The organism is Halolactibacillus miurensis (assembly GCF_900116255.1).
Lineage (GTDB): Bacteria > Bacillota > Bacilli > Bacillales > Amphibacillaceae > Halolactibacillus > Halolactibacillus miurensis.
Genome location: NZ_FPAI01000001.1, coordinates 288,357 through 346,027 on the forward strand (window position 1 = coordinate 288,357; position 57,671 = coordinate 346,027).

Sequence of the window (57,671 nt, forward strand, 5' to 3'; positions counted from 1 at the left end):
CATGTGGCAATGGCTCCCATAAACTAGTTGGTGCGCGTAGTAAAGCTTGGGCCAAAAAGGCACTGTCGACTATGGGTTGCAGTCCTTCACTAAAGTTAAAATAGTCATGAGAATGGGGATCTGTTCCAACATGTAGCGCTTGTTTTATGTATGTGAGATAGCGTGTTTGTAATTCTTTTTCGCCTTCGTCAATCGCAGGTGTTTCTAACCAAGGGGCGATACCAACAAGCAATCGACTAAAAGCTTCTAGATGGGTATAGTCTTCTTGCTTAGTATCTGGCTTTTTTTCAATCGGCATGGTTTGTTTTAGTTTATCTTGACTTAACGGGATGATAATCGGTTCAGTTAGTTGTGTTAATAATTTTAACCAGTGTTTGCGTGTATCAGTCATAAGGTATGGTCCTTTCTTTGCGGTATTGTTCGGGTGTTATATCAGTAAATTTGTTGAACTGACGATAAAAAGTTGCCAGTGATTCGTAACCAACTTCAAAGCCAATCATCGTGGCAGAGCGATCTGTTTCTAACAGTAGTAAGCAAGCTACGTCTATTCGCTTTTTATGAATCGCCTCATAAGGTGTTAGCTGGTAGATCGCTTTGTAAATACTGGACACATGTCTCGTACTTAAGTTGAAGAGCTTGGCTAATTGATCATTTGAGTGAATCTCATAATAATGTGTTTCGATATACTGATGAATGGCTTCTGAACGTGAATAAGACCGGTCATTACTCGGTGCCGTCTTTAACCTTGTCACCAACAGCAACAACTGTTGGCAAGTTAGTTGTAAATCGAGTTGATCAAGTGGTTCCTTGCTTTTCGTTAGTTGTAGTACCTGTCTAAAAGCCTGTCTTAACTTGAGCTGATGTTGGCGAGTGGTTGATAATAGAAATACCGATTGAAACGGAGGCCTTGAAAATACCTCCTGTAATACGGGCGCGAGCATTGTTTCATCAACTCTTAAAGCAAGCAGGGTCATTTGCGTCGTTGTCGTCACCGCATGGGTTGTCTCTTTAGGGATAAAGACAAGTGATTGGTCAGTAAGTGGTGTCGTGTGATGTGTGTGATAAAGCATCCCGCTCCCTTTTAGTACATACAATAACTGTAAGTCTGGATGGTGATGGCGTTGTTGACTCGCTTTTTTTCGGTGATGGTTTTCTTCGATCTGAATCAGCTGTTTGATGTCACTCACCCCTTAAAGATGCATTGATAGTTTTTTTCCAGTGATGCAGTGTTTGTACGTCTTGATTAAACTGATTAATATTATCATTTTTGACAAATTCCATTAAATAAAGATGTGATTGTGATTGCTCAAGCACACGGATGTAGTCGAGCCAAGTCGACTCACCTGTATCTAGTGGATAGCGATTAAAAGTCTCGTCCCACTGAAACACATGGATATGACTAATATATGATTGGAGCATGTTTAAATCAAGGACTTGCTGCTCTTTAGTAAAAGATCCAAGAGGTTGCCAGTATAGCTTCACATTCGGTTGATTAACAGCTTGAATCAACTTGAGCGCTGCTTGTCCTGAATCAGTATAGGTAAAGGCATGATATTCAAGATGGAGTGTGATCGCGTGTTTTTTGGCTTCTATAGCACAACGTATAATATCTTGTACAATGTGCTGAAACGTTTCTTCTGAGTATGTCTTAGGAGTTTTTGATTTGTCCATTCTTCCGGCCCAGATGCGAATATGGGACGTTTCTAGGGCGAGCGCCGTCTCTAAGACAGCATCGAAGTCTTCCTCTGTCCCCGCATGATAATATGAGCCATAAGAGGAGACACGTAAACCGTGAGCACGGGTTAAGTCTCCGATTTCTTTAGCCCGAGTGAGATTGCCAGGCGGTACGTGGATATCTCCTCCCCATTCGATCGCCTGGAGTTGTTGGTCTTTCGCTAGTACAATAATGTCTTTTGGTGTGTGTTGTCGAAAAGTAATGGAGCAGAGTCCAAGTTCCATTGTGTCACGCCTTTCGTTAAAATTAGAGTAAGTTCAAGCTTGGCGGTCAAACGTGTCTATATCTAATCGATATAGCAACGGTTCATTCGCTTGATATCGCATGAATTCATCGACCATCGCTTGACCAAGTCGGAATTTTTCTTGTCCTACACTCCCGGCGATGTGCGGGGTTAATAATACATTAGGAAGTGTATACAAAGCTGATGTTGTCTCAGGTGGTTCTGGGTCTGTGACATCGAGTAGACTCGTTAAGTCGGGCCTTTTTCCCATGACGTCAATCAAGGCCGCTTCATCAATAATCGCTCCGCGAGCGGTGTTAATAAAGGTGGCGTGTTCTTTCATCTGTTTAAAGTGCTCGCGTTTAATCATCTTGACGGTTGATGGTAATAGCGGTGCATGTAAAGAGATGACATCGGCTGTTTGAAACAACGTATCCAGATCGACTGGTGTGGCACTATATGCAGAAAGCATTTCGGGTGCTAGATACGGGTCGTAGACAATAAGATCGACATCAAAGTTTTGTAAGTGTTCACAGACCATTTTACCAATGGTACTGAAACCAATAATCCCAATGGTTTGATTGTAAATGCCTTTAATATCAAGCATAATACCGTTGGAAAATTGTTTAGTCTCGCGTAAGGATTGTTGGAGACGAAAGCCGTTCTTCAAACTAAAAAGAATTTGACTTAAAGTGAACTCCGCGACGGGTCTCGCATTAATCGTATTAGCGGTTGAGACGGTGATCCCCTTTAACAAGTCACGACTCATAATCTGTTTAACAGAACCCGCTGCATAAAAAATCGCCGTCAGTTGTGGTAAGTAATCAAGTACCTCGGCAGAAAATACCGGTGCGCCCCAACCAGAAAAGATAATCGAGACATCTTGTAACAAAGGTAAATGGTCGTTGATATTGTCTTTTGTGATAACCGTATCATACACCTCAATCATGGATGTAATCTGTTGGATAGCTTCGTCTGAATAAACATCGGATAGTATATGTTGATCCATCATAAAAACAGCTTGTGTCATGTGCGTGATGCCTCCTTATTTTTACTGAATAAATGGATAAAGAAACCTGTCGCAAAAGCCGATAACACTGTTCCTTCTCTTACGCCTGAGATATCACGAAGAAAAATAAGTGAAAAAATCAAGGCAATGACGACAAGTGAAAAGTCAAATTGTATTTTGACTGTGCTAAATGAGCGGTGACGGATAAAACTGTACGCTTTGACAATGCCTTCAGCCGGGTTGTTAATCAGCTTCGCTTGTAGTTGTAGCTTAGTCGCGATCGCAATAATGAGTGAACCTAATAAGACCATCATAAGTTTAATCATATAGTAAGTCGGATCAAAGCGTTCTAAAAGTTGAAACATCGTATCAATAAAAAAACCTAACAGTGGCATTAGTAATAGTTGTAACCACTGTAGCCTCTGGAACGTGCGCTTTAATATAAGGCGTTGAGCTAATAAAAAACTTATGTTTATAGCGGTCATCATAGTCCCGAAGGAGAGCGGGAAAGCAAGGCTTAACACATAGGCAGGGCTTGTGATTGGTGTCGTACCGATGTTGGCATGTGTCACAATCGCAATACCAAGTGCCATGACGATTAAACTAATGAGCAACAGAAAGCTAGACTTGATAAGTGATAAAATAATGTCCCCCTCCTATTAATATCGTGCTGTCTCTTAGTTTAATAGAGTGGCGTCGGTTTGTCTTATCTATTTGCGATCACATTCTCATATTCGGAAATCGGTTGAGATAAAAAAGACAGACATCGCTTTGTCTGTCTTTGTCAGCCTTATGAGAGTGTATGATCTAGATAACGCGCGAGAAACCGAGTCACTTGTCGGCGGTACTCCTCTTTATCGGTCACATAACTGTACGCGTGCTCTGCACCAGGGACGATGTACAGGAATTTATCTGAAGCGGCTGCTTGATAGAGTTCATACGCCATTTGTGTTGGCACAAAGCTGTCTCGATCCCCATGAATAAATAATGTCGGGGTGGTGCTTTTTTTCACTTGTTCGACGGGTGACGCTTCGGTGAACGAATAACCCGCCTTATATTTTGTAAGTAAACTCGTCATTGGAATGAACGGATAAGATGGGAGCTTATATAAGTTCTTTAGTTGATAGCCCAGTTCTTTTTCCACAGAGCTATATCCGCAGTCTTCCACGATGGCTTTGACTTGGTCTGGTAAAGCTTCCCCGCTGACGTTAAGTACAGTCGCCCCACCCATACTAATACCGAAGAGCACAATCTCAGTATCCTGCCCGTACCGATTGATCAGTGAATCAATCCAAGCAAGATAGTCGTGACGTTCCGGCCAACCGAAGCCAATGTAGTCGCCTTCACTGTCACCGTGACCTCTCGCGTCAGGAAGAAGAATGGTAAACCCTAAATCGTAAAACAACTTCGCAAAAGGCGCCATTTCTTTACTCGTTCCGCTATAACCATGAGCCAAGATGGCTACTTTACCGCCTGCTTCTGGGTTTTCAATAAGCAAGGCTTTAAGAGCTAAATCATCCTGTGAGTAAAGCGTTAGAACATCACGGTCGACTTTTTGAAACCAGAGTTTTTCAGCTTCCCATGGATCATTCGGTACGACATTGATTAAATCATAATCAGGGGAGGTATTTGTTTTCTTGTTTTTAACAGCTTGCTTATAAAAGTAGATACTGCTGTAAAGTAATGTTGCGCTCGTCGCCCCAAGGGCTGTTAAAGCGATTTTTAATGTTTTTTTCTTCACCGTCATCATCCTCGTAGTATAAATATTGTTTTAAGTAGCCGGTCTATGTAAAAACTGGGATACTTTATAGCTCCATTATATGAGAGATGAATGAAAATTGCGAAGAATGAGTAGACGCCATATATAAGAAGTTAAATGATTAAGAAGGATATCAAGTATTTTCCCAACAAAACGACAAAAAAGTGTGCTATAATTAGCTAGCTAATTAAAAAATGAGGAGTGACACAGATGGTTTTATATGGACATCAAGCAGGACAATTAAGTAGGACATTTAAGAAAGTATTAAATGAACAACTACAAGATTCACATTTATACGCAGCACAGTGGGGATTGGTTATGTTTTTATATACAGAAGGACCGCATAGTCAAAGAGCCATTGCCGATTATTTGAAAGTTGAGGCACCCACACTCACGCGCATGGTCAATCGTTTAAATCAAGAAGGTTGGATCAAGAAAGAAGAAGGTCTTGACCGAAGAAAACGGATTATTGGTCTGACAGATGAAGCGAAGAAACACTATGAAGAATGGAAAGATATTAGTGACAAAATTGAGAAGAAAGCGACGCGAGGCATTCCTGAAGAAGAGCTAGAAGTCTTCCGAAAAGTCGCAGAAAAAATGATAACTAACTTAGATGGAAATAAGCGTTATGTCTTCTAATCAAACTAACAAGATGAACGAATCACCGTACACACTGAAAAGTTATCTTATTCGATTATTCGTCTTTACTGGTGGGTTATATTTACTTGCTTTCGGTGTATCAGTTATTATTAAAGCGAATCTAGGAACAGCGACATGGGATGTCTTGCACATCGGTTTGTCAGAAAACTTTGGTCTATCTATTGGTCGATGGGTTCAAATTGTTGGCGTACTGATGGTTATCTTGACATCCTTTTTAGAGAAGAAACGCATTCAAGTCGGCAGTGTATTAAATATTGTATTTGTTGGATTCTTCTTAAATCAAATATTAGCGGCTGATTTTATACCAGCACCAACGACCCTTTCTCTTCGCGTTATGATGTTGCTTTTAGGTGTCGGGATTATGGGGATTGGCTCAGGCATGTATGTCTCATCAAAAATTGGTGCGGGTCCACGTGACGGGATGACCCTTTATATTTCGAAACGTTTTTCTCTATCGATCGGGACTTCGCGTACAATTTTAGAAACGCTCGCTTTAACTTCTGGTTGGTTATTAGGTGGACCGGTGGCCATTGGGACGTTTGTGACCGTGCCGCTCATTGGACCTATTATGCAACGATCATTAGGTGTTTGGACGAAGATTCTAGTGAAAGTAGCTTGAAAATCTATTGTCATTTAATAAAAGCATGATCCCTGTTTACTTGCTGAGGGATCATGCTTTTTGTGTAGGATCTATCATTAAGGCGTGCTTATTGTTATGAACACGCACATTCCTTACGCAATGTTTTTGATTGTTGATAAACGGTTTTTGACCCAAGCGATAACATTAAATCTTTCTTTGTCGGTTCTTTCTCTAAGATTTTTAGTGTGTAGTAAACGGATACGACGAGTGGAACGGTTGCCGCAAACCAAGCGAGTGGGTTAGACATAACAGCCCCACTAAAGCCAAAGTATTCACTTAATATAAGCGCACCAATGACACGGGCAACAAGTTCTAATACCCCTGCCACAGTGGGCACAAAGCTATTACCTAAGCCTTGGATGGATGGTCTTAGTACTAACACAAGGGCAAGTAACATGTAGAAGGGCCACTGAATTGTAAAGAAGCGCTCAGATAATGCCAGTACCTCAGGATTCCCGTCCTCAACAAAGAATCCGGCTAAATAGCGACCGAAGAACAAGAGGATCACACCAATCGATGCAGCATAAACGAGTGTAATAGACATCCCACTTTTAATCCCTTGCTTAATTCGGCTAAACTCACCCGCTCCAAAGTTTTGAGCAACAAAAGTTGACATAGCTACGCCCATTGTTTGAAGAGGCATTGTCAGTAGCTGTTCAATTTTAATTGATGCGGTATATGCGGCAACAGAAAGTGCGCCTAATTGGTTTAGAGTAATCTGAATGGCGACTGAGCCAATCGCAATAATTGAATACTGGAAACCGTACGGTAAACCAATACGTAAATGTTCTTTATATTCAGCCCAGTCTTTTGTCCAGTCTGATCTTTTGATTCGTAAGATTCTTACCCGTTTTTTAATGTAAATCAGGCAAAGCACAGACGCAATCAGTTGAGAAATCACTGTCGCATAACCCGCACCAGCGACATTCATGTCAAAACCTAGAATAAACGTATAGTCTAAGATAATATTTAATATAGACGTGACGATTAAAAATAGTAATGGTGTACGCGAGTCACCAATCGCCCGTAATACATTTGATAAGTAGTTAAACATCACCGTCGCGCCAATCCCAGCAAAAATAACGACTAAATAGTCATAAGCATCATCAATGATTTCTGGTGGTGTCTGCATCAACTCTAAAATGTTACGTGTATTAAGTGTTGCCGCAATTGTCAAAATAATGCTGATGATAACGACAATAATTAAACTCACACCTAAACTACGGCGCAAAGCTTTTTCATCTTTTTTTCCAAACCGTTGCGCTGTAATCACCGCAAGGCCGGCAGTCAAGCCAATCGCCAAACCTAAAATTAAAAACATAATACTTCCAACAGAACCAACCGCCGCTAATGCATCCATCCCTAACGTTTGTGAAACAATGAAGGTATCTGCCATCGAATAAAATTGTTGGAACACGTTCCCTAACAACATCGGTAAACTAAACAATACAATCAGTTTCAGAGGGTTTCCTGAAGTCATATCTCTTCCCATAATGTCACCTCAACCTTTCTTTCTCTTCATCTTATATAATTAAAAACCACAAATAATCTCATGGTTTTTCCGTTATTATTCTTAAGGTCTTTGAATAGTATAGTCCTATTTATTAAAAATGCAAGGCAGATGAATCAAATTAATAAATTATATTTAAAAAGAGCAAAAAGTTACCTTGTTAAACTTAAACCGCTTACCTATTAAAATATCGTGTGAGAGGACTAACAATCGCTATTCAGTCTGATATAATGGATATAGCAACATCACTTTACTAATTGAAAAGAGGGTGCAAAAGATGGTCGGTTGGATTGTTTTAGCGGTTATTTTAGTATTAGGACTTATTTTGATTATGTGGGGAATTTCTACCTACAACAACTTGGTGTCTACACGTGAACTTGTTGAGAATGCGATGGGTCAAATTTCGACGCAAATTGAATCGCGTTGGGACGCGTTAAAATCAATGATTGATGGCACAAAGCGTTATGAAGCTCACGAAGCAAAAGTGTTAGAGGGCATTGCTGAAAAACGCTCACAAATTGGTAAGGGTGCTGATGTCAGTGAAGTGAATCAAGATGATCAATTGTTTAATCAAGCCTTAGGTCGTTTAATTGCGGTAGCGGAAAGCTATCCGGATTTAAAAGCATCAACAGTGTATCAAGATACACTTGCACAAATTGATAAGTATGAAAATCAAGTCAGACAATCACGTATGATTTATAACGATACGGTGACAAAATTTAATCGTCTGATTCAAATGGTGCCATCCAATATTATTGCGGGTATGTTTAACTTTAGTAAGCGTGATTACTTTGAAAGTACAGAATCTAAACAAGACATGCCGAGCTGGGGGTGAGGTTGATGCGAAAATCACTCCTGACACTCGTTGTTTCGTTCGTGTTATTTAGTTTTTTAAGTATCGATGTATCGGCTAATTCGATGTCAACACTCGATTTACATGTTGAGCTCCATGAAGACGGTTCAGGGACGATTACCGAAACACGCCAAATGAACCTTGACGAAGGCACAGAGATGTATATTGTGTTAGACAACCTAGAAGGCGCAGTGCTTTCCAATTATTCGGTAACCGACTTTGGTGAACCATTCACGTTCCAAGATGGTTGGGATCTTGATTGGAGTCGCGAAGAAAAGGCAGGCAAGTACGGCATTATTGAAACAGATGAGGGTTATGAACTGACATGGGGAATTGGCGAATATGGTCCACATGAATATGTCGTCACGTATACCTTGTCAGATTTAGTCCGTCAGTTAGAGGATGGGCAAAGTCTAAATAATAATTTCTTTGATGGAGAGGGAAGTATTAATCCAGAAGAAGTATCAATCACCGTCACAGGACCGATATCGTTTACTCAAGATAATACGAGAATTTGGGGCTTTGGCTTCAATGGTGAAGTCTATTTAGAAGAGGGGGATTTAGTTGGTTGGAGTAATGAACCGATTAGGGACAATGGTCATATTACCTTACTGATGCAGTTTTCTGAACCAATCTTTTCTGGACTAAAGACAAAACAGATGTCACTTGAAGAAGAGTTAAATCGATCGTTAGAAGATAGTAGTTATGGCGATCAGCCAATGACATTCGGTGAGAAAATGATAATTGCCGCGTTTGTGTTATTTGGTATACTTTTGATTGGCTTTATTATTATTGTTGTCGTGGCACGTTCACGCGCAATCAAAAGAGCGAACCCACTCGTCACAGGGAAAGCAAGAGAAAAGTTAAATGAAGGTCAGTATTATCGTGAGATTCCGTATACGAAGGGTCCAATGCGCAACGTGCAGTATTTACTCGAATCCGTTGGTACGGGTAGTTTTGAAAACTACTTTAGTGCGTACGTATTAAAGTGGGTAAAAGATGGGTATATTACACATACGACAGAAACAAAAGGAATGGTCTTCAAAAAAGAGCACGATCAGTTTGTGTTAAATACGTTTAAACTAGATAAATCCGTCGATAAGATTGAACGACGTTTCTTTAAGGTCGTTGTCGAAGCAGCAGGCGCGGATGGTGTGCTTGATGAGAATGAAATTAAAGCTTGGTCGAAGAAGAACTACAAAGAGCTTGACGCGCTTAAGAATGATTTATTAAGGTACTCAAAAGATCATTTACACCACCAAGGTTATTTATATTTTGAAGAAGTGCCGTTTCTTGGGATGCATGCGACTATTACCAAAGCAAGTGCCGAAGGTGAAGAATTATTTGATCGGTTAGTTCAATTTAAAAATTACTTAACTGATTTCTCTTTACTCGATGAACGACAAATCAAAGAAGTTGGCCTCTGGGAAGATTTGATTATTTGGGCGAGTCTTTACGGTATCGCAGAAGAGGTGGCCAAACAATTAGCGGAATTCTATCCGCAGTTTGTCAGTCAATCGGAAGTGCGCGTATCGGATATTTATATCGCTTATGCTTTCTCACATAGTATGCAGTCAGGCTATAGTAGTGCTGTCTCAGCGGCTAGTGGCGGAGGCGGTTCAACGAGCTTTGGTGGCGGCGGTGGCTCCATGGGTGGTGGAGGAAGTGGCGCAAGATAGCTTCCTCGCCCGAAAGACGGCTATCTTTTTACCCTTGACAGAAAAAGTAAACAGGTAGAGAATAATGACGAGAGAAAATAGTAAATGTACTATAGGGGGCAACAACCAATGAATGATTATGTATTATTTCTGTTTGCACTTATTCCGATTGTGTTTTTAATTTTAGCTTTAGGTGTGTTCAATCGTCCGGCTTATAAAGCAGGGATGTGGAGTGTACTCATTGCTAGTGGCTTAGCGTTTTTCTTCTTTGATATGACACCATTCGGTATTGTAACCGCGATTGTTGAAGGAGCGGCTTTAGGGATTTGGCCGATTATGATTGTGATTATCGCGGCCATTTTCACTTATAATTTGGCTCAACATACGAAAAGCATGGATACAATCAATAAAATGTTATCGAGTATTTCTACCGATAAACGCATTCAAGTCTTGATTCTCGCATGGGGCTTTGGAGGATTCTTAGAAGCAGTTGCTGGTTACGGGACAGCCGTCGCTTTACCCGCGAGCATTTTAGCGGCCCTTGGATTTAATCCGTTATTTGCGGCGATTATCTCACTCGTTGCGAATACTGTGCCAACGGCTTTTGGTGCGGTCGGTATTCCGGTATCTACACTCGCACAAGTCACCGGACTTGAGGTAACCACGCTCAGTTACACAATTGTATTACAACTTACGTTGTTTATTATTATTATTCCATTCGTTTTAGTGTTCATGACTGGTAGAAGTCTGAAAGCATTAAAAGGTGTTGTCGGTATTACACTGGCTTCAGGTATTGCTTTTGCGGTGCCGCAAATCTTTGTGGCGCAGTACTTAGGGGCCGAACTACCAGCGCTTGTCGGTAGTTTGTTTAGTATGGCAACGACGATCGGTATGGCACTTTTGTTTCATAAAGATAAAAAAGCCAAAAATCCAGAAGTGGTATCTGTTTCTGAAGGGTTTAAAGCTTGGTTACCTTACATTTTAATTTTAGCTTTTATTTTACTGACCAGCCCACTTGTGCCGGCTGTGTATGATTTTGTTTCACATATTCAAACAACCGTGACAATTTATCAAGGACCAGGTGCAGCGGCATCGACGTTTAAATGGGTTGGGACACCAGGCGTTCTCATTATCCTTGCGGCTGTAATTGGCAGCTTGATTCAAGGGGCTAATTTAAAAGACATTGTTGGTGTGTTTGTCAGTACGGTCAAACAATTATCAAAATCAGCGCTTACGGTCGTGGCGATTGTTGCCCTTGCGAAAATCATGGGCTATAGCGGTATGATTACAAGTATTGCGACCGTGTTTGTGTTAGTGACCGGTTCATTCTATCCATTCTTTGCGCCAATGTTAGGGACACTTGGTACGTTTGTGACGGGGAGTGACACGTCATCGAATATTTTATTTGGTCCACTTCAAATCGAAGTTGCGAACTCGATTGGTGTTGATTCATACTGGTTGGCCGCAGCCAATACCTCAGGTGCGACAGGTGGCAAAATGATTTCACCACAAAGTATCGCTGTCGCAACATCTGCCACTGGTCTGATTGGTCAAGAAGGTAAGATATTCAATAGTACCTTAAAATTCTGTTTAGGCTATGTCGTCTTCTTAGGAATTTTAGTATATGTCGGTAGTTTATTCATTTGATTATGGACGCTATTGTTATGTAAAGTAAATAAAAACACCGCTTAATCGTCTTTTTCATCGATTAGGTGGTGTTTTTATGTTTATAAATAGTTGTTTAAGTCATCAATTGTCTCGATCTCATCAAAATGTTCAATAATTGTATTGATTCTAGCTTCATCTAATTGATAAACGTGCTGGATGGTGGCTTCTGGTATCTCGTTAAGTTTCATGGTTAACATCTTGTGTAAAGCTTTAGCCATCCCTTGTTTTAACCCTTGTTCTAATCCCTGTTCTAAACCTTCTTCTCTAAGAATGTCGGCAATTGTCATGACGACGTCACTTCCTTTCGGATAGGCTTGTTCTAATGTTTTCACTATATCATGGATATCGTGTTTTGAGAATGCGCCACTAGCACTAAAAATGTATCGGATTAATGTTTCAAAGTAGGCTAAGCCAACATCTTTCATATCAACAGTATAGATGACATCAATGGCGTGATAGATCATTTGTTTTAATATTTTGGGGTCATCTGAGTGAATATCACGTAAGGCAGTAAAGGATAATCTTAATTCTATTGGTCCTAAAATGTCTGCATCTGAAAATGTGGAGACATCAAACAAGATATAGTTAAAATTAGGCGTGTAGCTTTTCATTGCTTCACTTAATAGATCGAACCCTTCGATTAAGTCGGCTAACGACTCACCTGTATGCCAGGGGTTTTTTCCGTGATAAATCACAAGTGGAATAATCAAGGGTAGTTTAGCTGACTTATGTTGATGTGCCGCCGTTTTCCATATATCACACATGTACTGTAGTAACTGCACGGCAACTGTGGGACTTTGAAAGCTTTTGTGTTCAAACAATAGATAGAGATACCCAACTTTTTGGTTCATCTCAACTTTAAACAAGAGATCGGAAAACACTTCTTTTAGATGCTCGTTAATGAAACTGTCTTTCTGAGGTTCGAGTGTCTCTACATCGATGATGTCTACGATATGTGCTGGTAAATAATGAACCAAAAATTCTTTTGTGACAGTTATGTTGTGAAACGTTTCTTTAAAGAATTTGTCATGGGGGTTTTGGATATGAATGATTATCACCTGCTTTGTAAGTTTCACAGATATGTTTTCTGTGACTCATGAGTTAATCACATCTTAAATGAAAACAAGTCATGTATCCAATTGCCTAAATCGGAGAATTGGTAAATGGGGTCTTATGGTGAGGAGAATATTAAATACTCAGGTGAAAAGTTCATCTTCATTTGCCTTGAAGGTATAAAAATTTTTTCTAGTATGCGTGCGACTAAAAAAACCTACCAGAGATTCTGGTAGGCTTTACTATGATAGATATCGCGTATCCGATTCTTTATGATTGCTTAAACTGTATAGTTATCAAAATAACCTTGGATATAGACAATCGGTGTCCCTTTATCACCACTACCTGATGTTAAATCAGCTAGCGAACCGATGAGGTCAGTTAAACGACGCGGGGTTGTCCCTTGTGCTTCCATATGTCCGACCAAATCATCTTGTTTATTTCTAATGTAGTTAGAGATGGCATTTTTTAATTCGTCACCTTTTAAGTCACTAAAGTTATTGTCAGCAAGATACTTTAATTTCACTTCATTCGGTGTCCCGTCTAAACCAGTCGTAAAGGCTGGTGAAACAACTGGGTCTGCCAACTCCCAAATTTTACCCGCGGGGTCTTTAAAAGCACCGTCACCATAGACCATCACTTCGATTTGTTTCCCAGTTTTTTCAGACAGCGTCTGTTGAATCCTGTCAACGACAGGCTGAGCGTTATGTGGGAATAATTTCACGCGGTCTTCGGTTGATTTATTCGACCCAAGTAATCCATATTCTCCGTTAAAACCACTGCCATCGATTGAATGATTTAAAATATCATCCAGTGTATGGACGGTTTCTGCGCCTTCTGCTTTTAAAATGCGCTTAGTTCTCACGCGTGTATGAATATCACAAGCGAGCACATGTTTTGTATAGTTAAGAATGGCCTTGGCATTATTCGCAAAAATAACTTCACATTCAGCTCCAGCTTCTTCTGCGACTTCTTTATAGTAATCGATATAGTCCACACCTGTGAAAGTGTGCTTCTGATAACCAAAGTGGTCACGGAAAGTTTTCTCATCTAAAACATCTGTCCATGGATTAATGCCCTTTTCATCTAAGTGATCGAGTTCAACTAAATGGTTACCGACTTCATCAGACGGATAACTAAACATAATCACTACTTTCTTTGCGCCCATACTAATCCCGCGAAGTAAAGTCGCAAAGCGGTTACGACTTAAAATAGGGAAAATAACCCCAACGGTTTCGTCGCCAAACTTATCTTGAATATCGGTCGCAATTTGAGCGGTTGTCGCATAGTTTCCTTGTGCTCGTGCGACAATTGATTCTGTTACGGCAACAATATCTTTATCTTGAGGTACAAATTCACCTTGATCAATCGCTTTCATCACGCTATCAACAACAATCGCTTCGATGCTGTCACCTTCATTAATAATGGGGCATCGTAAGCCTCTCGTAACGGTTCCTATTACACGTTCCATTTGTATTCGCTCCTTAAAAAGTCGATTATTTAACGTGTAAACAACAATTAATGTTCGTGTTTACTATTACACTATACGCGCTTGTTATCTATAAGTAAAGTTGATATATTGAATATGAGATATAATTAAAACGAATATCAATAGAGGGCATGCATAGATAATCAGTTCTTATCGATGCGGTTAGACCCAAACATTTAAGTGAAAAGAAATGGAGTGACAGAAGTGAAAGCAAAACTCGATTTGTACCGAATTTTTGTCGAAGTAGCTGAAAGAAAAAGTCTATCAAAAGCAAAAGAACATCTGTTTATGAGCCAACCAGCTATTAGTCAAGCACTAAAGCAACTAGAAGAGAGTTTGAATCAGCGACTATTCCACCGGGAATCACGCGGTGTAGAATTAACGACCGAAGGGAAAGTACTGTATCAGTATGTGAAAGATGCCCTGCACCTGATTGACCAAGGAGAAAAACAACTCGATGCCTATCAACAATTAGAAGCAGGCGAGCTTAGTATCGGTGTCGGTGATACGGTAAGTAAATATTATTTACTCCCGTTTCTACAGGCGTTTCATGAGCGCTATCCCAATGTGCATTTTAAAATCGTAAATGGAACGACTTTAGAATTACTCCCACTTGTGAAAAGCGGGGAAGTTGATTTTGCGGTCTGTAATTTACCTGTGACCGATCCTGTGATTGAAACGAAACCTTGTCTAGAAGTGCGGGATGTGTTTGTTTGCGGAGAAAAATATCACGATAATTTTAGCCAGCCCATCTCGATTGAGACGTTATTGACGTACCCCATTATTTCGTTAGAGAAAAAGTCTAATTCACGTCGCTTTGTGGAGAACTACTTGATATCAAAAGGTTTTGAATATACACCGACATTTGAAATCGGTTCTTATGATCTCCTCGTTGAGTTTGCGAAAATTAATGTAGGTATCGCTGCGGTGGTACGTCCATTTTCTGATGAGGCGATCAACCGAGGTGAGGTCTATGAAGTACCTCTACTTGAACCGTTACCAACACGTCATATCGGTTTATGTTTAAAAAATAATGTTCCACCATCACAAGCAGCACGCACGTTTATGGAGATGATGAACGATGACTTGAAAATATGACTGGTTCAGCAAAGTCTTATTTGTAAATGAGCTGTCTTTTATGTTTGGCTGATAAGTATAGAACGATAAAACGATAAGCATCAACGATCCCGCGAGTCGTAATGACGCCGATAAAAGCAAGGGTGCCGAGTTTTCCGCCTGCATTCTCTAAGAACGGTTGACTAAAAATCATCGTGATGGCACTTATGAGGGAAGCTAAGTAAAACAATGACACACGTGGTAAGACTAACCGATTGCTCATAGCGGTAAACGTTCCCATCATAAAGGCAGCAAGTAGAATGTGAGGGATAGTGATTGGAATGACCATTCCGATTAGCACAATAGCCATAGTGGCTATACTTGAGGCAAAAATGGGGTCATGTTTCAGGTAGCGCCTGATGGTGAGGGTCAGCCAGGTCCCTAATAATGTAAAGAAAATAAGCCATAGCTGCATCTTGACGTCAGGAATCGTCAGACTAACTGGGCGGTGACCAAGCACATAGCCAGAAGTTAAGGTTCCAATTAAACTTAAGGCACCTAATTTGCCGCCATAACCGACAAAGGTGTAGCGACTAAATACATAGATGATCCCGGTGACAACGGCCGCGAGGATAATGCACCAAAAATCGGGTAAGAAAACGGTATGAGTCATACCAATGAAGGAACCGGTATAAATGATGGTCTTTTGTCGTTTGAAAAAAACAGCACCACTTAAGCCAACGACGGCAGATGATAAATAGGCACCGAACTGAAAAGTATGACCGAGACTAAAGGTAATCATCGCTGAGCTAATGATTAAGATGACTGTTGTCGTGTCGGTCTTCTTCCAGTGATACGGTGATTTAAAGTGCCGCTCAAAAAACTGCAGGGCGAGGGCATGAAGTTTCAGTGAAAAGAAAAACAGACCAAGGAGAAAAAACAAACCAAATAACCACCTCGTTTGAGACATGACCCAATCGACAAAACTTATCGTAAACAACATGAGACCGATTAGGGCGAGGGGTAAGAAACCGAGTAGTAATAGAAGGAGTGACATTTGATTCACCTCTTTTAGAAAGTTAGGGTTAGTATTCTTTTCCTTAAATGCCTCATCATGAAAAGAGAAGTTGGGATATTTTTTTGACAATTTTGTGACAGTTATATCACCGTTCTTGAAAAGGTATGAAATTAATCTCTTTAGGGTATATAAAGACTAACATGTTGATTTATTAAGCGTTCATTTGTTATGCAGGCTTATATAATTGGATATATGATGTGTTATAGTAAAAGTATGTATATTAATTCACAAATATATTAGGAGGATGTCTTATGCGTATTGGTATTCCAAAAGAAATTAAAAACAATGAATTTCGAGTTGCAATGACACCAGTTGGTGTCGAACTATTAACGAAACAAGGTCATGAGGTATTCATTGAAACAACAGCCGGCGAAGGTGCTGGCTTTCTAGATGAAGATTATCAGTCAAAAGGGGCTGTTATTGTACCTGAAGCCCGAGACGCTTGGGAAGCAGAAATGGTGATCAAGGTAAAAGAGCCGCTCGCAAGTGAATATCGCTACTTTAGAGATGATCTGATTTTATTCACGTATCTTCACTTAGCAAATGAACCAAAGCTGACAGAAGCATTAAAAGAAGCGAAAACGACGGCGATTGCTTATGAGACGATGGTCGGTGCTGATGGCGGTTTACCGATGTTACATCCGATGAGTGTCATTGCCGGACGATTGTCTGTTCAAGTAGCCGCCCATTACTTACAAAAACCAATGGGTGGAAGTGGTGCGTTAATTGGTGGTGTTCCAGGTGTTAAAAACGGTAAAGTCACGATTATTGGCGGTGGTGTCTCTGGACAAAACGCGCTTCAAATTGCGAAAGGTTTAGGTGCTCATGTGACGTTACTTGATATCCGTGCCGAAGTCTTAACGCAAGTTGAAGCCGATTATGGTCATGAAGTGGTGACGCAAATTTCTAATGAAGTCAATATTCGCGAAGCGATTAAAGATGCGGATATTGTCGTTGGTGCCGTGCTTATTCCTGGTCGAAAAGCGCCAAAACTGGTGAGTGAGGATATGGTGAAACAAATGAAACCAGGTAGTGTCATCGTTGATATTGCGGTCGACCAAGGCGGTATTTTTGAAACAGCTGATTTGGTAACCACTCATGATGACCCTGTCTATGAGCGTCACGGTGTCCTACACTATGCGGTTGCGAATATGCCAGGGGCTGTTCCGCGAACATCAACGATCGCACTTACGAACGTTACTTTACCTCATGCGGTACAATTAGCTAATCGAGGTGTGAAAAAAGCCGCCGAACGCGATCATACGCTGTATAGTGGTATTAATTTATATGATGGTAAGTTAACGAACCTTGCCGTTGCCGAAACATTCGGTTATGAATATCATGAATTTAGTCAATTAGTCAACGATGAATCATGACAGACGTCACAAATGATTCTAAAATAGTGAAAAGCTCTTGATGAATCCATCAAGGGCTTTTTACTATGGTAAAATAAAGGTAGAAGAAGGTGAGGTGATTGAAATGAATCATACGATAGGCGTCTTTGCCCATGTCGATACCGGTAAAACCACCTTTGTGGAACAGTGGCTTTATAACAGTGGCAGCTTAAAACAAAAAGGGCGGGTCGATCATAAAAATAGTTTTCTTGATCAACACCGAATTGAAAAAGCACGCGGTATTACGATTTTTAGTGATTATGGCGTGATTGAAACAGCAACCGACCGATTATATATTATGGATACACCTGGTCACGTCGATTTTCAGATGGAGATGGAACGTGCCCTTAGTGTGATTGACGTCGGTGTTTTGCTCGTGAGTGCTAAAGAAGGTGTCGTCTCACATACAAGAACGGTCTATCACTTATTAAAAGACAGAAACATTCCGGTGATCTTTTTCATTAATAAAACCGACCTATTAGGTGCCGACGTTAAAAAAGTGACAAGCATGATTGATCAACTTACTGGTACAGATAGCTATTTATTCGAAACAAGTGATTTGAAGGCAACTGATATAGAAGCGTTAGCTTTGTTGGCTGAGAGTTTAATGGACGCTTACCTCTCGGACACATTGAAAGAAAAAGATATCATGACGTTCATAACTGAACGTTTCAAAGAAAGTGCGCTCGTTCCTGTTTTTAAAGGTGCCACGTTACATAACGAGGGATTGGATGTGTTTGATCACTGGCTTAGGCGTTTGTTACCAAGAGAAAAGCATGTCGAGCATCATCAGCCAGTGGCGGATGTGTTTAAAGTGCGTTACGAAAACGGTGAACGATTAGTCTTTGTGAAAGTATTAGCGGGTGAATTTAACGTGCGTGATGAAGTGACTTATAAAACGTTCACGGGTGAGTTAATGACAGAAAAAATAACCGCAATCAAACAGATGAACGGGCCGAAGCAAACATCGATTCAGTCAGCGACAACAGGGATGTTAGTGGCCTTGGTCGGCTTATCAACGGTTCAAGTATTTGACCGTTTGAATGATCCAGATTATCAAGGCGTGTCAAAGCTCAAACCAACGTTAACGGTTGATATCATCACATCAGCTGATCTCCATGATCTGTACCAAGACATGTTGAAGTTAACAGAAGAAGACCCGAGTTTAGCCGCCAGACTCAGTCAAGATAAAACCCGGGTGCAGCTAGATGTCCACGGAGAAGTACAGCTAGAAATTTTAGCTGATATTATTTCTGATCGGTTTGGTTATGAGGTCACTTTTTCACAACCGGACATTTTATATCAAGAGACGATTAAACAACCTGTCTATGGTTATGGTCACTTTGAACCGCTCAAGCACTATGCCGAGGTACATCTCTTATTAGAGCCGGCAAAAAGAGGCTCTGGTATCCAGTTTAAGTCAGCGTGTGATGTAAATCAGCTCAGTGTTAGTCATCAGCGCTTAATCGAACAACATCTCTTTGAGAAGTCCCATAAAGGGACAGTGATCGGGGCTCCGCTCACTGATGTTTCCGTGACGTTAACAAATGGCCAGGCCCATGAAAAACATACCAGTGGTGGCGACTTCAGAGAAGCCACTTGGCGTGCCCTAAGGCAGGCCTTATTGATGACAGACATGGTGTTATTAGAACCACTGTATCGTGTGGAGGCAACGGTGACGCCGGATTTACTCGGTAAATTGATGCAAGACATCACCAAAGCAGGTGGTGAGACCGATGCCCCGCTCATAAGAGAAACAGATGTTTTTCTGACCGGTCGTGTGCCGGTTAAGACATTTTATGACTATCCAAAAAAGTTCTTGAGCTATACAAAAGGAGAAGGTCACCTTGGTCTTAGCTTTTTTGGATATGATGAAGTTAACGATCTAGAGTCAATCACCGCAGCACAAGCATATGATCCGTGGCATGACGAAGAAACAACCGGGGATTCAATCTTTTGTCAAAAAGGGAAAGGTTATACGGTAAAAGCAGACGAAGCAGCACAAGCGATGCACTTACCGATAATAAAGAAATGAGGGATACAATGACAACATTTTATATGCGTCAAAAAGTATTTAGCTTAGGTGAAAAGTTTACCATTACTGACCAGAATGAAGAGGCGAAGTATACCGTTCAAGGAAGTTTCATGCAGATTCCGAAACAATTTACGATTTATGATCAGACCAATCAAGCTGTTGGGACGATTACGAAGAAAATGATCAGTCTCCTGCCAGCTTTTTATGTCTCTGTCGATGGGTTTAAAGAGATTATGATCCAAAAAGCGTTCACTTTTTTCAAAACCCGCTTTGATATTCATGCGGAAAATATTCATATTGTTGGCGACATTTTTGATAAGTATTTTGAGGTCCACGGTCCGGCAGGTGTGATTGCCTATGTTGAAGAGAAATGGTTCACCTGGGGAGATACATATACGATTGACGTGGCAGATGGGCGTTATGAAGCGCTTGTCATTAGTCTTATTGTTGCGATTGACTTTGCGAAGGCTCAGGAGAACTGATGCGTTAAAAAATAGCACAAAAAAAGCAGACGATAGGATAGCTACCGTTTGCTTTTTCATTGTTCGTTATCACAGTTACCCTAAACCTAAAACGCGTATGTTTCTCCTCTCTTACAATGCTTCTTATGCCTTCACGTTTTTTCTCCTATAGTTCATATCTTTGTCATACCCCATGTTAGCTGCTTTTATCCACATGGTTATACACATATACCGCCTGGTTCATGATTCGTTTTTGTTATCCACAAGTGGATAAGTGTTGTTTGTGCAGAAAAATAGGTCGTTCGTGATTGATTGCTTTTAAGGAGTTGTACTCTTGTTATAGTCAAAGCAAACCATACAAATAAATGAAGGCGTTTACTTGAAGTGAAAACAAAAAGGAGCAGATCAATGAAGCAATCTATGAGCAGACGAATGTCAATTATCTTTTTCCTATTAGGGATGATTTTTTTGACGAATACCATTATGAGTGCGATAACAAGTGACCAAGTACGGTTATCATCTGAATTAATGAGTGATTATTTCTTACCAATAGAACAAACACGGTTAGCCTTTAAAGAGCCCCTACATTATATCGATTTAGAAGTGCAAGGTAACCTTACAGGAGAAGTAGCTATACGAGAGGATACCAACAGTCAACTTGTGACTTTAACGGATACCTTAAAAAATACACTAGAGAATTATTCAGACCGTGTGATGCATAATGAATTATTATTAGCATTTGAACCTGTGGAACAAGTCTTAAATGACATACGTACGACACTCCAATCAGGTGAGGTTGAAGCGTCTGAATGGGGCATGTTGTACGAGACTTATAAATTAGCTGAAGCCGATTTTAATGACGTACTAACGCAAAATATTGCCCATGAAAAATCATTAATAGACAGTCGCGTCAGCCGGTTAGTAATCATCGTCTGGGGCATGGGACTGTTATTTTTCGTGGTTACGTTGATAGGTTTCCTTCATTTAAGGCGGACCATCGTCAAACCGCTCGTCGTTATGAGCCGGACATTAGATGAGATGATTGTCGCAATAGAAATGAAACAAGGTGATTTATCGAAACGGTTAACGCATAAACAATCAGATGAATCCGGTGTGATTCGAGATGCGGTCAATGACTTTATCGAGCGACTACAAAGGGTGCTTATCGGTGTAAAACATGACACGGATTTAACCGTATCCAGTAGTGAAACACTTGATCAAACGATCATTGAAAGTACCGCACATACGGCATCGATGAGTGAATCACTGCATCAACTATCGGCGACAATGGAAGAATTAAATAGCACTATCTTAGAACTAGAACACGCCTCTATTCAAATTGAAGATAAAGCGACGGTGATGGATACTGTGTCAATCCAACAAGTATCGGTCATTGATACTATTACAGATGAAACAGCGGCTCTAAATCAGCACTTAAAACAAAACCATAAAACGGCAAAAGATCACATTGCTTTGATGTCAAAAACAGTCACAGATGCAATTAAAGATGCGGCCGCTGTTAAACAGATTGATGACTTAACCAAAACAATCTTGGATATTTCGGGTCAAACGAATTTACTTGCTTTAAATGCCTCAATTGAAGCTGCGCGCGCGGGTGAAGCGGGAAAAGGTTTTAGTGTAGTTGCCTCAGAAATTAGAAACTTAGCGGCTTCAACTGAAAACACCGCGTCACATATTCAAACCGTTAACGGCGTAGTAAATGAGGCGGTTAATCAATTGGTTAAAGAAAGTAAAGGGATGATTGATTATCTTCAATCAGATATACTCACAGATTATCAACAATTTAACAAGGAAATGAATCGCTTCACCAATCAGATAATAGACTTAAAGGATGTCTTTATCGGATTTAAACAACATACCAACCTATTTAAAACAACGAGTCGTCATATGGCAAGTGGATTAAAAGAAATGACCGAGGCAACAGAAGATGCGGTTACCCGGGTCGTATCATCAAGTGAAAGTGCGGCCGGCCTGTTAGAAAATATGGAAGACATGCGTCAATCATCAAACAATCAACGCGATATTATTCAGCGTCTTACTACACAATTAGCGCCGTTTAAAAAGCTAGAGTAATTATCTACATGTGGATAACGTCTTTTAGCAACGCTTGTCAGTTTTTCTCGTGGATAACGTGGGGATAACACGGTATCTTAAGATAGACGTATAGATCCAAGAGTATCTATACAGTAAGATAAAAAACCAGTAAAAACCTTCATTTCGCAAGGTTTTTACTGGTTTTAAATTCAAACAAATGTATGGTGACTGATTTACTCGTTGTCTTTGGTTGCATCGTCTTTCTTTTCACCAAATACTTCTGGAATCATCGTAAAACCATCCACAACCGTGTCTTCGTCAACCTCAATCATTAAATAGCGACGGCCAAACATCTGCATTTGTTTGACGTAACGTAAGTCCTCCGGACTCACTTTGACATCGGCGACTTTTGTATTGATCTTAATTGATTTTGATTTGTATTTCGGGACAATGTTTTTCGCTTTTAATGTGTAATGTTCATCGTCAATCACCGATTGAAACGCGATTTTTACTCGTTCGGGTTCAATGGGTGTGGACCCACTCGTCGTCAATAGTTCAGCGATATCTTTATAATCAAGTGTTGGGACCTCATCTTCTTCTTCATTTTCTTCGACTCGGCGATTAATATCTTCATACATTGATGAGAGCGTTTGGGTATCCATTTTATATCCAACGGTGTCTCTGACGATTTCTTCAAAGATGATTTTATCTTCTTGTTGGGTCACGGTTTCCTCTGCTTCTAATACATCGGTAATAAACGTTTCATCTGGTTCATTTGCTTTTGGTGCGGTATAAAGAATGTGGTTCACATCCGCTTGTTTATCCGTAAAACATGGGAATAAAAAACCACCAATCGGGGCTTTAATATTAATGACCGGGTCCACAATGACTTGGTATTTAAACGTTTTTTCGACATAATCAAATAGTAAGTCTTTCGGCGGGTCCTGGGTTTTATTGATGGTACACAAAATAAACTGATGATCGTAAACGAGATCATTTTGATGGGTAAAGTCATCATCGGGTTTCTTTTGTGGTTTTAAATAATCCCCTTTAATAAAACTAATGACAATATCATGGTCATACTCGCGGGACTCAAGCATCCGTTCAACAATCTCTAACATGAGTTCGGTAAAACGCGCTTGGTCTTCGGTCATTAATGCTTCGTTTAATTTCAGTTGAACCGGATCCTCGGTATCTGGTTGAAATTTAAGCTCAAATAATTTTTCGTCGAGCTGACCAGTTAACGTCTTTTTAAAGTTAGTGAAAAATAGATCTTGTTCATCTTCTGCGAGAATATTGAACGGACGATTGATTTGGTGATAAATTTCCTTCGTTTCTTTCATCACATAGACGTTAAATATATTTTGCACGTGTAATAAATCATTGTCACGCTTAAATTGTTTTCTAATATCGGCAATATCTTTTTTATTCATGTGGGTCCTCCAAAATTTCGTTTCGTTGTTGTTCATGTTGGTTCAATTTACGGGCCAGTGTTTCTAATAGATAAATGACCGGCACTTGGGTGGTGATGTTGGTGTCTTCGTAATATTCTTCTGTCATATAGTAAGCGAGATTAAGATCACTCATCTTCGCCGTTGTACACTGTTTGTTGTTGGTAATACTAATGACTTTTGATCCTTCCCGTTTTAGCCGGTTCATTTGTTTGATCGTAAAGCTATTTTCGCCGGAAACAGACAAGACAATCGAGACACTGTTTTTCTGAAGTCGATTATGGATCGGATAAGAAAAGTCTTTGATATACATCGAAAACTTCCCCAAGCTAGAAAAATAACGGGCCCCGTACTCAGCTAAAATACCTGAACTACCAATGCCGACAAAGAGCACGTTATCTGCCTGTGTTAACATCTGGACCGCCTCTTCTAAAACGGTTTCTTGATCGCTTGAAAGCGTCCGCTCGAAAAATTCCATTACTGCGTGCTCGCCTGATTTAACAACCGATTGGCGTGACTTTAATTCAAGTTTTAATTTCGTTTTAAATTCAGAAAACCCTTCACAGCCGACTTTCTTACAAAACCGTAAAATCGTTGCGGTTGAGACGTGAGTATGTTCGGCGAGTTCTCTAATCCGCATATAAATGACTTCATGTTCATGAGTAATGACGTAATTATAAATATCTGTTTCAAGGTCGTTAAATGAGGCAATCATTTCACTAGTAAACATTCTTTCACCTGCTTTTCTACACGTATGAACGCACTATGTCATTCCTATATTATAGCACAATGATACACCCTGTGTCAGAAATGTTACATGGGACATTTCGTGTAAATATAAACAAAATGTAGGTTTTGCCGAGTGATAACTTGGAAATATGATACGATAAAGATAAGAACAAAAGATACCAATTAAATAAAACATAAAAATCTAGAGGAGGAAATGCGTATGGGTTTTAGAAAAGATTTCTTATGGGGTGGCGCAACAGCGGCTAACCAATGTGAAGGGGCCTATAACCAAGATGGACGAGGACTCGCAAATGTCGATGTCGTACCAACAGGTAAGGACCGCTTCCCAATTATCGCAGGTAAACGTAAAATGCTTGATTTTGAAGAAGGGTATTTTTATCCGGCCAAAGAAGCAATTGATATGTATCACCACTACAAAGACGATATTAAACTGTTTGCCGAGATGGGTTTTAAAACGTATCGCTTATCGATTGCGTGGACGCGGATTTTCCCTAAAGGTGATGAGCTAGAACCAAATGAACAAGGGCTTGCCTTTTATGAAGATCTCTTTAAAACATGCCAAGCATACGGGATTGAACCACTTGTCACGATTACCCACTTTGATTGTCCGATTCATTTAATTAAAGAGTACGGCGGCTGGCGTAACCGGAAGATGATTGAGTTTTATGAGCGTTTAGTACGCGTGTTATTCACCCGCTTTAAGGGGCTTGTGAAGTACTGGCTTACCTTTAATGAAATTAATATGATCCTCCATGCGCCGTTTATGGGCGCAGGCCTTGTGTTTGAAGAGGGAGAAAATGAACAACAAGTGAAATATCAAGCATCCCATCACGAACTTGTGGCGAGTGCGGTCGCCACAAAAGTGGCCCATGAAGTCGACCCAGATAATATGGTTGGCTGTATGTTGGCGGCTGGCTTAAACTATCCGTATACGTGCAAGCCAGAAGATGTCTTTTTGGCCCAACAAAAAGACCGAGAAAACTATTTCTTTATCGATGTCCAGTCACGTGGGGAGTACCCAGCGTATGCGTTAAAACAGTTAGAACGTGAAGGCATTGAGATTGAGATGACAGCGGAAGACTTAGAAGTACTTAAAAACCATACGGTCGACTTTATTTCATTCAGTTATTACTCATCCCGTGTTGTGACAACGGATCCTAAATTAAACGAACAAACCGAAGGCAATATCTTTGCCTCAGTAAAAAACCCGTACTTAGAAGCGAGTGAATGGGGCTGGCAAATTGACCCGCTCGGGTTTAGAACAACAATGAACGCACTCTATGACCGTTACCAAAAACCGTTGTTTGTTGTAGAGAACGGCTTAGGTGCGATTGATACACCAAATGAATCAGGTTATGTTGAAGATGATTACCGGATTGACTATTTACGTGAACATATCAAAGCGATGAAAGATGCCGTCGAGATTGATGGCGTTGATTTACTCGGTTACACGTCTTGGGGTTGTATTGACCTTGTCAGTGCAGGGACAGGTGAGATGAAGAAGCGTTACGGCTTTATTTATGTTGACCGTGATAATGAAGGTAACGGGACGCTAAAACGTACGAAGAAAAAATCCTTTGATTGGTATAAAAAAGTGATTGCTTCAAACGGTGAAGATTTAGCTTAAGTAAAAGGTTACAACTTTTTAAAAAAGTTGTAACCTTTTACTATTGATGGCGACTAATGACATAGATATACATAAGAAAGGGAAGGATAAACATGAAAAAAGTATGGTTAGTTGTTAGTTTAATTGTTTTAACGATGGTAATGGCGGCGTGTGGAAGTAGCTCAGAAGGAGATTCTGCAGATGAGACAGAAGCAGTCACCATGAATACCGAAGAAGTGATGAATCAAGTTGAAAGTCAAATCAGTGAGGATATGGGCGGGGAGACAGGCATGTTACAACGTGCTAATTTAACCGATGAAGAAGACCCGGCGGGTCAAATGTACATCGATACAATGGGGATTGAACGTGATCTACTCGCTTCTGGCTTTGGTTATCAGTCAATGATGAATGTGAATTCTACCACGATTATTGTGTTAGAGGCCGCATCAGCAGACGATGTACCTGCAGTAAAAGAAGGTTTAGAGGCATATTTAGAGAATCAAGTGAATGTTTGGAGTCAGTACTTACCGGATCAATATGAAAAAGTTGAGAATAACATTATTAAAACAGCTGGTAACTATTTGATTTATATTACGTATGATCACCCAGAAAATATCGAAACGATTTTTGATGAAGCAGCTGGAGCTGAATAAGCGGCTGCTTCAATCCTATAGGGTGATGTAAAGGAGGACTAACGATGGTCTTTAGCTCACTGACATTTTTATTGATCTTTTTACCCCTTGCGTTAGCAAGTTATATCGTTAGTCCAAAGCGGCTAAAAAATGGAGTGCTACTTATTGTTAGCCTCCTTTTTTATGCGTGGGGAGAACCGGTTTATGTCTTCCTCGTGATCTTTTCGGGGGGGATGGACTATCTTCATGGCCGTTTAATGGGGCGATTTGACGAAAGAGATGGGTTAAGAAGGCTCGTCTTACTGTCGTCACTCGTCATTAATTTAGGCGTGTTGTTTTTCTTTAAATATGCTGATTTTCTTATAGACTTACTAAACAAAGCGTTTCAATTAGACATCGGCCTATTAGAATTACCCTTACCGATTGGAATTAGCTTTTATACGTTTCAAACGCTCTCGTATACGATTGATGTCTACCGAAAGAAAGTAAAAGTGAATCACAGCCTGATTGACTTTCTTATGTATGTATCACTGTTTCCACAACTTGTCGCCGGACCGATTGTCCGTTATGAGGCGATTGATGATCAATTGAAAAAGAGGGTTGTCACAAAAGAAGACATAACAGAAGGTATGTTTCTCTTTAGTTATGGTTTAGCTAAAAAAGTCCTCATCTCCAATCAAATGGCGGCTTTGTATGAACAACTGACAGCCATTGAACCTATATCCGTTTCGGTGAGTGTCTTTGTTGGATTGAGTTATGGTTTACATATTTATTTTGATTTTAGTGGCTACTCTGATATGGCCATTGGTTTAGGTCGTCTGTTTGGCTTTCATTTTCCGGAAAACTTCAACTATCCGTATCAAGCCACTTCGATTAAAGACTTCTGGCGACGTTGGCATATCACACTGAGTCAGTGGTTTAGGGATTATTTATACATCCCGCTTGGAGGTAACCGGGTCGGACAAGTGAAATGGTTAAGAAACGTGCTCATCGTTTGGTTTTTAACGGGGCTTTGGCACGGGGCGAGTGTCAACTTTATTCTTTGGGGCTTATATTTTGGTATGTTTCTAATTGCGGAGACGTATATCAGTCCTCACGTCTCACACAAGCTGCCGGTCATATTAAAGCGGATGTATACCCTCGGGGTTGTCCTTATTAGCTGGTTGATTTTTAGTTTCACAGACATTAATGAGTTAGTGGACTACATCACAGGACTGGTTATCTTTGAAGCGCCGCCGACGGCACTGTTATATTATCTGCGTGAATATGCGGTGTTGTTAGTGGTTGCCATCATCGGGTCAACCAATGTGTACAAGCGTATAATCATGAAAAATACCTCACGCACAGTGATGGTAGTAGAAAGTTTATTCGTGATGGTTCTTGTGGTGTTAGCGATGGGTTACCTTGTTGATCAGTCATTTAACCCGTTTATTTATTTCCGGTTTTAATGTGAGAGGAGAGGTAGGATGAGACGATTAATAGGGATGTTGATGATTGGTTTTTTTGGTATGCTGGCGGTGTTGACCTTCATAATGAAAGACCAAACCTTTTCAGAAACGGAAAATCGTTACTTACAAACGATGCCCGCTATAGAACTGGAAGCAATCCTTGACGGGTCCTTTATGGATGACATCGAAACGTATTTAGCTGACCAAATCGCCGGTAAAGATGTTTTCCTTACGTTAAAATCAAAGACAGAACAAGCGCTACTTAAAAGAGAAAATAACGGCGTCGTAAAAGCAGGGGATTATTTAATTGAACCGTTTATTTATCAAGAAGACAATCTGTTAAAAAATCTTGAAGCGATCAATCAGTTTCACCAGTCTAATCAAGCTCTTTTTGATATGACGGTGATGATTGTCCCAAATCAAGTCGCTATATATGAAGCAGACTTACCGGCGTACTTACCGACAGATGACCAAGCGCATGTATTACAAACAATAGACGAGCGCCTTGATATGGACACCGTTAATGTGAGTGAGGTATTACGTCAATATAAAGAAGACACTATCTATTATCATACCGATCATCACTGGACAATGCGCGGGGCGTACTTAGCTTATCAACGATGGTTTAACGAAAAAGCAAAGCCACTATCGGATTATCAATCTGAAGTTGTTTCAACTGATTTTCCGGGTACGCGTTACCGCAAGTTTCATGATTTAACCTTACCAAAGGATACGATTGAATGGTTTAACGTGACCGATGCGCTTGACTTAACCATCACTTACAGTGACGGTAGGGTGACGGATCACTATACCCATCCTCAGTATTTAGATAAAACGGATCAATATCGGTTCTTTCTAGATGGGAATGATTCGCTGATTAAGATAGAGGTTAATCATGAAGAGAAAACAAATAGAAAGCTTATGGTCGTAAAAGATTCGTATGCTGATAGCTTTATCCCGTTTCTACTACCTCATTACGATGAGATTCATTTGATTGATCCGCGTTATTATAAACAGTCACTCAAGGCGTATATGAAAGAATACGAGCTCAGTGAACTGCTCGTCTTATATAACCTTCATACCTTTAATGAAGACCAATCACTTCGTCATATATTGTATTAATAGTTCATCCATATTGTCTATTATTCAAACACCTATTATACAACCAAAAAATAACGCCTTTAGACTTTAATCCTGTCTAAAGGCGTTGCTTCTTTGTGCTGTTTTTACTTGTAGTAGTTAATATTATATTTTGCAACCGGACTACTTAGCGGGTCTATTAGGTCTTCCGCCAAAGCCGGATTCTGTGAGCGGGGTACTGCTTACGCCTGAAGGTGTCAGATATGTTAATGTATCTGTTAGCGTAAAGTCTAGCTCCGTTGACGTTGTGATTACGCCCTCCGTAATTAATCCGTTGACAGCTTCCCCGTCAACCTCAACAGCCGTATGCCAAGTAAATGTCGTGTCTGTTTGAAGCAATGGACTGGATACAACAATCGTCTGATAGCTTTTCGTTGGCGTGAAGCCTAGAATGAATTGACCACTGTCATCTGTCAGGGCAATAGCCTCGGTTGTTGATTGATCAAATTGATAGACGATACTTGGCTGAGAGGAAGTATCTGACGGACCTTGTGCCATCGCACTACTTCCAGCCGCGATCAATGTTCCACCTGAAATCGTAAAGGTTTCATCATAATCAAGGGCGCCGTTACCACCATCAACCGGGCCGTTCACGATAACGGTTCCTCCCGTCATATCGACGGTCGTATTAGAGTCAATACCGTCGCCTGATGCATCAATCGTTATGTCTCCACCATGAATGGCCAAGTAGCCTGTCTCTCCATTTGAGGCACCAGTACCAGCATTCATCCCATCATCCGTTGATGTGATGTTAAGTGAGCCATCATGTATCGTGACGATGTTAGCTTCTATCCCCTCATAACTTTTTTCAACCGTGAGTTCGCCTGCGTTTATCGTTAAAACGTTATCCGCATGAATGCCGTCATCCCCGCTAGAGAGAACAACGGTCCCACCGTCTATTTGTATCTCGTTATTACTATGAATCGCATCATCTAAGCTGTTAATGGTGAAAGTGCCTGAAGCGATCACGAGAGTATTTTCAGCTTTTAATCCTTTAGTTGAAGGGGTATCATCAGACGTCTCATCCATCGTTTCATCATCTGTCGTGTCGTCCTCCATTTCATTAGGTGGTGTCATTTGTCCGTTTTCGCCCTGCATGCCATCAGGTGGCGCCATCTGTCCGTTCTCACCCTCCATACCTCCAGGGGGCGTCATCCCTTCAGGACGTTCGCCTCTATCGCCGGGCATTGTGGTTAAAGATTCGCCGTTCTCTTCAAGGATGGTGCGAATCTCATCGATTGATTCAGCAACGAGCAGTTGTTCTTTTACATCATCATCAAGGTCATTTGCTTCAATTAATTGAGTAACGATTATCTCTATATTTAATGGCCCACCAACTTGTCCCATCGGCTGGTCATTGGTGGAGGAAATCGTCTCTGGTGCACCGCCACCAGATGTGAGTGTATAGTTTCCCTCTTCGACATATAAAGAGGCGATACTTTGGATGGCATCTGATTCGGCTTCAATTGTCATGTCACTAGATAAGATGGTGATGTTACCTTTATTGTCGTCCTCGTTTGTCGTTTTGATCCCATCTCCGCCCGCGTGAACGATAAGGGTGCTGTGAGTGATATAAGTCATATCTCGTCCAACAATCCCGTCATCAAGTGCAGTGACATCAAGTGTGACTTCGGTAATCAGTAAGTCATCACGACTCGTGATTCCGTCATTGCTTGATGTTTCAACGGTTAGTTGCCCACTCCCATTAATGGTTAAGTCGTCCCGACTAAATAAGACGGCCGTAAGGTCTTCATCTTTTGTCGTGGCCGTGGAGATGAGTGTGTTGTCAGTCTCAGGTGCGACAGATAGAATCGTCTCATCCGCTTGTTCAATATGGATGGCCGTTGGTTGATCTGTTTCAATAGAGGCGCCATTTAGTACAAGGCGTACAACGCCGTCATCTTCTTGGTCGACAATAATCGCCCCTGCATTGTACTCGCCAGAAAAGACGTAAGTACCTGAGGTTCTAATATAAATGTCAGCATCTTGTTGAGTGATGGCACCATCTCCTTCAACAGAAATCGTGCGATCGTTTAATGTCACCATGGTTGCCTCATCCGTCCAATCAGAATAAGTCGTGATGGCCTCAAGTGGCTTTGTGATTGTTTCTGTTGCTATTTCATTCGTCGTCTCTTCAGCCATACACCCTGACAAAAATAATATCAAGGTAATGGCTAACATCATTAATTTTCGCATAGTGTCTCCTTTCGAAATTAGGCCGTAAAGTTACCGTCATAGCTCAACATAACCGCAGAGCGCACCCCGCTTAGTTCGGCAAGTGTTTTTGTGAGCGCTTGGTCAGCGGTTTTCAAACGTAATTCATAGGTGATTTCTGTTTCTCCACCAGAAATTTGTGACGAGGATTTTAGTTTCGCTTTTTTCGCTGTTTGTTTAACGGTTTGTTCAATTGTTTGAGCAAGGTCCCCGTCGTACTTAACAATCAGTAAATAAGACGTATCAGGTGTTAATCGATTGTAGAACAATAATTGAACGAGACCAATTGCGAGCGTACCGATAACAGCTAGAAGGATGAGACCGGCGCCCGCGAGTATCCCAGTAATGATGGACCAGAATAAAAAGACTAAGTCCATTGGGTCTTTGATTGGTGTACGGAAACGTACAATTGATAAGGCACCGACCATTCCAAGAGACAGTAACACATTTTGGCTAATCCCCATAATCACAAGAGCTGTCGTCATGGTCATAATGACGAGACTAATATTAAACGAATGGGAATAGATGACCCCGTTAAAGGTTTGTTTATAGATAAAGAAAATAAACAAGCCTAGAATAAATGAGGCAAGAATCGCAAAAACGGCATCTAACATTGAGAAGCTCGTTGCTTGATCGAGAAAGCTTGATTTAAAAATATCAGTAAAATTTGTAATGTTTGTTTCCATATTAATAACTCCCTTTAATTATAATTGATAACGGATGATTGATATACTTGTTTGACTTGATAAAATCATTAACCATACATTTGGCTCAGTTGAAATTTAGAACACGCATCCTGCTTCGTATCAGGAAACTGTATTAACGGCTTAATAACAGACGGTAAATAGTCGTCGTATTTCACTTCTAAAATCACTTCATTTGGTTCTAAACAATTTACCATCGGTAAATAACGGTTTAACATATCGATGTTGTATAGACTCGACTGAACATGAGAATCAAAGGTGATCCTGACTTTACCGTAAGGATACGTAAACGCCTCTCGCTGATAATCAATGACGGTCTGTGGTTTCAGTTGTCGAAGCGTTATTTCTTGATAAAAATCTTTGATTAATTGGTCTTTATGTTGAGTCATCCAATCTACCTCACCCGTCATCAGTCGTTGATAATCGGGCGTTGTTAAGCAGGCCTTTGTTTTAAAGGTTTGATTATGACGTTTACTCTTTCGTTCAAGAAATAAGTGGTGATGATTGTGGTCATATAACCGAATCCGATATTTGTCTCGGTTGAGATACCCCTCTTTCTTCTCGTCTAAGATATTGTGCTCGTGATTGTCGAAATAAAGGGAACGAATGTGATAGCGGCCGTTGTCATTCGCATGACAATCCGTTGTTAGTAAATGCTGCAATTTTTTTCTTAAAATATAATAGTCGGACATTGAAATGATATGTTTTAATTCATGACGTCCTTTTAACATGTTTTTACCTCCTTTGTCTGTCAACACGATTAATTTTAGCGATGGAATGTGTCAACTGTATGTCAAAGGTGAAAAAAATATATTCAAAAATTTTACTAATCATTTGTTCCTCCGACATCTGTTTGACACAAATTTTTGGTACAATAAATGAGATAATAAAACACGGATAGAAATGAGGGAATAATCATGAGCCAACACGTGTTGATTGTTGAAGATGATTATGCGATTAGTGAAGTATTAAAAGCTTATTTAAAAAAGGCAGGCTTTTTAGTTAGTCAAGCCTATGACGGGACAGAGGGAATCAAGCGATTTAAAGAAATGACACCGTCGATTGTTATTCTTGATGTCATGTTGCCATATAAAAATGGTTGGGATGTATTAAAAGAGATTCGAATAGCCTCAACGGTACCCGTGATTATGTTGACGGCGCTTGGAGATATTGATGATAAATTAACCGGATTAAACGGTGGGGCAGATGATTATATTGAGAAGCCGTTTGAAGCAGAAGAAGTGCTCGCAAGAATACAAGCGGTGCTGAGACGAAGCGGAGTGAAAGATGCAGATCGTGTGACATTTGGTCAGTTATCAATTGATTTTAAAGCGCATCACGTCATGTTGAATCGTCAGCCAGTTGTATTAACCCCAAGGGATTTAGCGGTGTTATTGTTCTTAGCCGAGCACCCGAATCAAACCTTCACTCGTGACCAATTGATTGATGCGGTGTGGGGGTATGATTATGACGGGAGTGATCGTGCGGTCGATTTAGCAATAAAACGCATACGAAAAGCCCTCGGACCTTGGCCACAATCAGAAGGGGAGATAAAAACATTACGCGGATTGGGGTATCAGCTATATGTCAAAAATGAATAAGGTAAAACCATCGCTTAATCAAGTATTTATTACGCGTTATTTATTGGCTCTGATTGCCGGTTTACTTGTGATTATGTTAGTCTTTGTTATCTGGATTAGAGAAACGACAAAAGACAATCGGCTTGATTTAATGGCCGTGATGGCAGAGAGTACGGCTAATCGAGTGGTGAATAACCGTAGCGACAGTGATGATGCGAATCGATTGAATGAGCCACCTCAGTTTGAACAATTAAATCCTCGTCCGATTACCGTAATAACGACTATCATCGGTGAGGTCATTCAAACAGATCCGCCTTTTGTGTCGCCGTCACCTTCTTTATCAGAAAGCGAATTAGCAAGTGATGAGACTGTATTCGAAAAGCTTATTGACGACACAACATACTATCTTGTCACAGCGCCAATTGAGAATGAAGATGTCCGTTATGGTTACGTCGTGTTAATGAGCAAACGAAGTGACCTCATGGCCGTCGATCAAGAGTATGTGCAACTCTTTTTCATGTTGGTGGCGCTCGGTTTCATCGGTTTTATTACGATTTTTATCATGACGAAACGCCTTACCAAGCCTATTACCGCTGTAAGTCAAGCAGCTAAACAGATTGAAGCGGGAGATTATCAGATTCACTTACCCGAAGGCGCTCGTGAACGGGAAATTGATGAATTGATGCGAGGATTTAATCAAATGGCGCATAAACTTGATCAATTAGAATCACTCCGTACAGAGTTATTAGCCGGTGTCACCCACGAATTAAAAACACCGGTGACATCCATCAGCGGACTACTTCAAGCGATTGATAGTGGTGTAGTACAAGAAGCAGAAGCAAAAACATTTATTAAACTCTCGCTTAGTGAAACAGCCAAACTTAAACAGATGGTCAAGGATTTACTGAATTTCAATCAATTTTCACTGGATGCGGTTAAAGTATCCCTGCAGGAATTAGAACTCGGTACGTTGTTAGCAGGTGTGATTGAGCGGTTTAATCTCATACCTGAAGTGACAAGTAAGGGACAACTCAATCTAAAAGTGACGTCCCCTATCAATCTACAAACGGATCCGGTCCGTGTTGAACAAATTATGACGAATCTCTTACAAAACGCTAACCAGGCAACGGATGGTAACCAAATGATTTCAGTCACCGTAACAGAAGCAACCACCACGTATATCATTGAAGTGAGTGATCAAGGTCAAGGGATTGAACAACAGGATATTCCTTATATTTTCGAGCGTTTTTATCGTGGTGAAAATAAAAAGTATACGACACGTGGATTAGGGCTTGGATTAAGTTTAAGTAAGATGATGGCCCAAGCATTAGGTGGTGACCTGGTATTAGTTGAAACGTCTGAATCTGGTACCACTTTTCGGTTAACGCTTCCGAAAGAATCAGAATAGGTATACACTAGACTGGTAAATGATATTAAACATTTACCAGTCTTTTTCGAAATGAGGTAAATTTATGTGGACAGTAAAAAAACGGACAATGAAAAGTATCGTAGCGGCTAGTCTCTTACTAAGTATGATCAGTGCTTATTTACTCATGGGGATAAATACGTTATATGAGCGACCCATTGTTGAATTAGTCGAGATTGAAAATGCAGCAGAAACGGTCGTTCAGACGAATGATGCGGGCGTTGCGGTAGATACCGTTTATGACGTCACATTTCAAGCGGAGCTAAAGAATACACCGTATCGTGGAGATATGCTTACGATGCGGTATGAATATAGTGACAGTTCGCCGTATCATGCGGCACTTAAGGAGGGGGATAAGGTTTTTGTCACTCTGCGTGAAGGTAATGAACTAACAGCTGAAGTCATTGAGGTGAAACGCGATCAAGAGGTACTCGTCTTATTTAGTTTGTTTTTACTGATGATGCTTATAATTGGTAAGCGGCAAGGGTTATTTGCGGTCTTAAGTTTACTGTTTCATGTCACGATTATGGCCGGTGCGATTTATTACTTTGTGAGTCAACCTAACACGTCATTACTTGCGCTTATGAGTGTGGCAGCTATAATTATGACAGTGACGTCGTTAATTTTTGTCAGTGGCTTGACGAAAAAAACACTTAGTGCCATTTTGTCGACGCTTACCGGCTTAGCGATGATGATGATCATTACTTTATTCGTCTTAAGACTAACAAATCAACAAGGATTAAGGTTTGAAGAGATGGGATTACTGACGCGTCACCCGGATGCGGTCTTTACCGCTGGGCTTCTTATCGGCGCGATTGGTGCGGTCATGGATGTTGCAGTCACGATTGGCTCAACCTTGTTTCAAATTAAACAAGAGCACCCAACGATTGAGACAAAAGCATTGATTGCTTCTGGTCGACAGGTCGGTCAAGATATTATGGGTACGATGACGACGATTGTCTTTTTTGCTTATATCAGTGGGACGATACCAACGCTTTTAATTTACTTATTAAATGATGCGTCGCTCGGCTTTAGTTTATCAATGAATTTCTCGCTTGAACTCGTTCGTGCGTTAAGCAGCGGCATTGGGATCGTTCTTACCATTCCCATTTCTATTCTCTTTGCGGTGCTCTTTACGAAAGTAGGTGAGAGGACATGACCTCAGTCAGTGTACTTGCTTTCATCCTCTTTGTGTTAATGAGTGTCATTGGTGGAAAGAAAGGGTTGTTAAGCTTTAGTGTCATGTTGATTCACGTCAGTGTGATTATTATAGCGGTACTCATTATGACGGACCCTGGCGCAAGCCCGATGATCATTACCTTGATCGCTAGCATCATCATTAGTTATGTGACCTTATTCTTTATTAACGGGAAGAATAAAAAAACGACCACCGCCTTTGTAGCAACAATGATGACCATGGTTGTCTTAATTGGTGTGATTCATTTCTTTGTCCGCTGGACACATGTGGGAGGATTTAGTACAGAAGAAGTGGAAGAACTGGCGATTTATTCGTTCTATTTTGGTGTGAATTTCACCGAAGTCATCACATCCGTAATTATTTTAAGTACCATCGGAGCGGTGACCGATGAAGCTATTTCCGTTGCTTCACCGATGTATGAACTGTATCGTCATAACCCTAACCAATCACGTAAAGAACTCTTCTCTAGTGGGATGCGGGTGGGGATTGATTTACTTGCGACGAGTGCGAATACACTATTCTTTGCTTTTTTCGGTAGTTATCTGGCGTTACTCGTTCGCTTTTTCGACATGGGTTATCATTTAAGTGAAGTGCTAAATGCAAAAGTGTTTGTCCAAGAGATTGTGACGATTCTGTTGTCCGGTATGGGTGTGTTACTCATTGTTCCGGTGACGGCGTATTTGACGGCTTACCGGTTGACGACACAAAATAAGTCAGACATGTCTCATGACAGGTAATATAAAACGCTCACCTGTCGTTTGTCGTAACATATTTAATGAGCATAAAAGCAATAGAAAAACAGCTAATCATTTGCATTAGCTGTTTTTCTTATAATCTAAAAAGCCGCGGAATAATAAATCAATCAGGACTTGAAGTCCAATAAATGATTTTTGCATATGACCGTTAAACGTACCGAGATCGGTTGATTGGTAATATAAGTGATAGGTAGAGTGTTCGGCTAAGTGATTGTTTTTAAAACTTGTGATTGAGAGCGTGGGGATGCCTTTTGCTTTTAAGCGCTTTAAATCATTAAGAATCGGATTCACATCACCACTTAAAGAAATTAAAATCACGAAGTCATCAGGTGTCATTTCCTTTAAGGCCATTTGAAATTCTGTTAAAGCAGGTAAGTGATAGAGATGTTTACCGGAGGTAAACAAATAGCGTTTTAATTCACGTAAGGCATTTTCTTGTCCAAAACCGGTCGCAAAGCCATAGAGTTTATGTGCGTGATTAATACATTCATAGATTGGTTGCTTTTCCATTTCTTCGAATAGTTGGCACGTATAGTCAACGTCATAACGTGACAGTTCGAATAAATCTGATAGATTTTCTTCTTTTGTGGCATGTTCCTTTAAATAATATTTAAACTCGCTAAATCCAGAAAACCCTAGTTTTTGGGTGAGACGTAAGATGGTTGATTTTGATGTCATGCAGGCATCACTTAAGGCGATAATCGTCATTTTTTGCGCATCATCAGGATGTCTTTCAATATAGTCTAAGATGTAATAATCGTTATCAGTTAAGTCATCGGCATGTTTATGAATGAGTGCTTGAAACATTTAGCATCCCCCCTTCTTGTTAGCTTCATTATAGCGAAGAAAAGTAGGTGTGACTATGGACAAATCATGAATGATATAATAATGAGAGCGTTTAAATATTTAATGGGTATAAGAAAAAGCAGGCGGACGATGGTTGATCGTCCGCCCGAAAGTGAATGGTTTGATTTGATTAATTATTTTAATGTTGGCCAAAAATCTTTATTTGCTTCAATTAAGTCATCTAGCAACGCTTTAGCGACACGTGCGTTAGGTACTGTGCGCGATAGCGTAAGAGCTTGCCATAATTTTTGGTAAGATCCTTCTTCGTAAGCTTCGACGACCAGTTTTTCTACCGCCACTTGTTGTTCCATTAAGCCTTTTTGGAAGCGAGGGATCTCTCCTTGTGTGAGTGGTTCTGGACCATTTTTACCGACGATACATGGTACTTCGATCATGGCCGTTGGCTCAAAGTTTGAAATAGCGCCGTTATTTTCAACGATGAGTAACATTCTTTCACCGGTATTATAAGCAATCGCCCGAGCAAGATCGACGATGTATGATGCGTGCTCGTCAATCTCAAGTGTTGCCCCTTCGGTTGATTGGTTTTCGGCAATGCGTTTACATTCGGTAAAGACATGCTTCTCACGGCCATCCATCACTTGGTTTGCGCGGGTATAGTTCGGATCTGTTTTCTCTACTTCATCTTGTGGGTAGAGGTAATACTTCAAGTACGTGTTTGGCATCGTATCAGGTGCTAACGCATAGACGTCTTTTACTTTTTTGAAGGTATCTTGCCAGCTTTTATCCACGTGTTGACCCGCATTAGAGAAATCAACCGCATAACCATGATCTTTCACGTGAGCTTTTAGTTGTGGCATTAAATCATTCCCTGATTGGTCGGTAATGGATGTCCACCAACCGAAGTGATTCAGCCCGTAGTAACGGACTTGCATCTCTTTGCGTGACTTTAGGCCGAGAATTTGAGCCATTAAGTTTTCAATTGAGATTGGCATGTCACAAATATTTAAGATTTTAGCGTTTGGACGTAATTTACGCGTCGCTTCAGCGACAATCGCCGCTGGATTTGAATAATTTAACATCCAGGCATCTGGTGAGTATTGTTCCATATAATCGACGAGTTCTAATACCCCACCGATCGAACGCATACCGTAACTCATCCCACCTGGTCCACACGTTTCTTGACCAACCACGCCGTATTTAAGCGGAATCTTCTCATCCATTTCTCGCATTTTGTATTTACCGACACGAATATGTGCCATCACAAAGTCAACATCGGTAAACGCTGTTTCTGGATCAATCGTTTTAACGACGTTAATCTCAGGTGCTTTTTCTTTAATGATGACTTCGCACGCATCCGCAACAATGTCTTGGCGTGCTTCATCATTATCATAAAACTTGATTTGACGAATCGGTAAGCGGTCTAAGTTGTCTAGAAGCATCAGGACAATCCCTGGTGTAAATGTAGAGCCGCCGCCTGCGATAACAATTGAGTGTTTTTTCATTTTAAATCGTCTCCTTTATTGGTTAAAAATAATATAAATGATGGTAAACCTTTGATCTATCTATCTATTCCCATCCTAAGTTAAGTGTATATGCGGTTAGTTCATTAAATCTTCTATATTTCCTCGTACTTGAGGCACTCTAAGTCCCACAATGACTTGTAAGTTATGACCTGATCTAACGACACCAGCAGCGCCGATTTCCATAAATGCTTCATCAGTTGCGACTTGATCTAAGTCTTTAACTTTTACACGCAGTCGCGTGGCACAGTTCGTAATACTATCGATATTGTCTTTTGATCCAAGTGCCGCGAGGTACCCTTCGGCAAGTTCTTGGTCCACTGATTTTCCAGTGTCTCCTGCTTGTTTACTTTGCTTGTAATCTTTTTTTGTCTTCAGCGAGACATCAGCCGCACGTCCTGGTGTTTTGTAGTCAAATTTCTTAATCAGTGCTCTAAAGATGACAACGTAAAGGGCTAAGAATAAAACACCCACGGCGAATTGAATCACATAAATGAGCCAGTGATTAGCGCCAAGTGGTAACCAGTTCTGGAAGATGAAGTCGATAAAGCCTGTTTGGAAGTTCCCAGATAAGCCGAGTACATATAGCGTTGTTGCCATAGTGGCAGACAGTAATGCGTGCATAAAGAACAACAGTGGTGCAACAAATAAGAACGTAAACTCAATCGGTTCAGTGATCCCAGTAAGTACGGCTGTCACAACGGCTGGAATTAAGAGACCGAGGACTTTTTTTCTGTTTTCAGGTTTAGCGGTTAAGTACATCGCAATCGCTGCCCCTGTTGTACCAAATGTTTTACCCATACCCGTAAGCATTAAGCCACCTTGTGGGAAGAGTGATGTTAAGCTATCAGTTGAACTGGCAAAGTCGGATAAGTTCTGAATCCAATAGTTGACTGTTCCACCATCGATGGCAACCGGTCCGTAGAAGACGGGACCATAAATGAAGTGGTGCAAGCCTGTTGGAATCAAAATTCGTTCAAGGAAGGTAAATGTCCAAACGCCAAAGCCTCCTGCTTCAACCATAAAGCTTTGCATACCGTAAATACCATCTTGAATCGTTGGCCAAACAAACAGCGTAACGAGTCCTGCCAAAATAGTGATTGGGAACAAAATAATAATGACAAGTGGTGTCCCTTTAAAGCTTTGTAGGATGTTTGGTACTTCTTTGTCGTAATATTTATTGTGAATCCATACAGCAAGGGATGCCGCAACAATCGCACCGACTAAGTTCGTGTCAAGGGTAAGAACGCCGGCGATTTCAGTTAAACCTAAGGCACCCGCTTCAAACGTATCCACACCGAACGTTGGTCCGAAGTAACTGAGTGTCGAACCCATAAAGTAGTTATACGTTAAATACGTAATAAAACTCGTTAAGGTCGCGCGCCCCGTTTCTTTTTTTGCCAAGGTAATCGGAATACCTAATACGAAAATAATTGGTAAGTTGTTAAAAATCACGAGTGACGTTTGTAAGAAAATATCCGTAATCTTAAAGTAAGTTGAACCTTCTACCGCAAAGGGGAATAATTGCTGGTTTTGTAAGATAACCGTGAGACCTAATAAAATACCGGCAAAAGGTAAGAGGAGCGCAGGGAAAAACATCGCCCCACCAAATCGTTGTACTTTGTCTTTTAAGGATTGAAACATAATGTAACCTCCACATCATTTTTTTAATGGCTTACGATCGATCTGTCTGATGAATAGAATAATTGACGTCGTTCCTCCTTTATCGTGTTTAATTCGTGGTGTCAGTCTCTTTTTAAGTAGCTTTTAAAATGTTTGATATTGACTAAACGATGTTAGAATTGAGCCTAACATCGCTTTGACACTCTTATTAAAACATCAATAGTAAGCGTTTACAATACTTTGAATACAGTAAGGGAAGGAGTTCAACGTATAGATATTTTTCTCTTAAACCGGGAAAATTCCCAATCGGAAAAAATGAGGGATTAATCAGAAAATTAGAACTAATATAGGAAGTGTTGTAAGTGATTTAAACTATGATAGAATTGTAAGCGAATACATTGTTAGACGTCTGACGACATACCTGGAACGATACATAGCGGTGTCTAATCGTGCATCCGAAAAAATAAAAGGAGTTGGGTAAATGAAACGAAGTAAAGTCATGTTGTTAGGTTTTTTAGCTGTTTTGTTCGTCTTAATCTCACCACTATCAGTCTTTGGTGCGGAAGAACCTGTTACATTGAAAGTCTTTCACACCAATGATATGCATGCAAGTATTGATGATTTTGGTAAGATGGCAGCCTTTTTAGAAGCAGAACGTGCGAAAGTTGATCACTCACTCTATTTAGATGCAGGTGATGTGTCAAGTGGTAATCCAGTTGTTGATTTGCAAGGTGGTACACCGATTTTTACACTGCTGAATGCGATGAAACTCGATGCGATGACGATTGGGAATCATGAGTTTGATTACGGTCAAGAAGCGTTTCAAAGTAACAAAACGCTATCAAACTTCCCTTGGTTATCAGCAAATATGACAATTACTGATTCATCCATACCAATTGATGGCGTAGAACCCTATCATATTTTTGAATTTGATGGTGTGAAAGTAGGGGTGCTCGGCTTAACGGAAGCGCCGCCTGCCACAAGCCCATCAGGTATCGTCGGTTTAAGTTTTGATAATTACCTTGATACAGTTACGCAATATGAATCGCTACGAGATGAAGTAGATATTCTTATTGGTCTTAATCACGTTGGAATTGCTGATGATAGACGTATCGCAGAAGCAACAGATTTCTTTGATGTCATTGTTGGGGGGCACTCTCATACTCAATTAGATACACCTGAGATGGTCAATGGTACAGCGATTGTCCAATCAGGTAGTAATGCAAGAAACATTGGTATGTTAACATTAATATTTGATTCAGAAACAAAGGAGTTAACCGTTGAAGGTTCTTTACAACCGGTAGAAGCGCTTGACGATGAAGTCGTTGATAATGAAGTACAAGCGTTGGTTGATGGCTTTAACGACGCGTCAGAAGAATTATTATCAGAGGTTTTGGGCCAAACTAATACAGGTTTATCAAGAGAAGACCGTTGGATGGGTGACGTGCAGCTTGGTAATATGATTACAGATGCTCTTCGTAACTTTGCTAACACAGATATCGCTATTACAAACAATGGTGGTATTCGTGCAAGTATTGACCCAGGAGATATTACCGCAGGCGATGTATTTACTGTAGATCCATTTGGTAATGTTGTGACGATTGTTGAAATGACAGGTAGTGAACTAAAAGAGATCATCGCCTATTCCTATCATCGTTCGCTAGAAGATTACGGTCCGCAGATTGACTTGCAAACATCGGGCTTAACTTACACAATCTATACGGATGAAGAAGGTCTATACGCAGATTCAGACTTGTTTGTTGAAGGAGAATCAATCGATTTAGAAGCAACGTATTCTATTGCTACCAATAACTTCATTGTTGAAGGTGGTGACGGATATAATTTCTCAGCAGCAACGATGATTCAAGAAGATGCTGGACTGGTGACAAGCGCGTTAATCCAGTACATTCAAGAAACAACAGAAGCTGAAGGTGCTGTTGATTATGACATGACAGAAAATCGTATTCAAGTTAAGGCGCAAGAAGAAACAGCGCCTGTTGAACCAGAAGCGCCAACAGAACCAGAACAACCAGAACAACCCGTTGAAGAAGAGACGCCAGCTGAAGAAACAGATGATTCAGCGATAGAGGAAGAAACCGAGTCAGACGAAGAATCAGGTGAATCAACAGTAGAAGAAGAAACCTCTGAAGAAGGTGAACGTTTACCGGATACAGCAACACTAACGATGAACCTATTATTAATCGGGACACTCCTTATTGGTGGCAGTGTTTTTGTTATTAAGAAAAAAGGCGTTGAATGATGTCGTTGTATTTCTTTAATTGAGAACCAAGATAAAAAACAAGCCATCCAGTCTCTTAAGACACCGGATGGCTTGTTTTTTTGAAAATTAGTTTCTAATCAAGTAATCAAACGCACCAAGTGAAGCAGTAGCGCCTGAACCCATTGAGATAATAATCTGTTTATAAGGCGTATCCGTACAGTCACCGGCGGCAAACACACCCGGTAAGCTTGTTTGACCATGCTTATCAATCACGATTTCTCCCATACGGTTACGTTCAACTGTATCACCTAACCAGTCTGTGTTAGGTACAAGACCAATTTGGACAAAGACACCCGCAAGCTCAATATGGTGCTCTTCGTCTGTATCACGATTTTTATACGTGAGACCATTTACGGTTTCGTCACCTGTAATCTCAGTCGTTTGCGCATTTTTAATCACGGTGACATTTGATAGTGAGTAAAGGCGGTCTTGCAGCACTTGGTCAGCTTTAAGTTCTGGTAAGAACTCAACCACCGTTACATGTTTCACGATACCCGCAAGGTCAATCGCCGCTTCAATACCTGAGTTACCACCACCGATAACCGCCACATCTTTACCTTCGAATAATGGACCGTCACAGTGAGGGCAATAAGCGACCCCTTTGTTTTTGTACTCGTGTTCACCAGGTACGTTAATGTTTCGCCAACGCGCACCGGTTGAGAGAACAACGGTTTTACTTTTAAGGACAGCACCATTTTCAAGTTCTACTTCAAAGAGATCATTTTTCTTCAAGCTCTTCGCTTGTAAACTCTTCATCACATCAATGTCATACTCATTCACATGTGCTTCTACGTTACCCATTAATTTAGGACCTTCAGTGTAAGGCACACCAATGAAGTTTTCAATACCTAATGTATCCATCACTTGACCACCAAAACGATCAGCAACAAGGCCAGTACGAATGCCTTTACGTGCGGCATAAATCGCAGATGTTGCCCCTGATGGGCCACCACCAACGACTAACACATCGAATGGATCTTTACTATTCAGTTCCTCTGGGTCTGGACCAGTAGAGACTAAGGCGAGTAAGTCATCAAGGGTCATACGACCAGATTCTAAGAATTCACCATTTAAGTAGACGGCTGGAACAGCCATGATGTTTTCTTTCTCGACTTCAGCTTTATGAGCGGTTCCTTCTACCATTGTATGGGTAATATTAGGGTTTAACACACTCATAATGTTTAAGGCTTGAACAACATCTGGACAGTTGTGACATGATAATGACACATATGTTGTAAAGTTCAATTCTTTAGAAATCCCTTTAATTTGTTCGACTTGACTATCGTCAATTTTAGGTGCACGGCCACTAACTTGTAAAAGAGCCATGACTAAAGAGGTAAACTCATGTCCAAGTGGGACACCTGCGAATGTAACACGCGCCTCTTCACCTTTTTTAGCGATAGTAAAACTTGGCGTGCGTGCTAAGTCTTTTTCTTCAACCGTAATCCGGTCTGACATTTGACTGAGCTCATCCACGAGTTCTTTTGTTTCTGTTGAATGTTTATCGTCGCCAAGTGACAATTGAATCACAAGGTCAGACTCAAGCAGGGCTAAGTACTGCTTGAGTTGTTCCTTAATTTGTTGGTCTAGCATAAAGAAATCACTCCTTAGATTTTACCTACGATATCTAGGCTTGGTTTCAATGTTTCTTCGCCTTCTTGCCATTTCGCTGGGCAAACTTCGTTAGGGTGTTTACGTACATACTGTGCGGCTTTTACTTTATTAATAATAGTCGACGCGTCACGTCCGATACCGTCTGCGTTAATCTCAACTGTTTGGATGACACCGTCTGGGTCAATTAAGAACGTACCACGGTCCGCAAGACCTGATGCTTCGTTTAGTACATCAAAGTTGCGAGAAATTGTTTGTGATGGGTCACCAATCATCGTATATTCGATTGAACCAACCGCATCTGAATGTTCGTGCCATGCTTTATGCACAAAGTGTGTATCTGTTGATACTGAGAATATTTCCACACCTAATTCTTTAAGGGCTGGGTATTCTTTCTGCATATCTTCTAGCTCGGTTGGGCATACAAATGAAAAGTCAGCTGGATAGAAAACAACGACACTCCACTTACCTTTAAGATCTGCTTCTGTTACCTCGAAGAAATCTTCTCCGTGTTTGAATGCTTGTGCTGTGAATGGTAGTACTTCTTTACCTATTAGTGACATAAATTGTCATCCTCCTTTTATTTTGAATATATAAGCAATTATTAACGTTAACTGAAAAGTGAACAACATTTGATTAACGATAATAATTCTAATTCGATATAAGTTATTATAAAGTATTTGTTTTTAAAGTCAAGCGATACGATAAAATCATCACAAGCGCTTACAACACGTTAATATCAGTCGTTTAAGCTTATTTTTATCTGAAAGCGTAAAGAAATTTATAAACTTTTTTATTAAATATCTGACGATTTATTATCGTTTAATTGTTGTTGATGATAATCATTAACGACTTAATAATGGGGCGTCAAGCTAACTAAAAACACTCACTTACATTATATACCCGAATTGAAAGGAGACTATGCATTTGATGTAGCTAATATATGATTCGCCAAAAGCAGTCTGAGTCAATATAATGGGAAATGTAAGCACTTTCAGTCATTGTTTTATATGAGACATTCGATTATAATACAAGTATACAAGAAGGGGGTGCCGATATGGTAGAGTCGATTCAAGTGGCTTATCGTCATAAAGGAAAGCACTATCCGCTTGAGTTTCATACGCATCGACACGATGAAATTTATTTATTTCATCAAGGCAGTTGCCGGTTTTTGATAGGTGATCACATGTATATGTTAAAACCAGGTGACCTGCTTTTTATTGACGGAAAAACCGTTCACCGGGCGGGATTGTTTTCAGATGCCGGCACGTATGAACGAAGCATTATCCACTTTGACCGTGACTGGCTCATGCCGTTACTACGCTTCTTAGATTTAGAAGATCTGTTATCAATTTTTCAGGAAAATAAGCAAGGGAAATTGCGTGTTATTCGTCCGCAAACAATCAGTAAAGTTGAAGAATTACTGAAACGGCTAACGTTTTTAGTGGCCGTGGACGATCATGATAAACAGGCAGAACAACAACTTGTGCTCGTTGATTTATTACTATCGGTAAAGCGAGGCACCGAAAGTATTTTAGATAAACCTAATATGAGAGGAGATGAAAAAACAGCGATCGCCGAGCGGGTATCAAAATTTATCGCAGAAAATTACCGGGAATCACTATCAATTGAACGCATCGCCAAAGAAGTGAATTTAAGTAAGTCATATTTATCACATGTATTTAAAGATATTTCCGGTCAAACGATTATGCAGTACATCATGGGTTATCGCCTATCTCAGGCAACGCATGCGTTAGAAAGTCATCCGGAATACACGATCAAACACATTTCAAAGTTACATGGGTTTGAAAGCGATGCGCATTTTAGTCGCTATTTTAAAGCCCACTTTAACGTGACACCATCAAAGTATCGCAAACAATTAAACAATCATAAGGGAGAGTATGTATTATGACGAAATTACGTTTTGGTATTATTGGTTACGGCGCACAAGGCTCGATGTATGCAAGCTTTATTGAACAAGGTATGGTCAAAAGCATGGACTTAGTCGCTATTTGTGACATCGATGAAGCAAAACAAGCAAAGCTAAAAGAAGCATTCCCCAACAAAAAGATTTACAGTGACTATAAGGAAATGATCACAAGTGGGGACGTGGATGCGATTATCACAACAGTCCCGCATTACCTACACCCAGAGATGGCGACGTTTGCGCTTGACAATGGCGTCCACGTCTTAAACGAAAAACCAGCCGGCGTGTATACCAAACAAGTAAAAGCCTTAAATGAATTTGCGGCAAGTAAACAAGACGTGACCTATGCGATTATGTTTAATCAACGGAATAATCCACTCTATCAAAAAATCAAACAGATTGTTGAAAACGGTGACATTGGTCCGATTCGCCGGACGAACTGGATTATTACGACATGGTGGCGCCCGCAACCGTATTACGATCAAAGCGCATGGCGTGCCACATGGGGAGGTGAAGGTGGCGGTGTCTTAGTCAATCAAGCGCCTCACCAACTTGATTTAATTCAATGGATTGCCGGTGTCCCAACGAAAGTCTACAGTAAAATCAAACACGGCTTTAGACGCGATATTGCGGTAGAAGATGAAGTAACAGCGGTGATGGAATATGAAAACGGCGCAACCGGTGTGTTTGTGACGTGTACCCATGATTTACTCGGGACAGACCGTCTAGAAATTCTAGGTGATAAAGGGAAAATCGTCGTTGAAGATAGTAGGACAGTGACGGTGAAGCGTCTAAAAGAATCAGAAAATGAGCTAAATAAAAATATGGACATGGAAGATGTGAAACGTCTGTTTATGGGTCAGATGAACACCGAAGACCTCTATTCAACGGAAACCTTCACTGAAGAAAGTGCGTGGGGCGAACAACACTCAGGCGTATTAGAAAACTTCGCGCGTCACATTCTTCACGGGGAAGATTTACTTGCACCAGGTGCTGAAGGTATTAACGGGGTGCGTCTAGCGAATGCGATTCATTTATCAACGTGGACAGGTGAAGAAATCTCACTTAAAGACTTTGATGATGACGTGTATTTAAGTGAATTAAATAAACGGATTAAAGAAGAAGGTAAATTTGACCTTCGCAGTTAAGGGGATGAGGTAGATGCTGAAAGTTGCGATCATCGGACTCGGTGATGTCTCGTTTATTCACCGGAAGGCGATTGAGGAAAGTGCGGTCGCAGAACTTGTGGCCGTGTGTGATATCAATCCGACCAAACACGAACTTTATCGAGACATCCCGTTCTATACCCAAATTGACGATCTCTTAAGAAAACAATCACTCGACGTCGTCCATATTTGTTTACCGCATGATTTACATGTGCCGGTCGCAAAACAAGTGATCAACAAAGGTATTGCGGTCTTTTTAGAAAAGCCCGTCGCCTTAAACTACAAAGAGGCGTGTCATTTATATGAAGAAACCGCACGCTTAAACGCCCGCGTGGGTGTTTGTTTTCAAAATCGCTATAACGAGACAGTCAAAGTACTAAAAGAAAAATTAGCAAGCAATGATTACGGTAAGCTTGTCGCGATTAAAGGCTTAGTTGCCTGGGGCCGTCCGCTGTCGTATTACACGAGTAAGCCGTGGCGCGGAATGATGGCTCGTGCGGGTGGTGGCACGATTATTAATCAAGCGATTCATACGTATGATTTGATGCAGTATATTGCGGGTGACATTGTTGATGTGAAGGCAAGTCTTTCGAATATTACCGATTATCCGATTGAAGTAGAAGACACGGCCGTTGCCCAAATTAATTTTAGTGACGGCGTCCATGGCTTTGCGATGTCAACGAATGCCTATGCGGCCAATTCAAGCGTGGAATGTCAAGTCATTCTTGAACGCGGCAAATTCACGATTAAAGATTATCAGCTATATGAAACAACAGACCAAGGGAAAGTCTGTATTGCTGAAGATAAAGTATCAACGAAATCGAAGTCGTATTACGGTCCCAGTCATCAAGAAGCGATTGAAGCTTTTTATCAAGCGCTATTAACACAGACGAATGACTATATTACCGTACAAGACGCCCTCCCATCGATGATCATGCTTGATTTAATGAAACAATCATCTAAGACGGGCGAACGAATCAATAAAGGAGAGTACTTACATGACAGCTAAAATTGGTGTACAAGCGATGATGTTAAAAGAGAAAGTAGAAGAGTTAGGGGCTTATGAAACGTTTAAAAAAGTCCATGAACTTGGGTACCATTCGATTGAAGTCTCACAAATTCCGATGACAGAAGAAAATGTGAGTGAAATAAAACGCGCGACAGAAGAATTTGGAATGAAGATTGCTTCAATGACGGCGGGACTTAAGCCAATGCAACCGGGGCAAGAATCACTCACGACTGACTTTGATAAAATCGTAAAAGATTGTCATACATTAGATTGTGACTTACTTCGCATTGGAATGTTGCCATTTGAGGCAATGGCCTCACTTGAGAAGGTGATTGAATTCTCACGCGAAGCGAACGCGGTGGCTGAAAAATTAACAGAAGAAGGCATTAAGCTCTATTACCATAATCATCATATTGAATTTACCAAGTATGACGGGGAATACTTATTAGATATTATTCGTCGTGAGGCACCACTACTCGGCTTTGAACTTGATGTCCACTGGGTCCACCGCGGCGGTTTAAATCCAGTGGATGTGATTAATGATTACAAAGGTAAAGTGGAACTGATTCACTTAAAAGATTACCGGGTGAACCGGGTACCTGAATCAGCACTTGACGCTCTATATGCAGGGGACATGAAGACGTTTATGCAACAATTTACAGATATCATTGAATTCGCTGAACTTGGCACCGGCTCGCTTGACTTTAAAGCGATTATTGAAGCAAGCCTTGAGGCGGGGGTGCGCTACTTACTCGTCGAACAAGATGATCAATATGGCCGTGATCCTTTCGATTGCTTAAAAGATTCGCGCGATTACTTAGTAGGACTCGGTTATGGTGAGTTGTTTTAAGGAGGGAATGAACGTTGAGTAAACAAGACGGCATGAATTATGCACCTAAAGGCATCAACAATAAAGTAGTAGAACCAGGTGAGTTTAACGTGGCGGTGACAGCGCTAGACCATGGTCATATTTACGGGATGACCAATGGTTTAATTGAGGCGGGCGCCACCGTTCAATATGTGTATGAACCAGATGAAGAAAAACGGATTAAATATTTAGAAGCTTATCCATTTGTTGAAGCGGTTGAATCACTTGAGATTATCTTAGCGGATGAGTCGATTCAACTTGTTGCGGCAGCTGCGGTTCCGAACGTTAGAAGTGCACTTGGAAATAAGGTGATGCAGAGTGGAAAAGACTACTTTACTGACAAAACAGGCTTTACGACGCTCGCGCAATTAGAAGAAACCAAACGGGTTGTTAAAGAAACGGGCAAGCGCTACTTCGTTTACTTTTCTGAGCGTCTTCACGTAGAATCGGCAATCAAAGCAGGAGAACTGATTGAAGCAGGTGTGATTGGTGAGGTCATTCAAGTGACAGGTTTTGGTCCGCATCGTTTAGATAAGAACAATCGCCCGGGTTGGTTCTTTGAGAAAGAAAAGTACGGCGGCATCTTAGCGGATATCGGTAGTCATCAAATTGAACAATTCTTAACTTACACGGGCAATAAGGAAGCCACTGTATTGCATAGTAAAGTAGCCAACTATAACAACCCAGACAAACCAGAACTTGAAGACTATGGTGATGCGACACTTGTGGGGGAGAACGGGGCGACGTTTTACTTTAAAGTTGATTGGTTCACACCAGACGGCTTACCGACTTGGGGAGATGGTCGGATGTTTATTACTGGTACAAAAGGCACCATTGAACTTCGAAAGTATACGAATGTTGGCGCGGAAGAAACAGGGAATCATCTCTACCTCGTAACAAATGACAAAGTGGAACATATGACACTGACAGGAAAAGTAGGCTTCCCTTTCTTTGGTCAAATGATTCTTGATTCAATTAATGGGACAGAAATAGCGATGACACAAGACCATATCTTTAAAGCACAAGAACTTTGTTTAATTGCTCAAGAAAAGGCATTAAAAGTAAAGGGATAAAATAGACAAAATAAAGGTATGAAAAGAATGATGAACGTCAATGATCCGATCGGCCGTTTAGCCAGTCGGATCATTGACGTCTCTTTTTGTTTTCTGCTTATACATTGTAAAATGATAGAAGAGCTAGTAGTTAAGACAAGTCTTCACCATTTGATGCAATGACTTTTTTATACCAATCAAATGATTTTTTCTTTGTACGTGTGAGTGTACCGTTGCCTTCATTGTCACGGTCAACATAGATAAAACCGTAGCGTTTTTTCATCTCTCCTGTCCCGGCACTGACAAGGTCGATACAACCCCAAGACGTGTAACCGAGTAAGTCAATACCATCAAGTTCAACCGCCTCTTTCATCGCTTGAATATGGGCGCGTAAATAGTCGATGCGGTAATCATCGATAATGTTACCTGATTCATCGGGTGTATCAATCGCACCTAAGCCATTCTCGACAATAAAGAGTGGTTTTTGATAGCGATCATAAATCGCGTTCATCGTTGTACGGAGTCCAAGTGGATCGATTTGCCAACCCCATTCACTTGCCTCTAAATATGGGTTCTTCACTGATTTAAAAATATTACCGGCTGTTTTTTCAACAGAATCATCCGTCGTGACAACACGTGATGAATAATAACTAAACGAGATAAAGTCAACGGTATGGTTTTTTAGTGTGTCCAGATCTTCTTCCGTCATCTTAATCATGATATTATTTCGCTCAAGCTGTTTTAATGCGTACGCAGGGTATTCTCCGCGAGACTGGACATCGATAAAGAAATAATTTTCATGGTTTTTTTCTTGAGCTAAAAAGACATCTTCTGGTTTAGGTGTTAAAGGATAGTATTCTCCAGCGGCCAGCATACAACCGATCATATTTTCCGGATCAATTTCATGCGCAATTTTAGTGGCTAAAGCACTTGCGACAAGCTCATGGTGAGCGGCTTGATATTTAATTTCCTCTTCATTTTCACCATCTTCAAATACTAATCCCGCGCCCATAAACGGCGCATGAAGAATCATATTAATTTCATTAAACGTGAGCCAGTACTTCACGAGTCCTTTAAAACGGGTGAATAATACACGGACTAGACGCTCATAAAATTCAATCATTTTACGATTACGCCAGCCGCCGTATTCTTTAATTAAATGAATCGGACAATCAAAGTGGGTAATCGTGACGAGTGGTTCAATACCGTAAGCTTGACATGTTTTAAACAGATCCTCATAAAAGGCAAGACCTTGTTCGTTTGGCTCTAACTCGTCTCCTTTAGGGAAGATTCTTGTCCATGCAATCGATAAGCGGTACGTTTTAAAACCCATTTCCGCAAACAATTTAATATCGTCTTTATAGTGGTGATACATATCAATCGCTTCTTTAGCAGGATAAAAATAACCCTCTTCAAAGTCTAACATTTTACGTTTACCAGAAATAATATCAAAGCGCTCTTTGCCGGTCGGAACGACGTCAACATTCGCTAGTCCTCGGCCGTCTAAGTTATACGCCCCTTCACATTGGTTGGCTGCGGTTGCCCCGCCCCATAAAAAATCAGCTCTTAAACTCATAATTTCCTCTTCCTTTCAATGGATGAAGACGGCTCAAGTCGTTGCTTGTCCGTCTTCATTTATAGTGAATGTTTATGATTATTTTACGACGCGAATCAGTGCGTCACCGTGTGTCACGGTTTGTTCTGTTAGACCGATAATGTCACCGTATTCTGCTGAGTTCGTAATAACAAGTGGTGTCGTGACAGGATAGCCTTGTTCTTTAATATATTCGATATCGAATGAAATTAATTGATCGCCTACTTTTACACGGTCATTCTTGTTGACGTGATACTTAAAGCCTTCACCACCAAGTTGCACCGTATCAATACCGACGTGAATCAATAATTCCATGCCGTCATCCGTCGTGATGCCAACCGCGTGTTTTGAATCAAACGTCGCTGAAATGATGCCGTCTACTGGTGCTGTTACGAGACCTTCAGAAGGTTCGACGGCCATTCCTTTACCGAGAATTTCTTCAGAAAACATCGCATCGGCTACTTTGGAAAGGGGTAAAGCTTGACCTTTCAATGGTGAAACGAGTGTCATCGACTGATTTGATAAGGTATTATCTGTTCCTGCAACATCGGTCGTGTCAACTGTTTCGTCTTTTACTGCGTCATCTACTGGATCTTTATAAAGAATAAATGAAATAACAAAGCTAACAACAATACTAATCGCTGCCCCAATAGCCGCAAACGTAAAGTAAGTGAGGGTATCATCCCCAATATAACTTGGTAAAGTAAGTAAGCCCGGTGCCCCACCTGAGAAGTTACGGACGCGGAAAATACCCATAAATAAACCACCAACACCCCCACCAATCATCGCCGCATACAGTGGTGTTTTGTAACGTAAGTTAACCCCGTATAAAGCGGGCTCAGTAATACCAAAGAGGGCGGTAAGACCAGCAGAAGACGCTAACTGTTTAATGGTTGAATCTTTTGATTTAATACTGACCGCAAGTGCGGCTGCCCCTTGAGAGACGTTTGATGCGAGCATACCTGGATAGATGACTGTGTCATAACCATTGGTCATCCGGTTATTAATACCGATTGGTACAAGACCATAGTGTGTCCCCGTTGCGACAAATAGTGGTGTAAATGCCCCAATAATAAGTGGCACAATCCATGGGCTAAATGATTCAAGGGCTTGAATACCAGTTGAGATATAATCACTAATTAAGTGACCGAACGGTCCAATCAATGTGAGTGAAACTGTACCTACAACCGCAATCGTGATCAACGGTTTCGTAAAGAATTTCACTGCTTTTGGTGAGACTTTATCGGCAATCAGTTCAATATAAGACATAAACCATACCGCTAAAATAATCGGAATAACTGATGATCCGTACCCAATCGCTGTAATCGGTAACCCGAAGAACGTAATCCCTTGGCCTTCTTCTAACGAATTAACCATATTAACAAAGTTCGGATGGAGTAAAATCCCGCCAAGCATCATCGCTAAATAGGCATTGGTTTTAAACTTCGCTGCCGCTGATGAGGCGAGTAAGATTGGTAAGAAGTAGAAGGCAGCATCGGCCATAAAGTCCATTACTTGATAAGACTGTGACGTGTTCTCAATCCAACCAAATACAACGAGTAGTGATAAGACTGCTTTTAACATACCCGCAGCTGTAATCGCTGGTAAAATTGGTGTGAAAATACCAGTGATTGTATCAATCACCTTGGCAACACGTCCTCGGTCGTCTTCTTCTTTATCCGCCGGAGCTTCACTTAATTTTGGCACGACTTGAATGATTTCTTTATATACGGTACCAACATCACTGCCAATGATGACTTGATATTGTCCGCCTTTAGCCACAGCACCCATGACACCCGGTGTGTTTTTAATGGCGTCTGTCTGAGCCTTTTGGTCATCTTTTAAATTAAAACGTAAACGCGTCGCACAGTGATTCAAACCGTTAATGTTTTTCTCGCCACCAACATTTTTAATAATGGATGCGGCTAATTCTTGATAGTTCATCTGTTTGTCCTCCTTATTTTTGTTGTTTAGCCAATAAAAAACACCTAAATGTCACGCATGTTTAAACATGTGTGAAACATTTAGGTGTAGCCTGCTTGACCAGTAACAACCCTAGCTTATTAAATTAGACGCCAGCTTGTGTAATCCGGCGAATATGAATAGTTAAATAAATCATTTCATCTTCTTTTAAATCACGATGAAATTCTTTCATGATGTAGTCCCTAATTTTTAATGCACATTGATATTCTTCTTTATAACGCTCTTTTAAAATAAATAAAAAACCGGCGTCTTTATCTGACTCAAGCTCAACACCACGGTACAACCGGTGGATAAAGAACTTTAAGTGGGTGATAAAGCGTTCATAATTAAGCGAATACTCGTCTAAATCAATTTTGTAGTGATACTTGATAATGTTAAGAATATTTTGGATGATCTTTGTCATGTTGCTTACTTCTGAAACTTGGGACATGTCGAGTTCAGCATTCACAATGTGAAGGGCAATGAAACCAGCTTCATCTTCAGGAAGTTTAATACCAAGCTTTGATTCGATAATATTTACGGCTTCTTTTCCAATTAAGAATTCATGATTGTAGAAACGTTTAATTTCCCACAGTAACGCGTTCTTAATCGGTAAACCATTACGATAGCGTTCAATCGCATAATCAATATGGTCGGTCAGCGTTAAATAAATATTTTCACTTAGCTTTTTCCCAAGCGATGCTTTCGCAAAATTAATAATTTCATTGGCGACTTGAACATGTTCTAGTTCCACCTTGGCTAATAACTCGGTCAGTTTATTCGTAGGCATATCTTTATTGCTCGTATAAACTTTTTCAATCAGTGTTTGATCAATGGCGTCACCCGGTTTCTTTTTAAACCCAAGTGCTTTACCAATCACTAACACGTCTTTACCGAATTCATCCGTCGATTGAACAATGTTGTTGTTAATAACTTTTTTTACTTTCACAAGTTCGATCTCCTTAAATGAGATTCAATCAGCTAGCTAATCACGTAGTGTGAATTTGTCAAGTGTAGCCCGAAAGCGGTAACAACCTTGACTTCAAACATTATTAGAACATAGGTTTATCTGAAAGTCAAGATGAAATACACATAAAAATAAGAACCTTTACCGATAAGGGTAAAGGCTCGTTGACAGATTGTTAGCTAAAATAGATTGTTTGAGAAACGTTTAACGCTGCCTCTTCTTCGTTAGTAAAGACGGACTTAAACCAGTCCCAGACCGCTCGGAAAAAGTCTCTAACGGCAGTGATAATGCCTTGTCCTTCTTCTGATTCGGCAAAGTCATTGAGCCAGTCTTTCGTTTGGTCAATCGTATTATTTACCTTGTCCCAGTCAATGTTTAAGTCCTTTAATTTATTGAATAGGCTAACAAGTTGATCGAGCTGAGTATCGGTTAATGTGAGTCCCATTTCTTCAGCAAGACGTTGGATTAAGGCGCGTAATTCTTCGGTTGTTTCAGGTTTTTGTTTATCGACTTCTTCTTTAATTTTATTGATAAAGTCAATCGCTTCATCTTCTGAAACATTTTCATCTTCCGCTAAATCAGCGGTAATGACCATCTCTTCATTGGCGGCTTTCTTTAAGTCTTCATCTAAATCTTCTCCGGTTGATTGTTCGTACGCTTTTAAAATCCCGGTTAAAGCACCTGTACCAGAGACGTTAAATGGTGCCGTCACATAAATTTCAGCGCCTGTAATCCCAGCGGTTGCGAGGGCATTGGCATACATTTTTGATGTAATATAAGTAATGTTTTCTGTTGTGACCATAATACCTGATTCATCTTCGCGTAGTGAAATCTTCGCGGATGAAATTGCGCGTGTCCCAATTTGTTCCTTCGGAACAACGTCGCCTAAATATTGGTGTTCTTCCTCGTTTGTCACATAAACAATATCTGCTTCATCGATATCAGCCATATCCATTTCTTCTAACAGATTAGCCTTCTGTTCTGCGGTTAAGTCTTCCCCTAAAGTGACGACCACATCCGTAATCGCGTCAGCCGATAGAACAGGGGCGGTGAGTTGTAAAGCCATAAGGATGAGTAGAGTCATCACCAATTGTTTTTTGATTTTTTTTATGAGTTTCATGTTTTTTTCCTCCTCATGTTCAGCTTGTTTCATCATTAAGAACACAGTAATAGTTTACCCTAATTTAAATCGAAAGTATCTTTTTCCGCTATTTTTACACAAAAAATAGGTCATTGGTGCCTACTCTGTTAAAATAAACATAGAGGCTAATACTAATCAAATAGCCATCCATCCATTCATCATATGTAAAAAGGAGTGCTTGTATGACGTATATTGATATTACGATGCCATTATTAAATAACGGCGCTGTTTGGCCAGGTGATACACCTTATCACTTTAAGCTCAGCGCGACGATGAAAGAGACGGGTTCGGTCAATATTGGTGAGATTAACTCAAGTCTTCACAATGGTACCCATATGGATGCCCCGTTTCATTATGATGATAGCGGGAAAACCATTGATCAGCTCGATGTCTCGATTGGAATAGGGCGCTGTCGTATTGTAGACGTAACTGGTTTAGACAAAGTTACAGTAAGTGATTTAGTGAAGTTAAATCTCTTAGGCACATCACGTCTTCTTTTTCATATGTTAGACCGTGATCCCGCTGTTTTTCCTGAAAAATTTCCGCTCTTAACATCCGAAGCCATCGACTATTTAGCTAAGCAGGGAGTAAAACTTATTGGCACAGATGCCCCATCAGTCGATGCGGTGGATTCAAAGACGTTACCGATTCATTTAGCCATTCATAGAGCGAACATAACCATTATCGAAAATCTGTATTTAAATGACGTCCCGGCGGGACATTATCACTTGTATGCCGTACCGTTAAAAATTGTTGGAGGTGATGCGAGTCCCGTCAGGGCTCTCGTCTTACCAATAGAAGAATAAAAATAGACAAAACACTAAACAGTTGGAAGCATGGACGAGTGGATTAACGGGTATAGAATACTGTAAGTCTAAGCGACATAACTATGTCTAACGAGTA

General features: G+C 40.6%; 49 protein-coding genes (1 of these 49 only partly in view). 25 read left to right on the top strand and 24 right to left on the bottom strand.

What is annotated here, in order from left to right; genetic code table 11:
• From BM390_RS01210 to BM390_RS01235, 6 genes are all read right to left on the bottom strand, one after another.
• Positions 1-391, bottom strand: the 5' end (the start) of a protein-coding gene (locus BM390_RS01210; protein WP_062319551.1) for a DUF2264 domain-containing protein. It extends 752 nt beyond the left edge of the window; only the first 391 of its 1,143 coding nucleotides appear in the window; the start codon lies at positions 389-391; its stop codon lies beyond the left edge, outside the window.
• On the bottom strand, positions 384-1,187 hold the full coding sequence (locus tag BM390_RS01215; protein ID WP_062319553.1) for an AraC family transcriptional regulator: 804 nt from the start codon (positions 1,185-1,187) through the stop codon (positions 384-386). The genes BM390_RS01210 and BM390_RS01215 overlap by 8 nt, the downstream gene beginning before the upstream one ends.
• Positions 1,180-1,959, bottom strand: a complete 780-nt coding sequence (locus BM390_RS01220) for a sugar phosphate isomerase/epimerase family protein (protein WP_062319555.1) — start codon at positions 1,957-1,959, stop codon at positions 1,180-1,182. Before BM390_RS01220 ends, BM390_RS01215 begins: the two co-directional genes overlap by 8 nt.
• Positions 1,960-1,992: 33 nt before the next feature.
• Positions 1,993-2,988: a hydroxyacid dehydrogenase gene (locus tag BM390_RS01225; protein ID WP_062319557.1), complete on the bottom strand. Its 996-nt coding sequence runs from the start codon at positions 2,986-2,988 to the stop codon at positions 1,993-1,995.
• Positions 2,985-3,614: a YczE/YyaS/YitT family protein gene (locus tag BM390_RS01230; protein WP_369676083.1), complete on the bottom strand. Its 630-nt coding sequence runs from the start codon at positions 3,612-3,614 to the stop codon at positions 2,985-2,987. The genes BM390_RS01225 and BM390_RS01230 overlap by 4 nt, the downstream gene beginning before the upstream one ends.
• Before the next feature lie 143 nt (positions 3,615-3,757).
• Positions 3,758-4,708 (bottom strand): alpha/beta hydrolase, encoded by a 951-nt coding sequence (locus BM390_RS01235; RefSeq protein WP_246806729.1) that lies wholly within the window; start codon positions 4,706-4,708, stop codon positions 3,758-3,760.
• 228 nt (positions 4,709-4,936) lie between these two features.
• Here BM390_RS01235 and BM390_RS01240 point away from each other — a divergent pair, with 228 nt between their 5' ends.
• Positions 4,937-5,365, top strand: coding sequence for a MarR family winged helix-turn-helix transcriptional regulator (locus BM390_RS01240; protein WP_062319560.1), 429 nt, complete (start codon positions 4,937-4,939; stop codon positions 5,363-5,365).
• Positions 5,355-6,005, top strand: coding sequence for a YczE/YyaS/YitT family protein (locus BM390_RS01245; protein ID WP_082394378.1), 651 nt, complete (start codon positions 5,355-5,357; stop codon positions 6,003-6,005). The genes BM390_RS01240 and BM390_RS01245 overlap by 11 nt, the downstream gene beginning before the upstream one ends.
• A 94-nt stretch (positions 6,006-6,099) precedes the next feature.
• Here the strand turns inward: BM390_RS01245 and BM390_RS01250 are convergent, their stop codons facing one another.
• On the bottom strand, positions 6,100-7,518 hold the full coding sequence (locus BM390_RS01250; RefSeq protein WP_089852735.1) for an MATE family efflux transporter: 1,419 nt from the start codon (positions 7,516-7,518) through the stop codon (positions 6,100-6,102).
• A gap of 295 nt (positions 7,519-7,813) precedes the next feature.
• Here BM390_RS01250 and BM390_RS01255 point away from each other — a divergent pair, with 295 nt between their 5' ends.
• The 3 genes from BM390_RS01255 (at position 7,814) to BM390_RS01265 (ending at position 11,694) form a co-directional block, all read left to right on the top strand.
• Positions 7,814-8,371, top strand: coding sequence for a LemA family protein (locus tag BM390_RS01255; RefSeq protein ID WP_062319562.1), 558 nt, complete (start codon positions 7,814-7,816; stop codon positions 8,369-8,371).
• A gap of 5 nt (positions 8,372-8,376) precedes the next feature.
• Positions 8,377-10,068: a DUF2207 family protein gene (locus BM390_RS01260; RefSeq protein WP_089852736.1), complete on the top strand. Its 1,692-nt coding sequence runs from the start codon at positions 8,377-8,379 to the stop codon at positions 10,066-10,068.
• A gap of 108 nt (positions 10,069-10,176) precedes the next feature.
• Entirely contained in the window at positions 10,177-11,694 is a 1,518-nt protein-coding gene (locus tag BM390_RS01265; RefSeq protein ID WP_089852737.1) for an L-lactate permease, read from the top strand.
• 80 nt (positions 11,695-11,774) lie between these two features.
• Here BM390_RS01265 and BM390_RS01270 read toward each other — a convergent pair whose 3' ends face one another.
• Positions 11,775-12,791 (bottom strand): Rpn family recombination-promoting nuclease/putative transposase, encoded by a 1,017-nt coding sequence (locus BM390_RS01270; RefSeq protein WP_177220595.1) that lies wholly within the window; start codon positions 12,789-12,791, stop codon positions 11,775-11,777.
• A 257-nt stretch (positions 12,792-13,048) separates the two neighbouring features.
• On the bottom strand, positions 13,049-14,239 hold the full coding sequence (locus BM390_RS01275) for a coenzyme F420-0:L-glutamate ligase (protein WP_062319569.1): 1,191 nt from the start codon (positions 14,237-14,239) through the stop codon (positions 13,049-13,051).
• A gap of 222 nt (positions 14,240-14,461) precedes the next feature.
• Here BM390_RS01275 and BM390_RS01280 point away from each other — a divergent pair, with 222 nt between their 5' ends.
• Entirely contained in the window at positions 14,462-15,355 is an 894-nt protein-coding gene (locus BM390_RS01280) for a LysR family transcriptional regulator (protein ID WP_062319571.1), read from the top strand.
• Between the two features lie 16 nt (positions 15,356-15,371).
• On the opposite strand, the gene BM390_RS01285 is transcribed toward BM390_RS01280, so the two are convergent.
• Positions 15,372-16,370 carry a hypothetical protein gene (locus tag BM390_RS01285; protein ID WP_062319573.1) on the bottom strand — a complete coding sequence of 333 codons (999 nt, stop codon included), beginning with the start codon at positions 16,368-16,370 and terminating at the stop codon, positions 15,372-15,374.
• Between the two features lie 272 nt (positions 16,371-16,642).
• Here BM390_RS01285 and ald point away from each other — a divergent pair, with 272 nt between their 5' ends.
• From ald to BM390_RS01305, 4 genes are all read left to right on the top strand, one after another.
• Complete coding sequence (gene ald / locus BM390_RS01290) at positions 16,643-17,767, top strand: alanine dehydrogenase (RefSeq protein ID WP_062319575.1); 1,125 nt, start codon at positions 16,643-16,645, stop codon at positions 17,765-17,767.
• A 103-nt stretch (positions 17,768-17,870) separates the two neighbouring features.
• A complete protein-coding gene (locus BM390_RS01295) occupies positions 17,871-19,820 on the top strand; it encodes an elongation factor G (protein WP_177220596.1) in 1,950 nt (649 codons plus the stop codon).
• An 8-nt stretch (positions 19,821-19,828) separates the two neighbouring features.
• Positions 19,829-20,302, top strand: a complete 474-nt coding sequence (locus BM390_RS01300) for an LURP-one-related/scramblase family protein (protein WP_246806727.1) — start codon at positions 19,829-19,831, stop codon at positions 20,300-20,302.
• Positions 20,303-20,689: 387 nt separating this feature from the next.
• Positions 20,690-22,375 (top strand): methyl-accepting chemotaxis protein, encoded by a 1,686-nt coding sequence (locus BM390_RS01305; RefSeq protein ID WP_062319582.1) that lies wholly within the window; start codon positions 20,690-20,692, stop codon positions 22,373-22,375.
• A 194-nt stretch (positions 22,376-22,569) separates the two neighbouring features.
• On the opposite strand, the gene BM390_RS01310 is transcribed toward BM390_RS01305, so the two are convergent.
• Entirely contained in the window at positions 22,570-23,769 is a 1,200-nt protein-coding gene (locus BM390_RS01310) for a DUF4317 family protein (protein WP_062319584.1), read from the bottom strand.
• Entirely contained in the window at positions 23,762-24,517 is a 756-nt protein-coding gene (locus tag BM390_RS01315) for a MurR/RpiR family transcriptional regulator (RefSeq protein WP_062319587.1), read from the bottom strand. Before BM390_RS01315 ends, BM390_RS01310 begins: the two co-directional genes overlap by 8 nt.
• A gap of 219 nt (positions 24,518-24,736) precedes the next feature.
• On the opposite strand from BM390_RS01315, the gene BM390_RS01320 reads away from it, so the two are divergent.
• The 4 genes from BM390_RS01320 (at position 24,737) to BM390_RS01335 (ending at position 29,345) form a co-directional block, all read left to right on the top strand.
• On the top strand, positions 24,737-26,164 hold the full coding sequence (locus tag BM390_RS01320; RefSeq protein ID WP_062319589.1) for a 6-phospho-beta-glucosidase: 1,428 nt from the start codon (positions 24,737-24,739) through the stop codon (positions 26,162-26,164).
• 92 nt (positions 26,165-26,256) lie between these two features.
• Positions 26,257-26,796: a DUF4358 domain-containing protein gene (locus BM390_RS01325; RefSeq protein WP_089852741.1), complete on the top strand. Its 540-nt coding sequence runs from the start codon at positions 26,257-26,259 to the stop codon at positions 26,794-26,796.
• Positions 26,797-26,840: 44 nt separating this feature from the next.
• Positions 26,841-28,223 (top strand): MBOAT family O-acyltransferase, encoded by a 1,383-nt coding sequence (locus tag BM390_RS01330; RefSeq protein ID WP_089852742.1) that lies wholly within the window; start codon positions 26,841-26,843, stop codon positions 28,221-28,223.
• Positions 28,224-28,241: 18 nt separating this feature from the next.
• On the top strand, positions 28,242-29,345 hold the full coding sequence (locus BM390_RS01335) for a DHHW family protein (RefSeq protein ID WP_062319593.1): 1,104 nt from the start codon (positions 28,242-28,244) through the stop codon (positions 29,343-29,345).
• Between the two features lie 141 nt (positions 29,346-29,486).
• Here BM390_RS01335 and BM390_RS01340 read toward each other — a convergent pair whose 3' ends face one another.
• The 3 genes from BM390_RS01340 to BM390_RS01350 all read right to left on the bottom strand — a co-directional run bounded on the left by BM390_RS01340 (position 29,487) and on the right by BM390_RS01350 (position 33,012).
• Positions 29,487-31,559: a carbohydrate-binding domain-containing protein gene (locus tag BM390_RS01340; RefSeq protein ID WP_089852743.1), complete on the bottom strand. Its 2,073-nt coding sequence runs from the start codon at positions 31,557-31,559 to the stop codon at positions 29,487-29,489.
• 17 nt (positions 31,560-31,576) lie between these two features.
• Positions 31,577-32,263: a DUF4956 domain-containing protein gene (locus tag BM390_RS01345; protein ID WP_062319598.1), complete on the bottom strand. Its 687-nt coding sequence runs from the start codon at positions 32,261-32,263 to the stop codon at positions 31,577-31,579.
• Positions 32,264-32,331: 68 nt separating this feature from the next.
• Positions 32,332-33,012: a polyphosphate polymerase domain-containing protein gene (locus BM390_RS01350; RefSeq protein ID WP_062319600.1), complete on the bottom strand. Its 681-nt coding sequence runs from the start codon at positions 33,010-33,012 to the stop codon at positions 32,332-32,334.
• A 186-nt stretch (positions 33,013-33,198) separates the two neighbouring features.
• On the opposite strand from BM390_RS01350, the gene BM390_RS01355 reads away from it, so the two are divergent.
• The 4 genes from BM390_RS01355 to BM390_RS01370 all read left to right on the top strand — a co-directional run bounded on the left by BM390_RS01355 (position 33,199) and on the right by BM390_RS01370 (position 37,222).
• The gene (locus BM390_RS01355; protein ID WP_089852744.1) at positions 33,199-33,882 is read left to right on the top strand and encodes a response regulator transcription factor; all 684 of its coding nucleotides are present in this window, start codon (positions 33,199-33,201) and stop codon (positions 33,880-33,882) included.
• The gene (locus BM390_RS01360; RefSeq protein WP_062319602.1) at positions 33,866-35,269 is read left to right on the top strand and encodes a HAMP domain-containing sensor histidine kinase; all 1,404 of its coding nucleotides are present in this window, start codon (positions 33,866-33,868) and stop codon (positions 35,267-35,269) included. Before BM390_RS01355 ends, BM390_RS01360 begins: the two co-directional genes overlap by 17 nt.
• A 64-nt stretch (positions 35,270-35,333) precedes the next feature.
• Positions 35,334-36,446 carry a YibE/F family protein gene (locus BM390_RS01365; RefSeq protein ID WP_062319604.1) on the top strand — a complete coding sequence of 371 codons (1,113 nt, stop codon included), beginning with the start codon at positions 35,334-35,336 and terminating at the stop codon, positions 36,444-36,446.
• A complete protein-coding gene (locus tag BM390_RS01370) occupies positions 36,443-37,222 on the top strand; it encodes a YibE/F family protein (protein WP_062319606.1) in 780 nt (259 codons plus the stop codon). Before BM390_RS01365 ends, BM390_RS01370 begins: the two co-directional genes overlap by 4 nt.
• Positions 37,223-37,300: 78 nt before the next feature.
• Here BM390_RS01370 and BM390_RS01375 read toward each other — a convergent pair whose 3' ends face one another.
• From BM390_RS01375 to BM390_RS01385, 3 genes are all read right to left on the bottom strand, one after another.
• Entirely contained in the window at positions 37,301-38,047 is a 747-nt protein-coding gene (locus BM390_RS01375) for a MurR/RpiR family transcriptional regulator (protein WP_062319608.1), read from the bottom strand.
• 173 nt (positions 38,048-38,220) lie between these two features.
• Complete coding sequence (locus BM390_RS01380; RefSeq protein WP_062319611.1) at positions 38,221-39,549, bottom strand: 6-phospho-alpha-glucosidase; 1,329 nt, start codon at positions 39,547-39,549, stop codon at positions 38,221-38,223.
• A gap of 96 nt (positions 39,550-39,645) precedes the next feature.
• Positions 39,646-41,211, bottom strand: a complete 1,566-nt coding sequence (locus BM390_RS01385; RefSeq protein WP_089852745.1) for an alpha-glucoside-specific PTS transporter subunit IIBC — start codon at positions 41,209-41,211, stop codon at positions 39,646-39,648.
• A 460-nt stretch (positions 41,212-41,671) separates the two neighbouring features.
• Here BM390_RS01385 and BM390_RS01390 point away from each other — a divergent pair, with 460 nt between their 5' ends.
• Positions 41,672-43,450 (top strand): bifunctional metallophosphatase/5'-nucleotidase, encoded by a 1,779-nt coding sequence (locus BM390_RS01390; protein ID WP_089852746.1) that lies wholly within the window; start codon positions 41,672-41,674, stop codon positions 43,448-43,450.
• An 87-nt stretch (positions 43,451-43,537) separates the two neighbouring features.
• Here the strand turns inward: BM390_RS01390 and ahpF are convergent, their stop codons facing one another.
• Both ahpF and ahpC read right to left on the bottom strand, forming a co-directional pair.
• A complete protein-coding gene (ahpF, locus tag BM390_RS01395) occupies positions 43,538-45,064 on the bottom strand; it encodes an alkyl hydroperoxide reductase subunit F (protein ID WP_089852747.1) in 1,527 nt (508 codons plus the stop codon).
• Positions 45,065-45,078: 14 nt separating this feature from the next.
• Positions 45,079-45,645, bottom strand: coding sequence for an alkyl hydroperoxide reductase subunit C (ahpC, locus tag BM390_RS01400; protein ID WP_089852748.1), 567 nt, complete (start codon positions 45,643-45,645; stop codon positions 45,079-45,081).
• 494 nt (positions 45,646-46,139) lie between these two features.
• Between ahpC and BM390_RS01405 the strand changes: the two genes are divergently transcribed.
• Genes BM390_RS01405 through BM390_RS01425 form a run of 5 tightly spaced genes read left to right on the top strand, consistent with a single transcriptional unit; the run spans position 46,140 to position 51,125 of the window.
• Positions 46,140-46,994 (top strand): helix-turn-helix transcriptional regulator, encoded by an 855-nt coding sequence (locus BM390_RS01405; protein WP_089852749.1) that lies wholly within the window; start codon positions 46,140-46,142, stop codon positions 46,992-46,994.
• Entirely contained in the window at positions 46,991-48,157 is a 1,167-nt protein-coding gene (locus BM390_RS01410; RefSeq protein ID WP_218161143.1) for a Gfo/Idh/MocA family protein, read from the top strand. The genes BM390_RS01405 and BM390_RS01410 overlap by 4 nt, the downstream gene beginning before the upstream one ends.
• 13 nt (positions 48,158-48,170) lie before the next feature.
• Positions 48,171-49,184 carry a Gfo/Idh/MocA family protein gene (locus BM390_RS01415; protein WP_089852751.1) on the top strand — a complete coding sequence of 338 codons (1,014 nt, stop codon included), beginning with the start codon at positions 48,171-48,173 and terminating at the stop codon, positions 49,182-49,184.
• Positions 49,174-50,034, top strand: a complete 861-nt coding sequence (locus tag BM390_RS01420; RefSeq protein WP_062319621.1) for a sugar phosphate isomerase/epimerase family protein — start codon at positions 49,174-49,176, stop codon at positions 50,032-50,034. The genes BM390_RS01415 and BM390_RS01420 overlap by 11 nt, the downstream gene beginning before the upstream one ends.
• Positions 50,035-50,048: 14 nt before the next feature.
• Complete coding sequence (locus BM390_RS01425; protein WP_062319623.1) at positions 50,049-51,125, top strand: Gfo/Idh/MocA family protein; 1,077 nt, start codon at positions 50,049-50,051, stop codon at positions 51,123-51,125.
• A 130-nt stretch (positions 51,126-51,255) separates the two neighbouring features.
• Here the strand turns inward: BM390_RS01425 and BM390_RS01430 are convergent, their stop codons facing one another.
• From BM390_RS01430 to BM390_RS01445, 4 genes are all read right to left on the bottom strand, one after another.
• Complete coding sequence (locus BM390_RS01430; RefSeq protein ID WP_089852752.1) at positions 51,256-52,680, bottom strand: 6-phospho-beta-glucosidase; 1,425 nt, start codon at positions 52,678-52,680, stop codon at positions 51,256-51,258.
• Positions 52,681-52,758: 78 nt separating this feature from the next.
• Positions 52,759-54,642, bottom strand: a complete 1,884-nt coding sequence (locus BM390_RS01435; RefSeq protein ID WP_089852753.1) for a beta-glucoside-specific PTS transporter subunit IIABC — start codon at positions 54,640-54,642, stop codon at positions 52,759-52,761.
• A gap of 124 nt (positions 54,643-54,766) precedes the next feature.
• Positions 54,767-55,609, bottom strand: a complete 843-nt coding sequence (licT, locus tag BM390_RS01440; RefSeq protein WP_062319628.1) for a BglG family transcription antiterminator LicT — start codon at positions 55,607-55,609, stop codon at positions 54,767-54,769.
• A gap of 193 nt (positions 55,610-55,802) precedes the next feature.
• Positions 55,803-56,747: a DUF1002 domain-containing protein gene (locus BM390_RS01445; protein WP_089852754.1), complete on the bottom strand. Its 945-nt coding sequence runs from the start codon at positions 56,745-56,747 to the stop codon at positions 55,803-55,805.
• A gap of 203 nt (positions 56,748-56,950) precedes the next feature.
• Between BM390_RS01445 and BM390_RS01450 the strand changes: the two genes are divergently transcribed.
• Entirely contained in the window at positions 56,951-57,574 is a 624-nt protein-coding gene (locus BM390_RS01450; RefSeq protein WP_089852755.1) for a cyclase family protein, read from the top strand.
• Positions 57,575-57,671: the final 97 nt, after the last annotated feature.

Excerpts from the sequence above, each read along its gene's own strand:
- BM390_RS01220 (WP_062319555.1), bottom strand. The coding sequence starts at position 1,959 with ATGGAACTTGGACTCTGCTCCATTACTTTTCGACAACACACACCAAAA.
- BM390_RS01225 (WP_062319557.1), bottom strand. The coding sequence starts at position 2,988 with ATGACACAAGCTGTTTTTATGATGGATCAACATATACTATCCGATGTT.
- BM390_RS01240 (WP_062319560.1), top strand. The coding sequence starts at position 4,937 with ATGGTTTTATATGGACATCAAGCAGGACAATTAAGTAGGACATTTAAG.
- BM390_RS01245 (WP_082394378.1), top strand. The coding sequence starts at position 5,355 with ATGTCTTCTAATCAAACTAACAAGATGAACGAATCACCGTACACACTG.
- BM390_RS01250 (WP_089852735.1), bottom strand. The coding sequence starts at position 7,518 with ATGGGAAGAGATATGACTTCAGGAAACCCTCTGAAACTGATTGTATTG.
- BM390_RS01255 (WP_062319562.1), top strand. The coding sequence starts at position 7,814 with ATGGTCGGTTGGATTGTTTTAGCGGTTATTTTAGTATTAGGACTTATT.
- BM390_RS01260 (WP_089852736.1), top strand. The coding sequence starts at position 8,377 with ATGCGAAAATCACTCCTGACACTCGTTGTTTCGTTCGTGTTATTTAGT.
- BM390_RS01265 (WP_089852737.1), top strand. The coding sequence starts at position 10,177 with ATGAATGATTATGTATTATTTCTGTTTGCACTTATTCCGATTGTGTTT.
- BM390_RS01275 (WP_062319569.1), bottom strand. The coding sequence starts at position 14,239 with ATGGAACGTGTAATAGGAACCGTTACGAGAGGCTTACGATGCCCCATT.
- BM390_RS01285 (WP_062319573.1), bottom strand. The coding sequence starts at position 16,370 with ATGTCACTCCTTCTATTACTACTCGGTTTCTTACCCCTCGCCCTAATC.
- ald (WP_062319575.1), top strand. The coding sequence starts at position 16,643 with ATGCGTATTGGTATTCCAAAAGAAATTAAAAACAATGAATTTCGAGTT.
- BM390_RS01295 (WP_177220596.1), top strand. The coding sequence starts at position 17,871 with ATGAATCATACGATAGGCGTCTTTGCCCATGTCGATACCGGTAAAACC.
- BM390_RS01300 (WP_246806727.1), top strand. The coding sequence starts at position 19,829 with ATGACAACATTTTATATGCGTCAAAAAGTATTTAGCTTAGGTGAAAAG.
- BM390_RS01305 (WP_062319582.1), top strand. The coding sequence starts at position 20,690 with ATGAAGCAATCTATGAGCAGACGAATGTCAATTATCTTTTTCCTATTA.
- BM390_RS01310 (WP_062319584.1), bottom strand. The coding sequence starts at position 23,769 with ATGAATAAAAAAGATATTGCCGATATTAGAAAACAATTTAAGCGTGAC.
- BM390_RS01315 (WP_062319587.1), bottom strand. The coding sequence starts at position 24,517 with ATGTTTACTAGTGAAATGATTGCCTCATTTAACGACCTTGAAACAGAT.
- BM390_RS01320 (WP_062319589.1), top strand. The coding sequence starts at position 24,737 with ATGGGTTTTAGAAAAGATTTCTTATGGGGTGGCGCAACAGCGGCTAAC.
- BM390_RS01325 (WP_089852741.1), top strand. The coding sequence starts at position 26,257 with ATGAAAAAAGTATGGTTAGTTGTTAGTTTAATTGTTTTAACGATGGTA.
- BM390_RS01330 (WP_089852742.1), top strand. The coding sequence starts at position 26,841 with ATGGTCTTTAGCTCACTGACATTTTTATTGATCTTTTTACCCCTTGCG.
- BM390_RS01335 (WP_062319593.1), top strand. The coding sequence starts at position 28,242 with ATGAGACGATTAATAGGGATGTTGATGATTGGTTTTTTTGGTATGCTG.
- BM390_RS01340 (WP_089852743.1), bottom strand. The coding sequence starts at position 31,559 with ATGCGAAAATTAATGATGTTAGCCATTACCTTGATATTATTTTTGTCA.
- BM390_RS01345 (WP_062319598.1), bottom strand. The coding sequence starts at position 32,263 with ATGGAAACAAACATTACAAATTTTACTGATATTTTTAAATCAAGCTTT.
- BM390_RS01350 (WP_062319600.1), bottom strand. The coding sequence starts at position 33,012 with ATGTTAAAAGGACGTCATGAATTAAAACATATCATTTCAATGTCCGAC.
- BM390_RS01355 (WP_089852744.1), top strand. The coding sequence starts at position 33,199 with ATGAGCCAACACGTGTTGATTGTTGAAGATGATTATGCGATTAGTGAA.
- BM390_RS01360 (WP_062319602.1), top strand. The coding sequence starts at position 33,866 with ATGTCAAAAATGAATAAGGTAAAACCATCGCTTAATCAAGTATTTATT.
- BM390_RS01365 (WP_062319604.1), top strand. The coding sequence starts at position 35,334 with ATGTGGACAGTAAAAAAACGGACAATGAAAAGTATCGTAGCGGCTAGT.
- BM390_RS01370 (WP_062319606.1), top strand. The coding sequence starts at position 36,443 with ATGACCTCAGTCAGTGTACTTGCTTTCATCCTCTTTGTGTTAATGAGT.
- BM390_RS01375 (WP_062319608.1), bottom strand. The coding sequence starts at position 38,047 with ATGTTTCAAGCACTCATTCATAAACATGCCGATGACTTAACTGATAAC.
- BM390_RS01380 (WP_062319611.1), bottom strand. The coding sequence starts at position 39,549 with ATGAAAAAACACTCAATTGTTATCGCAGGCGGCGGCTCTACATTTACA.
- BM390_RS01385 (WP_089852745.1), bottom strand. The coding sequence starts at position 41,211 with ATGTTTCAATCCTTAAAAGACAAAGTACAACGATTTGGTGGGGCGATG.
- BM390_RS01390 (WP_089852746.1), top strand. The coding sequence starts at position 41,672 with ATGAAACGAAGTAAAGTCATGTTGTTAGGTTTTTTAGCTGTTTTGTTC.
- ahpF (WP_089852747.1), bottom strand. The coding sequence starts at position 45,064 with ATGCTAGACCAACAAATTAAGGAACAACTCAAGCAGTACTTAGCCCTG.
- ahpC (WP_089852748.1), bottom strand. The coding sequence starts at position 45,645 with ATGTCACTAATAGGTAAAGAAGTACTACCATTCACAGCACAAGCATTC.
- BM390_RS01405 (WP_089852749.1), top strand. The coding sequence starts at position 46,140 with ATGGTAGAGTCGATTCAAGTGGCTTATCGTCATAAAGGAAAGCACTAT.
- BM390_RS01410 (WP_218161143.1), top strand. The coding sequence starts at position 46,991 with ATGACGAAATTACGTTTTGGTATTATTGGTTACGGCGCACAAGGCTCG.
- BM390_RS01415 (WP_089852751.1), top strand. The coding sequence starts at position 48,171 with ATGCTGAAAGTTGCGATCATCGGACTCGGTGATGTCTCGTTTATTCAC.
- BM390_RS01420 (WP_062319621.1), top strand. The coding sequence starts at position 49,174 with ATGACAGCTAAAATTGGTGTACAAGCGATGATGTTAAAAGAGAAAGTA.
- BM390_RS01430 (WP_089852752.1), bottom strand. The coding sequence starts at position 52,680 with ATGAGTTTAAGAGCTGATTTTTTATGGGGCGGGGCAACCGCAGCCAAC.
- BM390_RS01435 (WP_089852753.1), bottom strand. The coding sequence starts at position 54,642 with ATGAACTATCAAGAATTAGCCGCATCCATTATTAAAAATGTTGGTGGC.
- BM390_RS01445 (WP_089852754.1), bottom strand. The coding sequence starts at position 56,747 with ATGAAACTCATAAAAAAAATCAAAAAACAATTGGTGATGACTCTACTC.
- BM390_RS01450 (WP_089852755.1), top strand. The coding sequence starts at position 56,951 with ATGACGTATATTGATATTACGATGCCATTATTAAATAACGGCGCTGTT.